Source organism: Pseudomonas sp. MH9.2, from assembly GCF_034353875.1.
Classification (GTDB): domain Bacteria; phylum Pseudomonadota; class Gammaproteobacteria; order Pseudomonadales; family Pseudomonadaceae; genus Aquipseudomonas.
In genome coordinates, this window is sequence record NZ_CP133784.1 from 3716317 (window position 1) to 3773987 (window position 57671).

A 57671-nucleotide genomic window follows, 5' to 3' on the forward strand; every position below is an offset into this window, starting at 1 on the left:
TTTGCCGACTGGACGAGTTTCCACGAACGGTTGATGCACTGGCGTGGTCGCGTGGATTGGCATTTCCGCCAAGTGATCGCTGATCCCGATGAAGAGCAGGGTGAAGAAAGCCAAATGGTGGTCGGCGGTGAATGGTTGCCGCTGTGGGAAGAATCCCAGGACGAAGACGCCGCCTGCCGCCAGTTGCAGGAAGGCGGATTTACCGATGCCGCCAAGGCGCTGAGACAATTGTCAGGCCTGCGCGGCAGTCCGCAACTACGCTCCATGCAGCGCCTGAGTCGCGAACGTCTGGACGCCTTTATTCCACGGCTGATGGCGCAGACGGTGGAGCATGAAAATCCCGACTTGGTATTGGAACGCGTGTTACCACTGGTCGAAGCGGTCGCTCGACGCTCCGCCTATCTGGTGCTCCTCACGGAAAACCCCAATGCCCTGCGTCGTTTACTGACGCTGTGTGCGGCCAGCCCGTGGATCGCCGAGCAAATCGCACGCTTCCCGCTGTTGCTCGATGAATTGCTCAACGAAGGCCGTCTGTTCAGCCCGCCGTTGGCCCCGGAACTGGCAGCGGAACTGCGCGAGCGGTTGACCCGGATTCCCGAAGATGACCTCGAACAACAGATGGAGGCCCTGCGACACTTCAAGCTGGCCCACCGGCTGCGTGTGGCGGCCTCGGAAATAACCGGCAGCTTGCCCCTGATGAAAGTCAGCGATTACCTGACCTGGCTGGCTGAAGCGATTCTGGAGCAGGTGTTGGCCTTGGCCTGGCGCCACACGGTCGCCAGGCACGGCACGCCGTCGCGCCCGGATGGCACCCTGTGCGATCCCGGTTTCATCATTGTCGGGTACGGCAAAGTCGGGGGGATCGAGCTCGGTCACGGTTCGGACCTGGACTTGGTGTTCATTCATGACGGCGATCCGCAGGCTGAAACCGACGGTGCCAAGCCTATAGATGGCGCGCAGTTTTTCACCCGACTGGGCCAGCGGATCATCCATTTGCTGACCACCCAGACCAACTCCGGTCAGTTGTACGAGGTCGATATGCGCCTGCGTCCGTCTGGCGCGTCGGGGCTGCTGGTCAGTTCATTGGGCGCCTTCAGCCGCTATCAGGAAAACGAAGCCTGGACCTGGGAGCATCAGGCGCTGGTGCGTGCGCGGGTGTTGGTGGGCAGCCAAGAGGTAGGTGCCGCTTTCGAAAAAGTACGGGCCTCGGTGCTGGGTCGCAAGCGTGATTTGCCTGCGCTGCGACTGGAAGTGAGCGAGATGCGCGCCAAGATGCGGGACAATCTGGGCAGCAAGTCGACGGCCGCCGGAACGGCCGCGAATGCCTTCGAAGCCACGGCGCCGTTCGATCTCAAGCAGGACGCCGGTGGTATCGTCGATATCGAATTTATGGTGCAATACGCCGCCTTGGCGTGGTCCTGGGAGCATCCGGCACTGCTGCGTTATACCGATAACATCCGTATTCTGGAAGGTCTGGAACAGGCCGGGTTGGTTCCCGACACAGATGCCCACCTGTTACGCGAGGCTTATAAGGCCTATCGTGCAGCGGCTCACCGGCAGGCTTTGCAGAAAGAGGCCGGGGTGATCGGCGGCGATCAATTTCACGCCCAACGGCGCGAAGTGCTACGGATCTGGTCTGAGTTAGGTTTGAGTTAAGGGTGTGAATCAATGGCATCCGGCGAGCGCTCGCGGCCTTAACCGTCGTGTTGCGCAGGATTTATAACGCTATGACAGGGAGGCGTCAGGTTGTGTGGCAAGGTCGCGCAATTTGATAAGCCTCCCTGCTCGTTTCTGGTGGTTTTTGGATTAAGCATGAGAATTCTAATCGTTGGGCCAAGCTGGGTCGGTGACATGGTGATGGCGCAAACGCTGTTCCAGTGCCTGAAACAGCGTCATCCCGAGTGCGAAATCGATGTGTTGGCCCCTGAGTGGAGCCGGCCGATTCTTGAGCGCATGCCCGAAGTTCGCAAGGCCTTGAGCTTTCCGCTCGGCCACGGCGCGCTCGAACTGGCAACCCGCCGCAGGATAGGCAAGTCGCTGGCTGGCCAGTATGACCAGGCGATTCTGTTACCCAACTCGCTGAAGTCGGCGCTGGTGCCGTTTTTTGCGGGCATTCCGAAACGCACCGGCTGGCGTGGCGAGTTCCGTTACGGCCTGCTCAACGATGTGCGCACCTTGGACAAGCAGCGTTACCCGCTGATGATCGAACGTTTCATGGCATTGGCCTATGACGCGGGCGTCGAGCTGCCTCAGCCGTATCCACGGCCGAGCCTGCGAATCGATGCCGCCACCCGCGATGCCGCGCTGAGCAAGTTCGGTTTGACCCTTGATCGCCCGGTGCTGGCGCTGTGTCCTGGCGCCGAGTTCGGCGAGTCCAAGCGCTGGCCCGCTGAACATTACGCCAAGGTCGCTGAAACCCGAATTCGCCAAGGCTGGCAGGTCTGGTTGTTTGGTTCGAAAAATGATCATGCGGTGGGCGAGAGCATTCGTGATCGATTGATCCCCGGCTTGCGCGAAGAGGCCGTCAACCTCAGCGGCGACACGTCGCTGGCCGAAGCGATTGACCTGATGTCCTGCGCTGACGCAGTGGTGTCCAATGACTCGGGCTTGATGCACGTCGCCGCGGCGCTCAATCGCCCGCTGGTGGCGGTGTACGGCTCGACGTCTCCGGGCTTCACCCCACCGTTGGCCGACAAGGTCGAAATCGTCCGGTTGGGCATCGAATGCAGCCCGTGTTTCGACCGTACCTGTCGCTTTGGTCATTACAACTGCATGCGTCAGCTGGAGCCAACACCTGTGGTCGAGGCGCTGGAGCGTCTGGGCGGCACACCGGTCGAGGTTATCTGAGTTGCGGGTACTGTTGATCAAAACTTCTTCGCTGGGGGATGTGATTCACACGCTGCCAGCGTTGACCGATGCTGCGCGGGCGTTGCCTGGTATTCAATTCGACTGGGTGGTCGAAGAAGGCTTCGCCGAGATCCCGACCTGGCATCCGGCGGTGGCCGGGGTGATCCCGGTGGCCATCCGGCGCTGGCGCAAGAACCTCTGGCAAACCCTCAAGAATGGCGAGTGGCGGCGCTTTAAGCAGCGCTTGAGCGAGACTGACTACGACTTGGTCATTGATGCTCAAGGGCTGCTGAAAAGTGCGTTGCTGACGCGTTACGTCAACGCGCCGGTGGTGGGCCTTGATCGGCAATCGGCGCGTGAGCCGTTGGCCAGTCGTTTTTATGACCGACCGTATCCAGTGGCGCGCGGGCAACATGCGGTGGAGCGCTTACGCCAGTTGTTCGCTCAAGCGCTGGGCTATCAAGTGCCTGACGGTCTGGGCGATTACGGTCTGGATCGCACGCGTCTGCTGGACGCGCCCGACAGTGAGCCTTTTGTCCTGTTTCTGCACGGCACCACGTGGACGACCAAACACTGGCCGGAGCTCTATTGGCGGCAATTGGCTGAGTTGATGGGCGCACGCGGTCTTCAGGTGCGCCTGCCGTGGGGTAACCCGGCCGAGCTGGCACGTGCCGAGCGCATTGCCGACGGCCTGGATAATGCGGTGGTGCTGCCCAAGCTGAATTTGGCGGGTGTTGCCAAAGTATTGGCTGGCGCTCAAGCGTGTGTCGCGGTGGACACCGGTCTCGGTCATTTGGCTGCCGCGCTGGACGTGCCAACTCTGTCGCTGTTCGGCCCGACCAACCCTGGCCTGACGGGTGCATATGGCAAGTCGCAAGTGCACATTGCCAGCGACTTTCCATGTGCCCCGTGCCTGCAAAAGAAATGCACCTATCGCCCGACGGCTGAAGATCAGCGTCGGTTCGATCTAAAACGCGAGTGGCCATTGTGCTTCACTCGCTTGAATCCCGAGCGAGTAGCGAGCCAATTGGGCGCGCTGTTGCTGGCAAAGGAACCAAGCTGATGCAACTGGCTTTTGTGCTTTATAAATATTTCCCGTTCGGCGGCCTGCAACGCGACTTCATGCGTATTGCCCTGGAATGCCAGCAGCGCGGGCATCAAATCCGCGTCTACACCTTGATTTGGGAAGGCGACGTGCCGCCCGGCTTTGAAGTGCTGGTGGCGCCGGTCAAGGCAATGTTCAACCATCGCCGTAACGAAAAGCTCAGCGCGTGGATGGAAGCGGATCTGGCCAAGCGTCCGGTGGACCGTCTGATCGGCTTCAATAAAATGCCCGGTCTGGACGTGTACTACGCTGCTGATGGGTGCTTTGAAGACAAGGCGCAAAACCTGCGTAACGCGTTATACCGTCGCTGGGGACGCTATCGTCACTTCGCCGAGTATGAGCGAGCGGTGTTCGCCAAAGATGCGAAAACCGAAGTGTTGATGATTTCCGAAGTGCAGCAACCGTTGTTTATCAAGCACTACGACACGCCGCTGGAACGCTTCCACCTGTTACCGCCGGGCATTGCCCTGGATCGCCGTGCACCGGCCGATGCGCCGCAGATTCGCGCCGAGTTCCGGCGCGAGTTTGGCCTCGCGGACGACGACTTGCTGGTGGTGCAGATTGGCTCCGGGTTCAAGACCAAAGGTGTTGATCGCAGTCTGAAAGCGCTGGCCGGCTTGCCGTCAGCGCTGAAGAAGCGCACCCGGTTGTTTGTGATTGGCCAGGACGACCCCAAGGTATTCCAGCTGCAAAGCGCCACGCTGGGGCTGGGCGAACATGTGCAGTTCCTCAAGGGGCGTAGCGATATTCCGCGTTTTCTGCTGGGTGCTGACTTGTTGATTCACCCTGCCTACAACGAAAACACCGGCACGGTTCTGCTTGAAGCGCTGGTGGCTGGCTTACCGGTGCTGGTCAGTGCAGTGTGCGGTTATGCGCATTACATCGCCGAAGCCGATTGCGGCCGGGTGCTGGACGAGCCTTTCGAGCAGGCGCAACTCAACGACTACCTGGCAACCATGCTCAAGGATGACGCTGCACGCACGGCCTGGAGCCGTCATGGCCTGGCCTTCGCCGATACGGCGGACCTCTATAGCATGCCGCAGCATGCGGCCGATGTGATTCTGGCGGAGCACCACGGATGAAATTGATCCTTGCTGAGCCGTTCAAAAGCCTCTGGGATGGGCGCGATGCGTTCGCCGAAGTCGAGCGTTTGGACGGTCAGGTTTATCGCGAACTCGAAGGTCGGCGCACATTGCGCACTGAGGTCGAGGGGCGCGGGTATTTCGTCAAGATTCACCGGGGTATCGGCTGGGGCGAAGTGGTCAAAAACCTGATGACCGCCAAATTGCCAGTACTGGGCGCCGGTCAGGAGTGGAAGGCGATCAATCGCCTGCATGAAATCGGTGTGCCCACCATGACCGCCGTTGCCTATGGCGAGCGCGGCAGCAATCCGGCCGCGCAGCACTCATTCATCGTCACCGAAGAATTGGCGCCGACCGTCAGCCTGGAAGATTTCAGCATCCATTGGCGTCAGCAACCGCCGCAGCCAAGGCTCAAGCGCGCATTGATCGCCGAGGTCGCGCGCATGACCGGCATGATGCACCGCGCCGGGGTCAATCATCGTGACTGCTACATCTGTCACTTTCTGTTGCATACCGACAAGCCGGTGACGGCCGATGACTTCAAACTGTCGTTGATCGACCTGCACCGCGCTCAGACACGCAAGACGATTAGCATGCGATGGCGTAACAAGGACTTGGCCGCGCTGTATTTTTCGGCGCTGGATATTGGCCTGACCCAGCGAGACAAATTGCGCTTCCTGCGCGGCTACTTCCAGCAGCCGTTGAGGCAGATCCTGGCAGAGGAAGCCGCGTTGCTCCGTTGGCTGGAAAGCAAGGCCAACAAGCTGTACGCACGCAAAGTACGCTACGGGGATGCGCTCTGATGGGGGGGCTGTAAGTTGAGCCGGCTGGACAAAAAAGCATCTGCTTTATACTCGGTTTTTTCGAGGCGCGCGGATGAGTGACTTCATTGCGGCAACTGATCGGGGGTTGCTTGATCGCCATGGCCTGGCTGATTTCGATGCCTTGTGGGACATGCCACGAGACATCGTCGGCGAGCCTGGCACCCTGGGCTCCGGCTGGAGCCGCGTGGATAGCCTGGAGCTGGAAGCGTCCGGCTTTTACCTGAAGCGCCAGAGCAACTACCTGGTCCGAAGCGCGTATCGACCGTTAGGCGAGCCCTCGTTTGCTCGTGAATTTCGCATGATCAACCGCTACCAGTCATTGGGCATTCCCTCGTTGTATGCGGTGTTCTACGGCGAGCGCAAAGTAAAAGGCGAGCGTCGGGCGATTCTGATGACGCGGGCGCTGGACGGTTGGGTCGATCTGGACGCTCTGTTGCAGCAGTGGTCGACGCTCAATCCCCACCAGCATCTGGCGATCCTTCGGTCCTGTGGGCAGTTGGCGCGCACACTGCATTCTGCCGGGCAGGTTCACGGCTGCTTCTGCCCCAGGCATGTCTTCCTGCGTTCGCGATCTGATGCGTATCAGGCGCAGTTAATAGGTCTGGAGAAAACGCGGCCCGCACTGTTCGGTTGGCGTGACCGTATCAGAGACCTTGAGTCGTTGCTGCGCCAAGCGCCGATATGGAATGAAACCGAGGTGCGTGACTTTTTGGCAACGTACCTGCAAGCGCCAGTCACCAGTACGGTGGTCAATACGTGGTGGCGACGACTGGTCAAACGCCGCAGTCATAAAGAGGTTCTCTGATGCGTTTGTCTGAACTCAAATCCGCTGGGCGTACGCCTGCGCTGCCGATAAACCTGGCACTGTCTGATGCTGCAGGCCCGGCCGAGTTGCAACTGTTGACCTTGCTGCGGGTGTTGCCGGGGCAACGCTATGTCGGCGCCGGTATCTGGCGTGGACGTGTGGTATTGGCAAAGTTGTTGGTCGGACCCAAAGCCGCGCGACATTTTCAGCGCGAGCTGGCGGGCGCTCGACTGCTTGCCGAGCAAGGCATGACCACACCGTTGCTGCTGGCCGATGGCTTGCAAAATGGCGAGGGTGGTTGGTTATTGTTCGAGTATCTGGAGCACGCACATAGCCTCGGTGAAGCCTGGGCTGAAGTTGAAAGCTTGCCAGTCTTGGCTCAAGAGCAGCACGCGGTGCTGGGTGATGCGCTTTCAGCCATCGCCCGCCTGCACAGCAAAGGGCTTTGGCAGGAAGACCTGCACCTGGACAACCTGCTGCGTCACAACGGTCAGTTGTATTTGATTGACGGTGCCGGGATTTGCGCAGAACAGGCTGGCAAGCCGTTGTCGCGAACACGGGTTCTGGAAAATCTCGGGGTATTTTTCGCCCAGTTGCCCAAGACCCTCGAGCCATTTACTGAAGAATTGCTGGTGCATTACCTGTTGAGCAACGGCGAACATGGTTTGCCAATGGAGGCGCTGCAAAAACAGATCGATAAGGTTCGCGTTTGGCGCCTGAAGGACTTCCTCAGCAAGGTCGGCCGCGATTGCAGTCTGTTCAGCGTCAAAGACAGCGCCTTTGGCCTGCGCGCAATTCGGCGCGAAGAAGAGGCCGCGATGACGCCGGTACTGGCCCAGGCCGACCAGTTGCTTGATCACGGTCATCTTTACAAGACTGGTGGCGCGGCCAGCGTCGGGCGTGTGGATGTGGCGGGTCGATCACTGGTGATCAAACGCTACAACATCAAGAGTTTTGCTCATTGGCTCAAGCGTTTCTGGCGTCCGAGTCGCGCTTGGCACTCCTGGCGTGAAGGCAATCGGCTGGCGTTCCTCGGTATCGCGACGCCCAAACCACTGGCGTTGCTGGAGCAGCGATTCTTCTGGCTGCGGCGCAAGGCTTACCTGGTGACCGAGTTCTTGCCGGGGCCGGACATCATTGAGCGGTTCGCGCCTTATGTAGCGACAGGCAATGCGCCGGAAGTTGAGTTGCAGGCGCTGGATCAGTTGTTCGGCCAGTTGTTGCGCGAACGCATCAGCCATGGCGATCTGAAAGGGCACAACGTGTTCTGGCATCAGGATCGCTGGACGCTGATCGACCTTGATGCGATGTGCCAGCACACTTCAGCTGCATCCTTCGCCAAGGCGTTCGAGCGAGACCGTGCACGGTTTATGCGTAACTGGCCTGCCGACAGTGTGCTGCGTCAGTCACTGGAACAGCGCTTGCCCAAAATCGCCGAATAAGTGCGTGCCTCTTTTGTTCGCCGGGGCTTGAGCCGCAACGTAGTCTGCGCGGGTCAGGTGTCTGGCGGCCCCTTCTGCCCGCGCTGACAGGTCCATGATCATCCTTGACCGTGTGCTGTGAGCCACCCGACCACACGTAGCCTCATTGCGCTATAATCCCGCCCTTTAGCTGTTCCTCGCGCCTTTTGCGAGAGCACATTTTTCTCAGGCGCCTACCGCCTGCATGCAGACTAAAGAGGCTAGACCCCTGTGGCATTGACGATTCTTGGCCTGTCCGGCGCCCTTAGCCATGATCCTTCCGCAGCCCTGTATATCGACGGCAAGCTAATTGCGGCCGCTGAAGAAGAGCGCTTCGTTCGCGATAAGCACGCAAAGAACCGCATGCCCTACGAGTCGGCGAAGTTCTGTCTGGAGCAAGCGGGTATCAAGCCTTCGGACGTTGACGTGGTGGCGATTCCTTTCGCCCCTATCAGCCTGTTCGGCAAGGCGCGTTGGCACTATGCCAAGCGCTACTGGTACGCACCTGATCGCGCCCTTGATGCGCTGCTGATGGGCAACCGCCGCTACAAACGCTATCGCAACAAAATCGTCTTCTGCCTGGAGCAGTTGGGCTTCGATCCGAAGAAAATCAAGATCGAGCCTGTCGAACACCACTTGGCCCACGCCTCTAGCGCTTACCACTGCTCCGGTTTTCAAGAGAAAACCGCGATCATGGGCATCGATGGCAAGGGTGAGTACGCCACGACGTTCTTCGGCTATGGCGAAAACGGCAAGATCCACAAGATCAAAGAGTTCTTCGACCCGGACTCCCTCGGCGGCCTATACGGCGCGATCACCGAATTCCTCGGCTTCGAAATGCTCGACGGTGAATTCAAGGTCATGGGCATGGCGCCGTATGGCGATGCCAGCAAATACGATTTCTCACGTCTGGCGACGTTCGAAAATGGTGAGTTGGTCATCAACACCGACTACGCCAACGTGATCGGCCTGCGTCGCTATAAAGAGAAGGGCAAAGGTTTCTACTTCTCGCCTAAGCTCATCGAGTGGCTGGGTCCCAAGCGCGAAGGCGACATAGCGGACGAGCCCTACATCCACTACGCCGCAAGTATGCAAGCGCTGTTCGAGAAACTGTCGCTGCAAATGATGGACTTCTACCTGGGCGATATCCTCAAGGAGACCGGCAAGCTGGCCTTCGCAGGCGGTTGTGCACTGAACGTCAAACTGAACCAGAAGATCATCGCACGTCCGGAAGTCAAAGAGCTGTTTGTGCAACCTGCCTCCGGCGATGCCGGGACCGCTGTGGGCGCTGCGGCTTATGTGTCTCACGCGCGCGGGGTACCCGTGGAGAAGATGGAACACGTCTATCTCGGCCCGTCGTACAGCAACGAAGACGTGATCGCCGCTTGCGCTCGCCACCCGAGCAAACCGGTCTGGCGCAAGATCGACAACACTCCACAGCGCATCGCCAAAATCATGGTCGAAGGTAACCCAGTCGCCTGGTTCCAGGGTCGGATGGAATTCGGTCCGCGAGCCTTGGGCGGTCGTTCGATCATTGGTTGCCCGAGCATTGCTGGCGTGGCCAACCGTATCAACGAGCAAATCAAGTTCCGTGAACGCTGGAGGCCTTTCTGCCCGTCGATGCTCGATACCGTTGGCCCACAGATGATCAAGGTCGATCACCCGGCTCCTTTTATGACCTTCACCTTTGAAGTGTCGGACGAGTGGAAGAGCCGTGTGCCGGAAGTGGTCCATGAAGATGGAACCTCCCGCGCACAGGTGCTGGAGCGCAAATACAACCCGCGCTACTACGACATGATGAAGGCGCTGGAAGAACTGACCGGCAACGGCGTGTCGTTGAACACCTCGCTCAACCGTCGTGGCGAACCGATGATCTGCTCGCCGACGGACGCCTTGAATATGTTCTTTGGCTCCGATCTGGAGTACTTGATCATGGAAGATATCCTGGTGCTCAAAGACGGCGTGGATGCTTATGACACTTTCGGCTGAACGCCATGTGCTGCAGTTTTGTCACGGCTATGACGGGCCGTTTCTCGACTGCGCCCGGCAATACGCCAGCCTGTTTGCGGGAACGGGGTATCGGGTGACCACGGTCTTTCTGACAGGCGTGGCCGATGCCGATGTCGCTGCCGACTGTGCTTCGGACGAAGTGCTGTTCATGGAGTACAGTTCCAAAGCCATCCGGGGGCTGAAACTGGGGGCGATATGCGACTTGCGCAAAATCGCCCGGTCCCGAAACTTCAGTTTCTGTATTGCCCATCGTTTCAAGCCTATTTACGTCGCGTTGCTGGCCACCACTTTGCCGGTGATCGGCGTACATCATGCGTTTGGTGATTATGCGCGCCGCAGTCGCAAGCTGTTCGCGCACCTGTTGCGCAAACGTTTGAGCCTGCTTGGCGTTTCCGATGCGGTGCGTGATGACATGCGCCAATGCCTGCCGACATGGCCGAACGGGCGTATTCGTACGTTGTACAACCGTGTTGATATCGATGCGCTGCAAGCCAGTCAATTATCCAAAGCCCAGTCGCGTGATGTGCTGGGTCTGCCTGCCGATGGCTGGATTGTCGGTAACGTGGGCCGACTTCATCCCGATAAGGACCAGGCCACTCTACTGCGAGGGTTTGCTACGGCCTTGCCCTCTTTGCCAAAAAACAGCTATTTAGTGATTGTGGGTGTCGGTCGTCTTGAGCAGGCGCTTAAACAACTGGCAGAGGAACTTGGGGTAAGTGATCGAGTTCTGTTTCTGGGGCAGATCCCAGAGGCGCGCCGTTATTTTCGTGCGTTTGATGTCTTTGCTTTGAGTTCTGATCATGAGCCGTTCGGCATGGTACTGCTCGAAGCCATGGCTGCCGGTGTCCCTCTGTTGGCTACGGCGTGTGGCGGGGCCAAGGAAGTGGTCGAGGGCGTGGGTATTTTGTTTGCGCAAGGTAGTGCCGAGCAGTTGGCCCAAGGGCTTGAACACCTTGCCGCGCTTAATGATGAACAGCGTCAGGACTGTGCTCGTTTGATGCTTGAGCGCCTTCGTGAGCGTTTCTCTGACCAGGCGGTACGTGACGCATTCTGGCGTTTGCCACAGGTGACTGACCTGACTGCGGAGGTTTGATGCTCAACCGATTTCAAGGCTGGCGTGAGCGCGGTTGGTCGGCAGTTGATGCGTGTACCTATGCCGCCGCCTGGCAGCAGTTTGGCGGCAGTGTGGCGACTCATCCGTTGGTGGTCGAGCGCTTGGCGCACCTGGCGCAGATTCCGGTTCGGTACCTGGCCTGGGAGCAAAAGGGTGAGTTGAAGGCATCTATTGCGACTTGGGGCCGCGATTTGGCGCTGTCCAAGGATGTGCTTAAGCGTTGTGGCAAGAAAGGCCTGTTCGACCTGGGTAATGCCGAGTTGATTTTGCCTGTGGCGGCGGATGCACAGGTTGCTTTGCGCCACCGTGGCCGTTATTTGTCGTCATTGCATGACGGGCAGATCACCACTCTGCAACCGCAGGCTGAACAGTTGGCGATGGCGCGTACCCCTGAAACGTTATCGAAGAAGTTTCGCTATAACCAGCGACGCGAGTTACGGTTGCTGGAGGAGGCAGGCGGTGTGGTGCGGCCCGTCAGCGAGTTTGGCAGTCGGGAGTTGGCGGCGATTTACTGCGACCTGTTTCAGCGGCGCTGGGGCTTCCCTGCGACGGGTGCCGAGCGCATGGCCGAGGTCGTCGAGCTATTGCGCGAACTGCTGATCGGGTCGGTTATTTTCCTCAATGATGCTCCTATCGCCATTCAACTGGTGTATAGGGTTGAGGCGCCGCAGTGGGTCAGTGTGGAGTACATCAACGGCGGCGTAGACCCCGAGACACGTGAGTTCAGTCCGGGGAGCGTGTTGAGCTTTCTTAATACCCAAAGTGCCTGGGAGCATGCCAGGACCTTGGGGAAGCCCTTGCGCTTTTCGTTTGGTCGAGCGGATCGAGAATATAAAGAGCGTTGGTGCAACCCTGTGCCGGTATTCAAGGTATGAGTCAGGACGTCAGTCGAAAGCAGCAGTTGCTCAAGCGTCATCGGCGGCATAAACGCATTGTTTTATTGGTGGGGCTTGTGCTGTTAGGGGCCCTTGGGGTCCTGGTTGCCTGGTGGTTGCCGCTCCTGCTCGGTGTGCTGGTGTGGATTGCCCATGAGGCTTGGTTCGCCGACCATCTGTTCTATTCGCCCAAGGATGATTATCAGTACACCTTCCCATCGGACAGTCGTGTGCTTGAGGTTCGCCTTGAGGGACAGCACTTGTTGATGGACACGCCGCTGGATCCCGCCGCCGATCAAACGCTGGTGCTGGCGTTGCAGGTCAAGAGTACGTGGCTGGGGCGTTTCTTTGATCCTGTGGTGATGGTGCTCGATGGTGATCAACAGGACCGTCAGACATTTGAGCGCGGGGTCAACGGCTTGCGTTATCTGAACCTCAGTACGGTTGCACAACCCTTGGCGCGTGGTGAGGTGCGCTTGCGAGGCCGTTTCTGTCGCCTGAAGGGGCCGCCGAAGTTGTGGTCTTTTCAGTATCCGGATTACAGGCGTCAGCGGGTCATGGTGATTGCTCCCCATGCTGATGATGCCGAATTGGCAGCGTTTGGTTTGTACAGTCAGGCTGATGAGGCTTGGATCGTGACCCTGACGGCAGGTGAAATTGAAGCGCAGCATTACCAGAAAATGGGACTCGACCCTGTTGAAGCGGCTCGAATCAAGGGCCGCTTGCGGGCTTGGGACAGTATTGCGGTGCCGCGTTGGGCTGGCGTGCCGCAGGAACATTGTGTGCAGCTCGGGTATTTCTGCCTACAGCTTCCCGCGATGCAAGCGGCACCCGATAAGCCTGTTGGTTCACGCGAAGCAGCGTTGAGTGATACCCGCTTGTTTCGCCAGTTCAACGCGTTTGTGTTGCCCGGCGACACAGATGGTGCTCCGACTTGGAATAACCTGCTGGCGGATTTGCGAGCGCTCCTTATCCGGGCCCGGCCGCAGGTGATTGTGATGCCCCATCCGACACTGGACCCGCACCCTGACCATATTTGTGCCCAGGCTGCGGTTCTGGAAGCGTTAAAAGGGTTGGAGTGGCAGCCGCAGGCATTGCTCGGTTATGCCAACCACCTCCATGACAATGATCGCTGGCCAATGGGGGATTCGGGAGCCGGTATTGCGCTTGCGCCTGCGTTCGATCCAGATCAGGTTTTGCAGCCTTGTGTTTACTCTCTGACACTGGAGCAGCAGCGGGACAAGGCGATGGCGCTGGGAATGATGCATGATCTGCAAACGGCCGTGCCTTTCAAGCGACGACTACGACGTTTGATACAACGGCTATTGGTCGGCAGGGCATCGTCACCCTACGGGGAGAATGAGTTTTTTCGCAAAGCGGTCAGACGTCACGAGTTGTTCTGGTTTCTGCCACGCAAATAATGAAGCAGCCTAGGGCGGAACATGGCCTAAATAAAAACAATGTACAGTGAGTATTTTGTGAGCAAGCCAAATCCGCGGATTCTTTTTATCATTCCTTACTTTGGCCGTTGGCCGTTCTGGATGCCTTTCTTTCTTGAAAGCTGTCGGCATAACGCAGATATCGACTGGCTACTGTTTAGTGATTGCGGTATTCCAGAGAACCTTCCAGATAATGTCAGGGTTGAAATCATTGATTTTAAGAGCTATTGCCAGTTGGTCTCGGATCGTTTGGGTATTCACTTCTCGCCCGTAGCAGCTTATAAATTGTGCGATATCAAACCAGCCTTGGGTTTTATTCATGCCGATCGCCTTGACGGTTACGACTTTTGGGCATTCGGCGATACTGATCTAGTCTACGGTGATCTGCGGCGCTGCTTTGCGCGAGAGCGTTTGGCTCGCTACGACCTGTTTTCGACCCATGAACGGCGTGTGGCCGGGCATTTGTGTTTGATGCGCAACTCAGTGCGCAGCCGTGAACTATTCATGCGGATTAAAAACTGGCGTAAGCGTTTTGCCGATCAACAGCAGCATGCTTTGGATGAAGGTGCATTCAGTCGTATTTTTCTGTGGCGTAAAAATTTCCCGAGGCCGCTGTTCAATCTGGTGGGGAAATTTAATCCGTGGCGGCGACGCAGTGAATTTACAGAAGCATTCAGTACACCGGGCAGCTGCATCAAGTGGCATGATGGCTCTCATGGTTTCCCCTCTCGCTGGCTATGGCACAAGGGGCAGTTGACCAATGAGCAGGATGGGAGTCGACCTTTCCCGTATTTTCATTTTATGTTTTGGAAGCGGCATGAGTGGTCGAGTTTGCCAGCGCCCGACCCTGAAACGGTAAAACACTTGGCGGCGCAGTCGGCTTGGGTTATTGATGCGTCAGGCTTTCAGCGGGGAGCGGTATGAGTCAGCGCTTAAAAGTGCTGCAGTTGCAGCCGGATTACAACGTTAAGGCTTACGATTTCGCTGATTTGGCGGAACAGATTGTCAAAGCTCTGCCCGCAGATCGCTATGACGTGACGGCGGCGTTTATGCGTGGCAAGCCGGACTCTGGAGGCGCGGTGAGTCGCGCTGACCGCTCAGTGTATTTTGAGTTTCCCGAAAAATCGCTCAAGGGCTTGCGCCTGCGCGCTATGTGGCGGCTTTTTTGGTTTTGCCGCAAAGAACAGTTCGATGTGGTGATCTGTAATCGCTTCAAACCGGTCAATATGATGCTCCAGCTTAATCGTTGGCTGAAGATCCCTTTGTGTATCGGCATTTCCCATGGGTTTGGCGAGTACGATCGATTTTATCGCCGGCGCCAAGCTCAGGGCCGGATTGATAAGCACTGGCGGTTTGTCGGCGTCTCCCCGGCAGTCAAGCAGTACCTGATTGACTGCGACTGTGGCTTTACCGATGAGAATACCTACGCCATCACCAATGCTATCGACATTGAGCAAGCTGAAGGCCTGCAGTACGCTCGTGAGCAGGCTCGGCAGTTGCTGGGGCTTGATCCCTCCGTACGGCTGGTTGGCGCATTGGGGAGGCTGGTGCCGGTCAAGGGGCACACGTACCTCTTGCAGGCTTTTGCCGCTCTGAAAGACAAGTACCCGAATGCTCAATTGGCAATCATCGGAGCGGGGCGTGAGGAGTCGCGACTGCGTTGTGAAATTGAACAATTGGGGCTGATCGGCCGCGCTCATTTACTGGGTTTTCGCGAAAATGCACTGCAGTACGTCAGGGCTTTCGATATTTGGACCATGCCCTCCCTGGCTGAGGGCTTGGGGTTGGCGCTGCTTGAAGGCATGAGCGGGCATCTGCCGGTTATTGCTTCCAGTGTTCCAGCCATGCTCCCGCTCATTCACGGTGCCGGTGGGCTTGCCGTAGAGCCGGCTAATGTTCCCGCGCTTAAGGCGGCCCTGGATGAGTACTTGAGCCTCTCGGATGAAGTGCTTCAGGCTAAGGGTGAGCAAGCCTATCGTTATTTGCTGGCTCAGCACGATATCGATGTATTTCGTCAGGAGTATCTGGCGTTGATTGAGACAGGTCTGGGCCTGGCGCAGAAGGGGGGTTTGTGACAGGCGATCAACCACGGGTGACGGTGATTATCGCCTCCTATAACCATGGCCCCTATATCGAACAAAGCATCCTGAGCGTCCTGAACCAGACGTACCCGCATATTGAGTTGCTGGTCATCGATGATGGTTCTAAGGATGACAGTGTCGAGCGTATTCGCCGCCTGCAAACCCGCTATGGTTTTGATTTTAGGGTCCAGCAAAACCAGGGTTTGACCCATACCCTCAATGACGCTATCGCGCGTTCAACCGGCAGCTTGATCGCCCCTTTCGGGTCGGATGACATCATGTTGCCGGAGCGTATTGCGACTCAAGTGGCATACATGCAGGACAAGCCGGAAGTCGGTATTTGCGCGGGCAATATCGAATTGATTGATGCTGAGGGCAACCTGTTTCCCGAGAAGCGTCAGCGCCGGGAGGTGCCATTTCGTCGCCTTGATTTCGATGATATGTTCTTGGAGCGAAAGCCCTATCCACCAGCCCCTACGTTATTGATCCGGCGTGAAGCGCTGGAAAAAGTCGGCGGTTTCGACCCTGATATTCGTTTGGAAGACCTGTTGATTGAATTGAAAATCACCCACGCCGGGTATTTTATCGATGGCCTGAGTGTATTGATGGCGCGCTATCGTAAGCACGCTACCAACTCGTATAAAAACCACCGATTCATGATTGATAACATTCTGCGCTCGTATGCGCTATTCAGTGACCATCCGCGTTATGAGGAAGTGCGTTACAAATTCCTCAACTCCATGTTCCTGAAAACATCCAATCGTGACCGCCCACTGGCTCGTGAGCTTTTGGCGCAGTTGCCCTTCAAGGCTTGGACGGGCAAAACCTGGCGCGCACTAGGGCGTTTGTACTTTTCGCGCTTGGAAAAAAACTGAGCGAGTATTCTTACGGGTTGGATTCAGCGGTTTTTGAACAAGCGCATGGCGCGTCCTGAAATCCGAAAGTTACCAAAAACAGAACGTGGCACGGCTCGTTTCAGAGAGCGCTATCCCGGCTATCACATCGGTCGTGGTAGCTGCGGTTTGCCTCAGGTCCACGACTGGCCAGAGGTTGAGTTGCAGAGCGTTTTGAGTAAGCTCTGCAGTTCTGATATGGATGATTTCCTGACGTATACCCGAGAGCGTCGACCGCGCTGCCCCCTCTATTTACGCTGGCCGTGTCGATTCACCCCGCCTTTACTGCAAAAGCCAGCACATGTTTGTGCATGTTATCCACTGCTCGTTTCGGCGCCACTTTACCGTACCCTTGGAGTAGAGCCTGTAATTGCTCTTCAAACAGCCAGCGCCTGTCTTCGGGGTAACGCTGTATATGCCGTAGATTTCGCTGGCGTAGCGACAAATTGAGCGGCGAGGGCAGGATTCGCATGTCGGCCAGGTCGATTAAGCCAAACTCGCCGGTGTCGAGCAGCAGGACATTGCCCAGGTGAACCGAGCGAAAGTAGATGCCTCGGTCATGCAGTTGAGCCAGAAATTTGCCAAAGCGCTCGACCAATGCCTCGCGAACGGCAGGCGCGCCCGTCGACTGCAGAATTTGGCGCAGGGTTTGGCCTGACAGCGGTTGGTAGAGTACGGCACTGCTTCCATCATCCAGTTGATACAACTTGAGGATGTCCGGGCTTGGGATATCCAGGCTGCGCAGGTGCTCACTGTTCGAAGCGAAGCGTTCAGAGTAGGGGGTGAAGTGCCCCGATGTGTACCAGCGCCGAGGGCGGAACAGTTTTAGGAAGTGGCCGTTGCTGAGCCGTAATACTTTGGGTCCCAGCCCATCCTTCTCGACGACATGAGCGCCGTCTGCCAATTGCGTCATAGCGCTGGTGGTTAGAGGCTCGACGTGTATGCCTGGGAGTCGGCCGCTACGCCGGCTGATGTTAAGGGCGGCAATCAGGGCCAGCGGGATAACCAACAGGTACCAGTGTTCTTTAGGGCGACTCAAAATGCCGCCACCTTCTGTCAGCCCTGCACCCATACCGAAAACCAGCCATGTGGAGGCGATGATAAACAATGGGTGCGCCCGTTGCCGCCAAGCGCTCAGCAGTGCCCATGCCTGCATGAACAGCCAGGGTATGAAGCCAATGATGCCGACATAGTAGAGGACGCCAAGTGCAAAACTGTGGGGTTCTTCCAGAAGATAGCCGACCCCGACATCAAGGCTCAGTGACGCGTTTAGACCTTTGCCTATCCAGGGGTGATGGGCAATCTGTTCGAGGGCCAGTTTCCATAATTCGAAACGATAGGACCCTCCCCGAGCGGTAATAATCCCAGAGAACTCAAACACCACAATGGCAGCACAGATGGCCGTGCCGATCAGTACGAATAAGGAGCGGCGATTCCAGCAGACAAAGCAGAGCCACAGTGTTGCAAGGGCCAATGCGACCAGCGGAGTTCGGGAGCCCGTCGCCATCACCGCCGTGAACATTACGATCAATGCGGGAATGCTTAGCCAAAGTACCGCTCGTCGCTTACAGGTCATGCTCAGGCTCAGCCAATAAATGCAGAAAAAGCCAAAGACGTGGGAACTCAGCAGTGGATTGTCGAAAGCGCCGGCTCCGATCATCCGTAGGTCGGGAGAGTAGGCTTTGGCGAACGCATACAAATTGAAGAGTGAGGCAATCAGCGCAACCACGGCGGCCCCAAAAAACAAGGGTTGCAGGTATTCGCTACGGTAGCGCACCAGTAATACGCAGCCGATGAACAGCATGAGCGTGTGCAGTGGCGGCTTTATCAGTCCTCCGATGCTTTCGTCGAGGGGGCTCCAGAATAGGCTGATCAGTGACCAGGCTAAAAAGGCCAGAAAGCTCAAAATGAGAGGCTCGTGTAGCAGGTCACGCAGTTCTCGGGGGCGCAGGCAAATGGCGATCAGCGTTGGAATGCTGAACAGTGCGTAATAAAGCTTGTGATGCTGCGGACGTCCGGGAAGAAAAAACAGGTCGCATAGCAATAGGAAAAAGCCGATGGGAATGATCCACAGGCAAATAAACTCGAAGGCTCGATTGGAGGCATGACGCAGACCGCTGTAGTGCATACGAGAAGCTCGCTCCAGAAGGTGATTAGCTATCATAAGTTGATGGCAATTTGATGTTGTTGCGTGGGCTGAGCAGGCTTGTATTCTAAACCGCTGCCAGTACATCAGAGAAGCTGTGCTAAAGTCAGCCTCCTTTTTCAATTACCGCCGCGTGATATGACCGAATCCAGTCCCTCCGGTAGCCCTTCGAGCATGAAGATCTACTTCCGCTTGCTCGGCTACGTCCGACCCTATGCCGGGATTTTTCTGATTAGCATTGTCGGGTTTGTGATTTTTGCTTCGACGCAGCCAATGCTGGGGTACATCCTAAAGTACTTTGTTGATGGTCTGTCCAACCCGGAAGCCGTGTTGTTCCCCAGTGTTCCTTACCTGCGCGATTTGCAGCTGCTGCAGGCTGTGCCATTGTTGATTGTCCTGATCGCGGCCTGGCAGGGGTTGGGATCCTATCTGGGTAACTACTTTCTGGCAAAGGTATCGCTAGGGCTGGTCCATGACCTGCGAATGGAGTTGTTCAATAACTTGCTGGTCTTGCCGAATCGTTATTTCGACCAGAATAACTCGGGGCATCTGATCTCGCGTATCACCTTTAACGTCACCATGGTCACCGGGGCGGCAACGGATGCGATCAAGGTCGTAATCCGTGAGGGAATGAGCGTTGTCTTCCTGTTTGCCTCGCTGCTTTTTATGAACTGGCGTTTGACGCTGGTGATGATTGCCATTCTTCCAATGATTGCATTCATGGTCGGTACGGCCAGTAAAAAGTTTCGCAAGCAAAGCAAGAAAATACAGGCCGCGATGGGCGACGTCACCCATGTGGCGTCTGAAACTATCCAGGGTTATCGCGTGGTCCGCAGCTTTGGCGGCGAGGCCTACGAGAAACAGCGGTTTCTCAACGCGAGCGAAAGCAATACCAACCGGCAATTACGCATGACTCGCACCGGGGCTATTTACACCCCGATGTTGCAGTTGGTGATTTACACGGCCATGGCGGTCTTGATGTTCCTGGTGCTGTACCTGCGTGGTGATGCTTCTGCGGGCGATATGATTGCCTACATCACCCTGGCGGGTTTTTTACCCAAGCCGATTCGTCAATTGTCTGAGGTCAGTTCAACCATCCAGAAGGGCGTTGCGGGTGCTGAGAGCATTTTCGAACAGTTGGATGTCGAGCCTGAAATGGACGGCGGTACCCTTGAACGCAGTTCGCTGACAGGGCGGTTGGAGGTGCGGAATCTGAGTTTTACCTATCCGGGAACTGATCGTCTGGTCCTGGATAATATTTCCTTTACCGTTGAATCGGGACAGGTCGTGGCGCTGGTAGGGCGTTCTGGCAGCGGGAAGTCGACGCTGGCCAGCTTGATTCCGCGCTTTTATCACCATACGGACGGTCAAATCCTATTGGACGGTATTGAGGTTGAGCATTACCGCTTGCTCAATCTACGTCGGCACATCGCCCAGGTCACCCAACACGTCACGCTGTTCAGCGATACCGTGGCTAACAACATTGCGTATGGCGATTTAGCAGGCGCGCCGCGTGCGGCCATCGAGAAAGCTGCGGAAGATGCCTATGCCAAGGATTTTATCGAGCAGTTGCCTAAAGGCCTGGACACCTTGGTGGGCGAGAACGGTGTCTTGTTGTCGGGTGGGCAGCGTCAGCGTTTGGCGATTGCTCGGGCACTGTTGAAAAATGCTCCGTTGCTGATTCTTGATGAGGCAACATCTGCTTTGGATACCGAGTCTGAACGGCATATTCAGGCCGCACTGGATCAGGCGATGAAGGGACGCACCACGCTGGTCATTGCTCACCGCCTTTCGACCATTGAGAAAGCCGACCTGATTTTGGTCATGGACAAAGGACAGATTGTCGAGCGAGGCACTCACGCCCAGTTGCTGGCCCAGAATGGCTACTATGCCAGGCTGAACTCAATGGGTTTGGATGAGCCGACGACCTCCGGGATAGCCTGACGCTTGACCAGAGGGTGGGCTCCCGCCCTCTGGCGCATTGTCCTGCGATGTAGAGTGAATCATGTGTTTTGTATCGTGAAGCTTGCGATCTTGATCAACTCTACATACGGACAGTGAGTACGCTTGGTATTGTCTCCAGCCACCAGTTGGTCCACGTCGACGAATACGTCTATTGGCAAAAAGCGCTCCTTGCGGCATTGTCGACTAAAGACTGGCGCTGATTCGTAGCACGTAGGCAGGATTTTAGTGAGGCTCTTGGGTATCATTGGACCGTTAGGTGCCTAAGGGCTTCGAGGGTGTCGTGCTGAAACAGCAACAGCTCCCACGGAAGATGGGCGATTTATTTTTAAACCGTAGCGGTGTTTAGGGAGGGGGATGATAGTTGTCGTTGTTGTTGATGGTCTTTTCCATCTTCCCATCATGTCTCCCGCGTAAGCCTTTATCGCCGCCTCGTCATCGACGCATTCTCAGCCGGGGCGCTGATGTTATCGCCATCTTATCTAATCGACTGTTTTGGGGGCGCCGTGTCGGCCAGTATTCGCTCATCAGTTAGCCTGCGGGACGGAGCCTCCCTGCCTCTCTGTCTTGGGCCTGTCTCTCTATGACTGACGAGATATCCAATAGTTCGTGGGCGGATAAAGCTCGAGCCATGGATCGTTATCGCTGGCGGTTGTTGCGTGAGCGCCATAGCTGGCTTGGCAGCGTGCTTCGATTTGCGCGCGGCGCCCTGAGTGACTGTCTATTTGGCTGGAGAGCGCAGGCCAGGTTGAGTGCTGAAGTCGTGGCTGAGCCCTGTGATTTTCTGTTGCTGCAATCAGCCACCAAGGTCATTGCTTTTCAGCGCAAGAAACTGTTGATCACCGCTTTACGCGATCATCACTACCTTTTGGTTGAAACCGCTCTGCAAGACCAGCCGACAATCCTCGCGCGGCGCCTGCTCAAGCGTCCACCGCAAGCTGTGCCGTTGCGCTATTTTGGCTATGCCGCTTATGCGGAGTGGCTGGTTGCACATCACCAGCCGAGAATTTTGCTCAATGACCGTAATGGCAGCCTGTATGCGCCGTTTTTGCGTTTGGCATTGAACCAGCGGCAATGTTTGTTGGTGCATCTGGCGCACGCCACGACGGTCGAGTCATCCAGCCGTCTGAGTATGAATGACTACGACTACTATTTTATGTTCGGTCACAGTTCTCTGGAGGCTCTGCAGTCACGGCCGCTACGGTTTGGCAACTCCAACGCCGTGTTGTCGGGTTCGCACATGATTGACCTGTCTTACGATTTGCTGCCGGCGACGCCCGAGCGTCGAGTCCTGTTGGTACTCGGTGTGGGGCCGGATAAAGAGAAGGAACCGGGTTACCAGAGAACCTATGCCTTACTTTACGAATGGGTGTCTCAACATCCGGAGTTCCAAGTGTTGATCAAGGCGCACCCTCGCAGTCAGATACCGTTCTGGCAGAAAGCGGCGCTGGACTTGCCCCATGTTCAGGTGTTGCCCCCTGAGTGCAGTTTGGCGGCCGCATTGGATAAGGCCTCTATCGTGATCAATATCATGTCCAACGCTGTCATTGAGGCCGCACTGGCACGACGACCGATTATTTATGTCAATGCCAGTGAACATCACGATATTTTTTCCCAGGAGCGTTTTCTGGGCCGTCGAGTGGCCACGGTTGCGGCATTGTCGGAGCGTATTGTTTGGATTCAGACGCACTATCGGCAGTGCCTTGAAGAGGCTGAGCGTTTTGCCGAGTTTCATTTGGTTAATGGGGCTGGGGCGCTGGACAGAACCGTCAACCTGTTGGTTGACCTATTGAACGCCAAGCCTGTGCCTAGCCAAGTGCTTGATGGCACGGTTTAGTCGCCAATGTGAGTAAATTCATTCGGATGAAGGGTGTGAGTCGCGGTGGTATGAAAAGCATAATTTGGCCGTTTGAGCACGCTTGCGTCATCAATCTCGACAGCCGAAATGATCGCTGGTCACGGCTGCAGAACCACTTACAGGGTTTGGGCTTGGAGGCCGAGCGCTTTTCTGCGGTCTCTCTGCATGAGCTTGGCGATGACCAGCCTTCGCAGTCGCTACGCGAGTTCCTTTTGCGTACTGACGGGCCGAGTGATAAGTCAGAGCATAAGCTGCTGGCCACTTGGGCGTGCATGCGCAGCCATTTGGCGGTGATCGCCAAGGCGAGAGCTAGCGGTTGGCCTTACGTGCTGGTGCTTGAGGATGACTGTGAGTTTGAAACCTTTACTCCGGCGGTTCTGCGGCGCGTACAGGCCCAATTGCAGGGGCGTGATTGGACCCTGCTCTATTTGGGGGGCACCCTGAAGAAGGGCGGCCAGGCCCGCAAAGTCTCACCTAACTTGACGGCCGTGACTCGCGTGCGCCTGGCGCATGCCTATGTGGTCAGGGCTGAGCTTTATGACAGAATTTTGCAGGAGGCTCCCGTTTCTGGCCTGCCACTGGACTGGTATTACTCGGAAATGCTGTTGTCCACGACTCGGGCTTTTATCGTGCAGCCAATCCTGGCTCGACAGAGCTTGATGGTAATGAGTGATATTGAGCAGGTGGTTCGAAAACCGAAGCTTAAGACTCGACAGTGGGTCAGTCGCTTGGCCGCACGGTTGCGTTATGGGGTCTTTGGCTAAAGGCCTGCGCGACGTTCGCTTTGTGCGCACATGCAGGTCGGTTCGTCAGGTTTGCCAAGGTGATTATGCAATGCCTTGGAGATACGGCTCAACGAGCAGGGTGTGCATACCTTTGTGCTCGATGGCGATAACGTGCGCAGTGGCCTGAGCAGTGATTTGGGTGTGTGTGCCAAATCGCGAACGGAAAATATCCGCCGAATGGCGCACTTTGCTCGCCTAATGGTAGATGCTGGCTTGGTGGTGATTGTCTCGGCGACCTCACCTTTGCGCCGGGAGTGGCAACCCCTTCGATACAGTCGACCTAGGGGCTGTTCACCCTGTGTTAATATCGCGCCCCTGTTCATTTTGTATTTGGGTTGCCCATGAAGTTGTCCATGCCGCGTTTCGATCAAGCGCCTGTCTTGGTAGTTGGCGATGTCATGCTCGACCGTTATTGGCATGGCGGTACCTCACGGATTTCACCGGAGGCACCGGTGCCGGTGGTCAAGGTCGAGCAGATAGAGGATCGCCCAGGCGGTGCTGCCAACGTTGCCTTGAATATTGCAGCCCTGGGTGCGCCAGCCTCGCTGGTGGGTGTAACCGGGGAAGATGAGGCGGCCGAAAGTCTGGCCAATAGCCTGAAAGCGGCGGGTGTGACCGCACGTTTTCAGCGCATCGCCCATCAACCGACCATCGTTAAACTGCGGGTCATGAGTCGTCACCAGCAGTTGCTGCGTATCGACTTCGAAGAACCGTTTGCCACCGATGCCTTGGCGCTGAGCGCAGATGTCGAAGACATGCTCGACGGCATCAAAGTGCTGGTGCTGTCCGATTACGGCAAAGGCGCGCTGAAAAACCATCAAGTATTGATTCAGGCTGCGCGTGCTCGGGGTATCCCTGTCCTTGCTGACCCTAAAGGTAAGGATTTTGCGATCTACCGCGGCGTCAGCGTGCTTACGCCGAACCTCAGTGAATTCGAAGTCATTGTCGGCCATTGCTCCGATGAGGCTGAACTGGTCGCCAAGGGCGCGAAGTTGATGAGTGAGCTGGAGCTGGGTGCATTGCTGGTGACCCGTGGCGAACACGGCATGACCCTGTTGCGTCCTGACTGTCCGGCCCTTCATTTGCCGGCGCGTGCTCGTGAAGTGTTTGACGTCACGGGTGCGGGCGATACCGTTATTTCTACCTTGGCGGCGGCGATTGCTGCCGGTGAAGAGCTGCCGCACGCCGTTGCGCTGGCCAATCTGGCCGCCGGCATCGTGGTCGGCAAGCTGGGTACAGCCGCTATCAGCGCGCCGGAGTTGCGTCGTGCGATCCAGCGTGAAGAAGGCTCGGAGCGTGGGGTGTTGAGCCTCGATCAATTGCTCCTGGCAATCGACGATGCGCGTGCGCACAAAGAATCGATCGTCTTCACCAACGGCTGTTTCGATATTCTCCATGCCGGGCATGTGACCTACCTGGAGCAGGCGCGCGCGCAAGGCGATCGGCTGATCGTTGCGGTCAATGATGATTCGTCTGTCAGCCGCCTGAAAGGGCCTGGACGGCCGATTAATAGTGTCGACCGACGCATGGCTGTGCTGGCGGGATTGGGCGCTGTGGATTGGGTGATCAGCTTTCCTGAGGACACCCCGGAAAACCTCCTGTCCCACGTCAAGCCTGACGTGTTGGTCAAGGGCGGGGATTACGGCATCGATCAAGTGGTCGGTGCTGAAATCGTTGAAGCCTATGGTGGCAAGGTGAAGGTGTTGGGGCTGGTTGCCAATAGTTCGACCACCGCTATCGTCGAGAAAATTCGCAGGCAGTGATGGGGGGAGGCGTCAGCCGTGCTGACGCCTCCATCGCGAATAAGACTGCGCGTTCCGATTGCTCCCGCACTGCGACTGCTCCGCAGCCTTCGGCAACTCCTACAGGTGAGACGCCAATCTGTGGGATCACTTGCTCAGGGTGCTTCGGGCAAGGTCGATCAATTGCCGGGCTTTGCTCGTCAGGCGCTTGAGGCCGGTCTTCTTTGGCGCTGGGGTCAAACCCTGTTGCCGGAGCCAATCCTTCCAGCGAATCCGCTCATCACGCACAACCCAACCTTCCTGCGGTGCAAAACTTTCGGCCAGGTACAGGCCGCGGGTGCTGGCCGGTTGCAGCTTGTCGCGCTTGAGGGTGTACAGCTCGGGTTTGGGCAAGCCATTTTCCAGGGGCATCAGGTACAGGTCGGGGCGGCTGCGGTTGAGTCGTGCCACCAACTGATCGTTTTCCAGGCTCTCATCAACGTGAAACAGGCTCATTGGCCGCGCTTCTTTGGGCACTTCCAGACGCATGTCGTAAATCAGCTGCAGAGACGACGTCGGCAGGTGCACGTAAGCACGCGGGCGCTCAATCAGGGGCATGCTCCCGCAGCGCACGGGTCTGGCAGCACCGGACAGCGGGCTTAAACGAAAAGGCAGGGCTTCGCGGTAATGCAGCGCCGAGGCATAGGGCGCAGGCAGCCAGGTGTCATTGAAGCGTCCGCTCAGCCAGCCTTGCGGGGTTTCGATCAAGCACTCTTCAGCGACTTCCTGAATGGCGGTGTGCAGTGGCAGATTCAATTCGTGCGCGGGCACGTAGCCGGAAATCAATTTCAGTACGACATCGCCACGGTCTCGCCGACGCTGTCTGACCAGCACCCAGTAATCGCGGTTCTGCCAGTTCAGGGTCAAGCGCACCGACACCCCGAGGTTGGCCAGCTCCACAGAAAAGCGTTCCACATCGGCCACTTCGATCTTGCGTCGACGTTGCAGGGTCTGGGCGAAATTCAACGGCATCCCGATGCTCTGGTAATTCAGGCCTTCGGGAGTGGCTTCGACAGCGAGCGGCAGGGTTTTAAAGTTGTTGGGGTTTTTTCGAATCAACGTTCGCGGCATGTCGGCTCCTTCTTGCGTTGGGGTCGGCCGCCGCCTGAATCAGGTTTGACGGCGAATCACGGCGGCGGCAGTCGCCACGTTATGGGCCAGGTGCAGCGGATTAATAGTCCCGACAATAGCACTGGCGACACCCGGATGGGCAAACAGCAACTCGAAGCTGGCCTGCACCGGGTCCACGCCGGGGCTCAGGCACACATGACCGCTGGCCAGCGCCTTCTTCACCAGGATGGCTTTGCCATGGCTGGCGGCGTAGTCCAGTACCGGCTTTTCACTTTGTTCGTTGAGATTGTAGGTGACCATCGCGCAATCGCCTTCGCGCAACGCCAGCAGGCCGCCTTCGACAGTTTTTCCGGAAAAACCGTAGCCGCGAATCTTGCCTTGCTGCTTGAGTTCGGCCAGTGCTTGATACACACCGGAATCGTTGAGCACGGCCAAATCATTGCCGTCGGAATGGACCAGCACTAGGTCGATGAAGTCAGTCTCAAGGCGCTTGAGGCTGCGCTCCACCGACAGCCGCGTGTGTTCGGCACTGAAGTCGTGGCGCGATTGGCCGCCCTCGAACTCCTCGCCGACTTTGCTGACAATCACCCATTCTTGACGCTGCCCTCGCAGCAATGGGCCCAGGCGCTCTTCGCTGGTGCCGTAGGCGGGGGCCGTGTCGATCAGGTTGATGCCCAGATCGCGAGCCAGCTTGAGCAGCATCTGTGCTTCTCGATCATCGGGGATCGTGAAACCGTTGGGGTATTTGACCCCTTGATCACGGCCGAGCTTGACGGTGCCCAGTCCCAGTGGCGAAACACGCAGACCGGTACTGCCGAGCGGGCGGTGCAGTTCATGCAGGGTTTTCATGGCAGCAGTTGATCCCAAATCGGTTGGGCCATGGGCGGTTTCGGCAGGCCGACGGCTGGCGACTGCGGTGTCGGATGGACACCGTCGCGGGCCAGTGCGGCCAATACCCGATCAGCAAAGTCAGGGGCCAGCGCCAGCTTGGTCGGCCAGCCCACCATCAGGCGTTGTTGCACGGAAAGATAGGCGTTGTCCGGGCGCACCAGGCCGGACTGCGCCGGTTCGGCCCGATCAATACGCAAGGTCGCCCATTGCGCCTGGCTGAGGTCGACCCACGGCAGCAAGTTGCCGAGTTCTTTTTTGGCCGCAGCGATCTGAGCCTCGGGTTCGCGGGCGACGCCCTCAGCTTCGGCCAGATCCCCTCCCAGGTACCAGACCCATTGGCCATCGGCTGCGGGGTGGGTGGTGACGGTGACCCGAGGTTTCGGCCCGCCGCCCAGGCAATGGGCATACAAGGGCTTCAAGGTCGGTCCTTTGACCAACACCATATGCAGCGGGCGGCGTTGCATAGGGGGATGGGACAGCCCCATGGACTTCAGCAGCTCGGCGTTACCCGCGCCCGCGCTCAAAACCACACGCTGGGCGAGGATCTCGCGGCCATCGACCCGCAGGCCGATCAGATCTTCACCTTCGAACAGGGGTTCGATTTTTGTGCCCGCCAGCAGGCTGTCGCCGGACAGTTCGGCGAGACGCTCGACCAGACTGGGCACGTCGATCACCAGTTCGGCCAGTCGATAGACCTTGCCCTTGAACCCGGGATTCTGCAGCGCCGGAGGCAGGTCATTGCCGGTGACGTGATCGACCCTGCCGCGTACGGCCTTGCTGGCGAAAAAACTGGTGAGGTTGCCGGCGAGGGTGCCGGGTGACCATAAGTAATGCGCTTCGGACAGCAAGCGTACGCCAGACAGGTCCAGCTCGCCTTTGCCCGCGAGCGCATCACGCCAGCGACGCGGCATGTCGGCAATCGCTTCGGAAGCACCGCTCAGTGCGCCGTGCAGCGCATATTTGGCGCCGCCGTGGATGATCCCCTGAGACTTTGTACTTTGCCCGCCGCCGAGGCTGGCGCTTTCCACCAAAACGGTCGAGAACCCTTGACGGCGCAGGCGCGCATTGAGCCAAAGACCGGCAACACCGGCGCCGACGATCAGGACGTCAGTGGTCATAGGGGATGGAGTGAGCGCAGATGGCATGAGCGACCTCGGTGGCTAAACGGATGTCGCCATTATAGGGGATCGCGTTTTCAATGCCCGGCGGTTTTCGAGAACAGTTGAATCACCACCACGCCGAGGACGATCAGGCCCATGCCAAGCATCGCGGGCACGTCGAGTTTCTGCCCGTAAATGAACAGCGCGGCGATGCTTACCATGACGATGCCCATGCCCGCCCAGACCGCATACGCGACCCCCACCGGAATGCTGCGCACTACCAGCGTCAGCATCCAGAACGCAATGGCGTAACCCACGATCACCAGCAGCAATGGCAGTGGCGTGCTGATGCCTTTGACCGCTTTCATCGAGACGGTAGCGATAACTTCTGCGCAGATGGCGATGGCCAGATAGTAGTAGGCGGTCATGACGGGATTCCTCTTCATTAGCCACGCATTCTAGAGATTGCTTGGATGGGGTAAAGTCATTACCTATCTTTCTGAGCGATAGGTTGGTGTGCTTTGCAATGGAACCTCGAGCAAATTCGTTTATTCGTCAGCGTAGCCGAACAGCGCTCGTTTTCGGCCGTGGCGCGTGATCTGCAGCGCGCACAATCGGCGGTCAGCAGTGGTATCGCGCTGTTGGAGGCTGATCTGGGAGTCAGCCTGTTCGACCGCAGCAGTGGCCGTCAGCCACGCTTGACCGAAGCCGGTAGTGCGTTGCTCGAAGAAGCGCGAGAGCTGTTGCGCCAGTGTGAGCGTCTGGACGGTCGGGCACTGGCCTTGATGCGTGGCGAAGAGGCCCGCTTGCGACTGGCGCATGACGAAGCCATGCCTTATCAACCGGTGCTGGACAGCCTGGAGGCGCTGGCTGAACAGTTTCCCGGTCTGGAGGTGCAACTGGCCAGCGGCGCCCAAGGTGATGTGGCGCGCAAACTGGTGGAGCGCCGCGCCGATCTCGGGCTGCTGTTTCATCATGAGCAGATGCCCGAAGCTCTGGAACGCCGGGTGCTGGGCAGCGTCGAAATGGTCACGGTCTGTGCAGTGGGGCATCCATTGGTCAACGCGTCACGGGTCAGTCGTCAGCAGTTGGGGCGCCATCGGCAGCTATTGATCGCGCCTCAGCAAAGCGGCTATCCCGGTGGCGAACCCATCAGTGCACAGGTCTGGCGTGCCGACAGCTTTTACGTGATGGCTGAATTGCTCATGCGTGGCCTCGGCTGGGCCTGGTTGCCCCGGCATGTGGTGCAGTACCCGGCTTACCAGCATCAGATGGTCGAGCTGATCAGCGACTGGACCCCGCCGGCCCTGGTGGTGGAGATGGTCTGGCGCCGTGACGAACCACTTGGTCCGGCGGCCCGGTGGCTGGCCGAATGCTTTGCCCGGCATTTGCAGGCGATTGGCTGATAAACTCCGCCGCCATGAATAGAACTCTTTATACCCTGCTGTTTCATCTCGGTTTACCTCTTGTCGCGCTGCGCCTGTGGTTGCGGGCGCGCAAAGCCCCGGCGTACGCGCAGCGAGTCAGCGAGCGGTTTTCGTTCGGTCTGCCGCCCATGCAGCGCGGCGGCATTTGGGTGCATGCAGTGTCGGTGGGTGAAAGCATCGCAGCGGCGCCGATGATTCGCGCCTTGCTGACGCGTTATCCACAGTTACCGATCACTGTGACCTGCATGACGCCGACCGGTTCGGAGCGGATCAAGGCGCTGTTCGCTGACGAGCCGCGCATTCAGCATTGTTATCTACCCTACGATTTGCCTTGGGCAGCCGGACGTTTTCTCGATCATGTCGCGCCTCGGCTCGGGGTCATCATGGAAACCGAACTGTGGCCCAACCACATTCACCAATGCGCCAGGCGCGGTATCCCGGTAGTCCTGGCCAACGCCCGACTGTCAGAGCGCTCGGCACGCGGTTATGGGCGTTTCACCAAGCTGACCCGACCGATGCTTGCCGAAATGAGCGGATTCGCCGTGCAGACCGAAACCGAGGCCCAACGCTTTCTCGATCTGGGGGCGCGGCGCGATTGCGTAGAAGTGACAGGTTCGATCAAGTTCGACTTGAGCATCGACCCGCAGCTGTTGATGCGCGCCGCTGAGCTGCGTGAGCAATGGCACACGCGCCAGCGCCCGACATGGATCGCGGCCAGTACCCACGCCGGCGAAGATGAAACCGTGTTGGCGGCGCACCGTCAGTTGCTCCTCCGCCATCCCGATGCGTTGCTGATCCTGGTCCCGCGTCACCCCGAGCGCTTCAACAGCGTTTACGATTTATGCCAGCAGCAAGGCTTCGAGACGGTTCGTCGCTCGACGGCGCAAGCGGTGACGTCAACCACGTCGGTGTTGCTGGGTGACACCATGGGTGAACTGCTGTTTCTGTACGCGTTGGCCGATTGCGCGTTTGTCGGCGGCAGCCTGGTGCCCAATGGCGGGCACAACCTGCTGGAACCTGCGGCATTGGCCAAGCCGGTCTTGAGCGGCCCGCACCTGTTCAACTTTCTGGAAATCGCTGCGCTGCTGCGTCAGGCTGGCGCGTTGGAAGAAGTGAGTGATGTGGCGGGGCTGGCGGTCGCGGTGCAGCGCCTGTTCGATCAGCCGCAGTTGGCGCGCATCATGGCCGATGCCGGCCTGACAGTGATGCGTGCCAATCAGGGCGCTTTGCAGCGGTTACTGGCAATGTTGGCGCGGGTGGCGAAGCTGTAAGGCCGTCGCAAGCCTCTGTGGGGAAGGCCGTCAATACTCCAAAGGCTTCTCCAGGTTTTTCTGTGCCGCCTTCGCCAGGTCTGGTGGCAGGAAGTCTTTGTCCGGGTTGTAGTCGGCTTTGAGGTAGCGCGACAACCCCTGCAAGTCAGCCGGGCTCAGCGTGCCCGCCGCCTGCTTCAAGCGCAGGTTGTCGATGAGGTAGTCATAGCGCGTGTTGTTGTATAAACGCACCGAGTTGTACAGCTGGCGCTGGGCGTCGAGCACATCGACGATATTGCGCGTCCCGACCTGATAACCGACTTCGGTCGCTTCCAGTGCACTTTGGTTGGAAATGATCGATTGTTTGCGTGCCTGAACCTGTTCGACATCGGTGTTCACGGCGCGGTGCAGGTTGCGGGTATTTTCCACGACCTGACGACGCAAGGCTTCGCGGCGCTGCTCGATCTGGCTCAGGCGTGCATAGGCTTCACGCACTTGTGAACTGGTCAAGCCACCACTGTAGATCGGAATGTTCAACTCAACGCCAACGCTGCGTTGTTCGACGTTGCCGCCATAATTCTGACCCGTGAAGTTGGGGTTGCTGAAACCCAGCGCGTCGTTATCCCCGCGCTTGTACGAAGCGACCGCATCGAGAGTCGGCGCATGCCCGGCTTTGCGTTGGCGCAGGGTTTCTTCAGCGGCGCTCACCGCGTAGTTACTGGCAAGCAGGTTCAGGTTCTGTTGCGACGCGGTGTCGACCCAGGCTTTGGCATCGTTGGGCGTTGGCGCCAACACGGGCAGGGTGTGGACGATGCCTTCGATGGCGTTGTAGTCGCGGTTGGTCAAGGTCACCAGCGCCTCGAACGCATCGTCTACCCGACGCTTGGCGGCGATTCGGTTGGCGCGCGCTGTGTCGTAACTGGCTTGGGATTGCAGTACGTCGGTCTTGTCCGACAGGCCAACGTCAAAGCGCTCGTTGGCTTGATCCAGTTGGCGCTTGAACGCGGCTTCTTCAGCCTTGGTCGAGGCCAGGGTGTCCTGGGCGCGCAGGACCTCGAAGTAGTCTTGCGCACTCTGCAAAATGAGGTTCTGCTCGGTCGCGGAAAGCTCCAGCGCCGCCTGCTCGTTGACGGCCTTGGCGGCCTGTAACTGGAACCAGCGATCCGCGCGGAAGATGGGCTGGCTCAATGTTGCTTGATAGGCCGTGCCGCTACGGGTAGCGGTCATTGAGGGCTGATCCATTTGAGTGCGGGTATTGCTGACACCCGCGCCTGCAGACAGGTTAGGCAGCAGACCGGCGCGAGCCTGGGGCACGATTTCCTTGCGGGCCGAGTAATCAGCGATAGCGGCAGCCAGGTCTGCGTTGTTATTCACGGCATCCTGGTACACGTTGACCAGGCCGGTCTTGGTCGGTATGGGCGCGTCTGCTGCCCAGGCCATTCCGTTGGAAGCACAAGACACGGCAAGCGCCAGTGAAAGTTTGCGCAGCATGAGACGTTCCCTAGAGTTGATAGTGCAATGAGGATGTGAAGATCGCTGCTACGGGGCACGATCCGCAACGCAGCGAGTGTAGTTCTCGGGGTTGCTCACAACAATCCTGTATATCCGCCATTTATCGAACGATATAAGAGGAAGTTGGCGTTCTGTCCATATCTTGCACTAGACTGGTCGGGTTCTTGTCGGGGTGCCTTGCTATGAGGCTGAGATCGGTTAATCCGGATCCCGTTGAACCTGATCAGGTTAACGCCTGCGTAGGGAACAAGATTTCTCGTCTCCCGGCGAGTCCTCTTGAGTGTCGTCCGGGGTCGATTGTTCAATAAATGAACAGTACGCCTCCTTTCTATACTCAGCGCCAGCCTTGGTGCGTCCGTGTCATTCAGGTTTGCTCCGACAATTAATCCGCCGCTGGATGATGCCTGGAGTGCCCGTGATGAGTAAAAAACTAAAAGACGCCACCAATTTGAGCGATTCGGCCAAGGTCGACTCGGGGTCAGTGCAGCCCTTTACCCGCTCGCAAAAAATCTATGTTCAGGGTTCGCGCCCGGACATTCTTGTGCCGATGCGTGAAGTGACTCTGGATGTGACGCCCACCGACTTTGGCGGCGAGATCAACGCGCCAGTGGTTATTTATGACACCTCGGGCCCTTACACCGATCCCAACGTGATCATCGACGTGCGCAAAGGCCTGGCAGACATCCGTTCGCCGTGGATTGAGTCGCGTAACGACACCGAGCGCCTGGCGGGGCTGAGCTCCAACTTTGGCCAGGAACGTCTGAGCGATGCCGAACTGACAGCCCTGCGCTTCGCCCATGTGCGCAACCCGCGCCGGGCCAAGGCCGGCGCCAACGTAAGCCAGATGCACTATGCGCGTCAGGGCATCATCACCGCCGAGATGGAATACGTCGCCATCCGCGAAAACATGAAACTTCAGGAAGCCCGCGCCGCCGGTCTGCTGACTCCGCAGCACGCGGGTCACAGCTTCGGCGCCAGTGTCCCGAAAGAAATCACCGCTGAATTCGTCCGTGACGAAATCGCCCGCGGTCGCGCGATCATTCCGGCCAACATCAACCACGTTGAACTGGAACCGATGATCATCGGCCGTAACTTCCTGGTGAAGATCAACGGCAACATCGGCAACAGCGCGCTGGGTTCTTCCATCGAAGAAGAAGTCGCCAAACTGACCTGGGGCATCCGCTGGGGTTCTGACACTGTCATGGACCTGTCCACCGGCAAACACATTCACGAAACCCGCGAATGGATCATCCGTAATTCGCCGGTCCCGATCGGCACCGTGCCGATTTATCAGGCGCTGGAAAAAGTCGACGGCGCGGCTGAGGACCTGACCTGGGAGCTGTTCCGCGACACCTTGATCGAGCAAGCCGAGCAGGGCGTCGACTACTTCACCATTCACGCTGGCGTGCTGTTGCGGTATGTACCGCTGACCGCCAAACGCGTGACCGGGATTGTGAGCCGTGGTGGTTCGATCATGGCCAAGTGGTGCCTTGCGCATCACCAGGAAAACTTCCTGTACACCCATTTCGAAGACATTTGCGAAATCATGAAGGCCTACGACGTCAGCTTCTCGCTGGGCGACGGCCTGCGTCCGGGCTCGATTGCCGATGCCAACGATGCGGCGCAATTCGGCGAGCTGGAAACCCTCGGCGAGCTGACCAAGATTGCCTGGAAGCATGACGTGCAGACCATGATCGAAGGCCCGGGCCATGTCCCGATGCAGCTGATCAAAGAGAACATGGACAAGCAGCTGGAATGCTGTGACGAGGCGCCGTTCTACACCCTCGGGCCGTTGACCACCGACATCGCACCGGGTTACGACCACATCACCTCGGGCATCGGTGCGGCCATGATCGGCTGGTTCGGTTGCGCCATGCTCTGCTACGTCACGCCTAAAGAACATTTGGGCTTGCCGAACAAGGATGACGTGAAGACCGGGATCATTACCTATAAAATCGCGGCCCACGCGGCGGACCTGGCCAAAGGGCACCCTGGCGCGCAGATTCGCGACAATGCCTTGAGCAAGGCGCGCTTCGAGTTTCGTTGGGAGGACCAGTTCAACCTCGGCCTCGATCCTGATACCGCACGCTCGTATCATGACGAAACCCTGCCGAAGGACTCGGCCAAGGTCGCGCACTTCTGCTCCATGTGCGGACCGAAGTTCTGCTCGATGAAAATTACCCAGGAAGTTCGGATATACGCCGCCAACCAGCACATCGAAACCGTGGATGCGGCCGTGCAGGAGGGCCTGCGAGAACAGGCCGAGCGCTTCAAGCAGGAAGGCAGTCAGCTGTACAAAAAAGTTTAAGTCTTTTGGCCTGAATGCGGGGTGTCTGACACCCCGCATCCGCGAAGAGGTCAGGCAAGGCACCAAAAAAACAAAGGGTTAACCCCTATCATCTGCTCCTCTGAGATAACCCCGTGAACCCTTCAACCAATACCTATTCCCCCGACGTCGCGGTGCCTGCGGGCAAGCGTGTGTTCGGCGGTCGTGATTTGTTTTCCCTGTGGTTTTCCCTCGGCATTGGCCTGATGGTCCTGCAAACCGGCGCGTTGCTGGCGCCGGGGCTGGGCTTGTCAGGGTCACTGCTGGCGATTTTTCTTGGCACCCTCGTCGGCGTTTTGCTGCTGGCCGCCGTTGGTGTGATCGGTAGCGATACCGGGCTTTCGGCCATGGCCGCGCTCAAGCTCAGCCTTGGCACCCGTGGCGCGTCGCTGCCAGCGGTGCTGAACCTGCTGCAATTGGTGGGTTGGGGCGCTTTCGAGATCATCATCATGCGTGACGCCGCCAGTCTGCTGGGCGCGCGTGCGTTTGCCGAGGGCAGTCTATGGGCTAACCCTCTGCTCTGGACGTTGTTCTTCGGCGCGCTGGCCACCTTGCTGGCGGTCAGCGGACCGCTGACTTTCGTCCGTCAGATACTGCGCAAGTGGGGCATCTGGCTACTGTTGGCTGCGTGTGTGTGGTTGACTTGGAACCTGCTGACCAAAACCGACTTGTCCGCACTCTGGTCGCGTGCCGGTGACGGTTCGATGCCGTTTGCCGTGGGTTTTGATATCGCCATTGCCATGCCGTTGTCCTGGCTGCCATTGATCGCCGACTACTCGCGGTTCGGCAAACGCGCCAAAAGTGTCTTTGGCGGCACAGCGCTGGGCTTCTTTATCGGCAATTTCTGGCTGATGAGCCTGGGCGTTGCCTACACCCTGGCGTTCGCGCCGAGCGGTGAAATCAATGCGTTGCTGCTGGCGTTGGCCGGTGCCGGACTGGGTATTCCACTGTTGCTGATTCTGCTCGACGAGTCAGAAAACGCGTTCGCCGATATTCACTCGGCGGCGGTGTCCAGCGGGATTCTGCTGCGTTTGAAGGTAGAGCATCTGGCATTGGCCATCGGTGTGATCTGCACCCTGATCGCCTGCTTTGCACCGCTGGCGCAGTACCAGAACTTCCTGCTGCTGATCGGCTCGGTGTTCGCACCGTTGTTCGGTGTGGTGTTGGTGGACCACTTCATCCAGCGTCGCCGCCGCAGCCAGATGGCAACAGTAGGCTTTCGCGGGATGACGCTGTTGGCCTGGCTGGGTGGCGTCAGCACCTATCACCTGCTGGCCAACATGTACCCTGACGTGGGTGCAACACTGCCAGCCCTGATTGTGGCTGGCGTGCTGCAACTGTTGCTGGGTCAGACATTCAACCGCGGCGCGGGAACAGTTCCGGCTTGAGGATGCCATTGAGCTGAAGGTAAGACATCTTCAGCTCAATGTGGCCGTTGGCATAAGGGGCAATCGTCGCCACCTCGTATTTTAGAATGACTCCGCCAGAGGTCAGGGCGACGTTAGGGGTTTTCTGGAACGGCCACGTCTTCACGAACGCGGGGTCCTGAGTGAACCGGGTGTTGATCATCCATTCTTTGTGGGCTTGCTGCGCTGTCAGCCAGAATGCCTCTTCCTGGCCCGGTAAAAGCATGTCTTGCAGGGTCAGTGCTCTGTGTTGCTGACGGGAGTAGTTGATGAATCCGCGACCGGGTGTTCCCTGTTCGTCACCGGTGTCCAGATAACTGGACAGTTCGACAATCACCAGACCGTCATGCTGGTCGCGTACCTTGGCTTGCAGATAGCTGCCGTTGTGGCTTTGCGCTTCACGCAGGAATTGTTCTTCATAGACTTTGAGCGACACCGGCAACGGTGCGTTCGGCGAGGTACGGGTCATTTTCAGCAAGGACTTCTCGACAAGACTGTCGAGCGTCGGCTCGCTCTGAAAATGCACCGTATCGACGTTCACCAGTGGGCAGTCAGCCACGGTGCAGCCCGGCTTGATCTGTTCCGAGGCATCACGCCGGACTTCAAGCGGTGCACGCATGTCGGGCTGGAACAGGCTCTGGCAGGCGCCCAGCATCAGTGCGATGCACGCGAGCGAAGTGATCCTCAAAATTGACATGTTGATCCTTGGCAGTAACAAAAAAAGCGAGTTGACGTGTTTCGACTGCAAGCAGCCCCATCAGTTCGCCACTAGGCTAATTAGAAGTTGTTTGCGACCTGGCCGTCTACCCCGGTTGCCCCAATGACTGGTTTAAAGGGCTGCATCCGGTGAAAGACCGCGCTAGGATGGCGCGAAGTCGACGTGGGCCAGTAGCGAGAACTATATGAGTGATACGACCAGATCCGTCCCGGTGGCGGTGGCAATTACGAAGCGTGAAAACTGCTTCAAGGGTTTTTACCGCCTCGACCGCATGCACCTGCGCCACGAGCTTTTCGGTGGCGGCATGAGCAACGAAATCAGCCGTGAGTTGTTTGTTCGTCACGATGCGGTGTGCGTGCTGCCCTACGATGCCAAGCGCGACGAGGTGGTCCTGATTGAGCAGTTTCGAGTCGGTGCACTGGGCAAGGTCGATAACCCGTGGTTGATTGAGCTGGTGGCCGGTCTGATCGACAAGGACGAGGAACCAGAAGAGGTTGCCCACCGCGAGGCAGAAGAGGAAGCTGGACTTACTTTCAGTGCGATGTTGCCGATCACCAAGTACTTTCCATCGCCGGGTGGCAGCAGTGAATACGTTCACCTGTACTTGGGGCATTGCGAAAGCGAGGGGCGGGAGGGTTACACGGGCTGGAAGCGGAAGGCGAGGATATTCGCGTGACGGTGTGGTCGCTGGACGATGCGCTACAGGCCGTACGTGATGGACGAATTTTCAACGCGGCCACTCTTATTGCATTGCAATGGCTGGCATTGAACCGTACTGAAGTCAGGGGGCAATGGTCGTGAACCTTGTGCGCGAGCGCTACCGTGTTGACCTTGTCGGGCTGCAAGCGGCCTGCGAGGCCAACTATGCGCGCTTGATGCGATTGCTCCCCGACATGCGCAACCAGCAACGCTCGCGTCGGGTGGCCGTCACCCAGGGCGATCAAATGCTCGGTGTGCTGGCCGTCGAAGTGCTGCTCGATTGTCCGTACACCACCACCCTGCAAGTGCGTCAGGAACACAGCCTGCCGTGGCTGCCGGTGCCCAAGCTCGAAGTGCAGGTCTATCACGACGCCCGCATGGCCGAAGTCATCGGCGCCGAACATGCCCGCCGGTTTCGCGGCATCTACCCTTATCCCAATGCCGCCATGCACCAGCCGGATGAAAAAGCCCAGCTCAACCTGTTTCTTGGGGAGTGGCTGAGCCATTGCCTGGCGTGCGGGCATGAGTTTGAAGTGGTGCGCTAAGGCGGCTGTGGAAGGGCTCTATTAAACAGCTACGCGCGGGGAGTTTTCCCCTGTCGCGCGCTGAAGTGACGTGAATCCATTACAGACTTACTGTTTTGTGGGGGCACTGCGGACGGCGATCAAATCATGCTTGAACAGACTAAATGATGCGGCCAACAGTACAGCGTCTTTAATAAGGAAAGAGGTAGCGCTGCCCATGGCAGGGAAACCGCCAGCAGATGCTTCCCATCCACTTGGTGTAGAAATGATGAGTGTCAAGGTAGTGAGGAACGTGACGACGGAGGCCGCGGCTGCGACGACAGAAACCCTTGGCATCCAGGCTCCGACCACCAATCCCAAGCCAATGGCCCATTCGGCCACGCCCAGCGCATAGCTTGCGCCTTGCACGCCAAAGGCCGGGTACAGCCATGAGAATAGCGCGCTGTTAGACATCAGCGGGATCAGCGATTGTGCCTCGTAAGGGAACCATTTGGTGTAACCAAACAATGCAAAAATCAACACGAGCGTCCAGCGCATGAGTTGAACATCGATGTTGGAGTGGCAAAGGCGATTCAGGGCGCATCCGTGCATGGGTAAATCTCAGTGTTATGGGGGAGATTTCAATATAGCCGGCGTCTTGTTCTGCGTTGCCGTGTAGACATATCTGGAATGAACTTTGCTGGCTATGTCCGCTCGTTACCCTCATTGTTCGGCCTCCATGTGAGGGAAAGAGTCTTGCACGCTATGTCTGGTTGTCTGTCAGAGATAAGTCGATGTAATGCAGATTTTGATATCCCCTCAAATGTAAGCCGAATCGTTGGACAGGTTTGCCGCCTCTACCATCGGCCGCCATAATCGTCGCAGACCCCGCTCAAGGAGATGGCCTTGCCGAGCCCCCCCAGCCCTATCGCCGATTCTTCAGTCCTGCTGGTCCAGCTAACCGACAGCCATTTGTTTGCCAATGCAGACGAAAAGCTGCTGGGCATGAGTACCTTTGAAAGCCTGAACAAGGTGATTGAGTGCGTCCTGGCTGAGCAGTCGCAGATCGACCTGCTGATCGCCAGCGGTGATTTGTCCCAGGACGGCAGTCTTGAGTCCTACCAGGCGTTTCGTCAGGCCAGTGGGCGGATTCAGGCACCGGCGCGTTGGTTTCCCGGGAATCACGATGAGGTGCCGGCGATGACCGAGGCTGCGCGGCAGAGCGATTTTCTCGCGCCGATCATCGATCTCGGCCATTGGCGTATCACCCTGCTGGACTCTTCGGTGCCTGGTTCGGTGCCGGGGTATTTGCAGGATCAGCAATTGCAGCTGTTGGCGCAGTCCCTGAGTGAAGAGCCTGATCGCCACCATCTGGTGTGCCTGCACCACAATCCAGTGAACATCGGTTGTGCCTGGATGGACCCCATCGGCCTGCGTAACCCCGAGGCGCTGTTTGCCGTGCTTGATCGATTCCCGCAGGTGCGCGCTGTACTCTGGGGCCATGTCCATCAGGAATACGACCAGCTGCGCAATGGCGTACGGCTGCTGGCCTCACCGTCCACCTGCATTCAGTTTGCACCGGGCAGTGTCGAGTTCAAGGTCGACAGCACCGCGCCAGGCTACCGCTGGTTGCGTCTGCACGCAGACGGCCGCCTTGAAACCGGTGTGTCGCGGGTAGAGGGGCTGGCCTTTGACGTGGATTACAGTGGCCGAGGTTATTGAGCGATCCGTCCTGATTTGAGTGGGAAATGTCTGAAGGCGAGTCAACGGGCGGCAGTCCCTGTAAACTGCGCGTCTTTGCTTGCGCTCAAAAGTTTCAGGAGGGAATGTGACCGGCGAACCATCCACACTGTTGTATATCCATGGTTTGAACAGCTCGCCGCGCTCAAAGAAGGCCAGCCAGTTGTCGACCTTGATGCAAACGCTTGGCCTCGATGAGCATTTGCGGGTGCCGGAGCTGCATCATCACCCGCGTCAGGCGATTGCTCAGCTCGACGCATTGATCACCGAGCTGGGTCGACCGCTGCTGGTCGGCAGCTCCCTCGGCGGCTACTATGCCACTCACTTGGCTGAGCGCCATGGCCTCAAGGCTCTGCTGATCAACCCGGCAGTCATGCCACATCGGCTGTTCGACGGGTATATCGGTACCCAACAGAATCTTTACAGCGGTGAAAGCTGGGAGTTGACCCACGACCATGTGCAGGCTCTCGCCGAACTGGAAGTGCCCGCCCCGCAGGATCCGTTGCGCTTCCAGGTGTGGTTGCAGACAGGTGATGAAACCCTGGACTACCGCAGTGCCCAGTCCTATTACCGAGCGTGCGCCTTGCGCATTCAGCCTGGCGGCGATCACAGCTTTCAGGGCTTTACCGAGCAGTTGCCGGCGTTGCTGGGTTTTGCAGGCTTTGCCCCGGCGCTGCTCCAGGCGATTGATCGTTCTGTGCTGTAACACCTGTAATCAATTGACTGATATTCCGAAATTTCACGAACGACTGATGACGAGACCCCATGGCCAATCCCAGCGCTAGCTCTTATAACGCAGACGCCATCGAAGTCCTCTCGGGCCTCGACCCGGTACGCAAACGCCCGGGCATGTACACCGACACCACGCGGCCGAACCACCTCGCCCAGGAAGTTATCGACAACAGCGTCGATGAAGCCCTTGCCGGGCATGCGAAATCGGTGCAGGTCATTCTTCACGCCGACAACTCGCTGGAAGTGTCCGATGACGGTCGCGGTATGCCGGTGGACATTCACCCGGAAGAGGGTGTGTCTGGCGTCGAGCTGATCCTGACCAAACTGCACGCGGGCGGCAAGTTCTCGAACAAGAACTACCAGTTCTCAGGCGGCCTGCACGGCGTGGGGATTTCCGTGGTGAACGCGCTCTCGAACCATGTTCGGGTCCGGGTCAAACGCGACGGCAACGAATACGAAATGACCTTCGCTGACGGCTACAAAGCCAGCGAACTGGCGGTTATCGGCACGGTTGGTAAACGCAATACCGGGACCAGCGTGTACTTCGCTCCGGACCCTAAATATTTCGACACGCCGAAATTCTCTGTCAGCCGCCTCAAGCATGTGCTCAAAGCCAAGGCGGTATTGTGCCCGGGGCTGTTGGTCAGCTTCGAAGACAAAGCCACCGGCGAGAAAATCGAGTGGCATTTCGAAGACGGCTTGCGTTCTTACCTGCAAGATTCGGTCAGCGAGTTTTTGCGTCTACCGGATGAACCATTCTGCGGCAGTTTCGCCGGTAATAAAGAAGCCATCGATTGGGCTTTGCTCTGGTTGCCCGAGGGTGGCGACAGCGTTCAGGAAAGCTACGTCAACCTGATTCCTACCCAGCAGGGCGGGACCCACGTCAACGGCCTGCGCCAGGGTTTACTTGACGCGATGCGCGAGTTTTGCGAGTTCCGCAACCTGCTGCCGCGTGGCGTCAAACTGGCGCCCGAAGACGTCTGGGAGAAGATCGCGTTCGTCCTGTCGATGAAAATGCAGGAGCCGCAATTCTCCGGCCAGACCAAAGAGCGGCTGTCATCGCGTGAAGCGGCGGCGTTCGTCTCTGGCGTGGTCAAGGACGCATTTAGCCTGTGGCTCAATACGCACTCCGAACTCGGTATGCAGTTGGCGGAATTGGCGATCAACAACGCTGGTCGTCGCCTTAAGGCCAGCAAGAAGGTTGAGCGTAAACGCGTCACTCAAGGCCCCGCGCTGCCTGGCAAGCTGGCCGACTGCGCCGGACAGGACCCGATGCGTTCCGAGCTGTTTCTGGTCGAAGGCGACTCCGCTGGCGGTTCGGCCAAACAGGCGCGAGACAAAGAGTTTCAAGCGATCTTGCCGTTGCGCGGCAAGATCCTTAATACCTGGGAAGTCGATGGCGGTGAAGTGCTCGCCAGCCAGGAAGTGCACAACATCGCCGTGGCCATCGGCGTTGACCCGGGTGTGGCCGACATCAGCCAGCTGCGTTACGGCAAGATTTGTATTCTCGCCGACGCCGACTCCGACGGCCTGCACATCGCAACGTTGCTTTGTGCGTTATTCGTCCAGCATTTCCGCCCGCTGGTGGACGCGGGCCACGTCTACGTTGCAATGCCGCCGCTGTACCGGATCGACCTGGGCAAAGAGATCTACTACGCGCTGGATGAGTCGGAGCGTGACGGGATTCTTGATCGTCTGATCGCGGAGAAAAAGCGCGGTAAGCCACAGGTCACCCGATTCAAAGGCCTGGGTGAGATGAACCCGCCCCAGCTTCGCGAAACCACCATGGACCCGAACACCCGGCGCCTGGTCCAGCTCACCCTGGACGATTACGCGGCGACCTCGGAAATGATGGATATGTTGCTGGCAAAAAAACGCGCGGGCGACCGCAAGACCTGGCTCGAATCAAAAGGCAATCTGGCCGAGGTTCTCACTTGATGAGAGGCTGGTTCGTCGCGTTATGGCTGATCGCTTCACCGGTATTCGCAGCGCCGCTGGCTGAACTGAAGATGCTGTCCGAACATGCGGTCGAGGGCATGGTGGGCGGTAATCTGTCGGGACTGGCGTCTTGCAATGGCGAGCTGTGGACAGTATCGGACCGCGATGATGCCTTGCTGTACAGGCTCGATACCTCTTCGGTGGTGTGGAAGGCCGAGGCGAATACCATTGACGTGCCGACCGTGCCGGACAGTGGTCTGGCGTTGAGTGTGCGTTCGATGGTCGGGGCGTCGTCGCTGGTTCGTGGGGGCGCCCTGGATTTCGAAGGCGTGACGTGCGACGCGGCGGGGAATCGTTACCTGGTCAGCGAGGGGTACGCGGCGGTGCTGCAAGTGCCTGTTTCCGGCGCGCCGAGTTGGTTGAAGCTGCCGCCGAGTCTGGTCCGCCAGGCGCGTGCCAAGGGAATGCTCCAGCACTTCAATGCGATCTTCGAGGGTATCGCGATCAATCCGGCCGGAGATCGGCTGTGGCTGGCGGCCGAGCGGCAGAAGCGCGGGTTGCTGGTGGTCCATCGTGATCAGGCTGCCTGGAGCTGCAAAGGGGGTTGCGTGATCCTCAGTGAGGCGGGCAAGCAAACCATGCCGGCGCAAATGGACAGTCGCGAGGCGCCAAAAGACTTTTCCGATATTTCGCTGTTCAACGGCAAGCTGTTTACCCTGGAACGCGCCGCATATCGAGTCTGTCGTCGCGATCTGGACACTGGGAAGGTCGAGCTTTGCTGGTCGTTCGCCGATGATGCATTGGTGCCGTCGCGACGTTATTCGCAGCCTTACGGACTGGCCGAGGCGCTGGTTATAGACGCGGAAGGCGCCTGGATCGGTGTCGACAATAACTTTGGCGCCCGAGCCGATGGCGAGAAACGTCCGATAGTCTGGCGTTTCGCGGCACCCGAGGGTGGTTGGAGCGCCAAGCCGTGAGTCAGCAACTTCCCGGCAAGCGTGCGGGCCGCGTGCTGATGATTCTGGCGTGGGGTGCTGCGCTGTTTCTGGCCACACGCTTTTTCGGGCAGTGGGAGGCGCGCCAGGAAAACCCCAATACGGAGGTAACTTCGCAACACGGTGATGGCTATATCGAAGTGCAACTGCTGAGCAACGGCCAGGGCCATTTCGTCAGCAGTGGTCAGATCAATGGCCAGACGGTGCAGTTTTTACTGGATACCGGCGCCACCGACGTTGCGATTCCCGGCAAGGTAGCCGATACATTGCGACTCAAACGCGGCACGCCGGTGACGGTCAATACCGCCAATGGCCGGAGCGAGGGGTTTCGCACCACGATCGACCGTCTGCAAGTGGGCGATATCGTCCTGCATGACGTACGCGCCCTGGTGGCGCCCGGTCTGGAAGGCGAACAGATACTGCTGGGCATGAGCGCAATGAAACAACTTGAATTCACCCAGCGCGGCGGCACTATGCTGCTGCGCCAGACCACGAAATGATGAGGCTTGCATGAGCAATTCCCTTGACCTCAGCCTGGATGGCGTAGAACGCCGATCACTGGCTGACTTCACAGAACAGGCCTACCTCAACTACTCCATGTACGTGATCATGGACCGTGCCCTGCCGCATATCGGCGACGGCCTGAAGCCTGTACAGCGGCGTATTATCTACGCCATGAGCGAGTTGGGGCTCGATGCCGACTCCAAGCACAAGAAGTCGGCGCGTACCGTCGGCGACGTTCTCGGTAAATTCCACCCCCATGGCGACTCGGCCTGCTATGAAGCCATGGTGCTGATGGCGCAGCCGTTCAGCTATCGCTACACGCTGGTCGACGGTCAGGGTAACTGGGGCGCGCCGGATGATCCGAAGTCCTTCGCCGCCATGCGTTACACCGAAGCCCGGTTGTCGCGCTATTCCGAAGTGCTGCTCAGCGAACTGGGTCAGGGCACGGCGGATTGGGTACCGAACTTCGACGGAACCCTCGACGAGCCGGCCGTGTTGCCGGCGCGCCTGCCGAATATTCTGCTCAACGGCACCACCGGCATCGCCGTGGGCATGGCCACTGATGTACCGCCGCATAACTTGCGTGAAGTCGCCTCTGCCTGCGTGCATTTGCTCGATGAGCCCAAGGCCACGATCGAAGAGCTGTGTGAGCACATTAAGGGCCCGGATTATCCGACCGAAGCGGAAATCATCACCCCGCACGCCGATCTGCTGAAAATGTACGAAACCGGCAAAGGCTCGGTGCGCATGCGTGCGGTGTATCGCATCGAAGACGGCGATATCGTCGTCACTGCGTTGCCGCATCAGGTGTCCGGCGCCAAAGTGCTGGAGCAGATCGCTGCGCAGATGCAGGCCAAGAAGCTGCCGATGGTCGCCGATTTACGCGACGAGTCGGATCATGAGCATCCTTGCCGCATCGTGATTATCCCGCGTTCCAATCGGGTCGAACTCGACGAGTTGATGCAGCATCTGTTCGCCACCACCGAGCTGGAATCCAGCTACCGGGTGAACATCAACATCATCGGTCTCGATGGCAAGCCGCAACTCAAGAACCTCAAGGCGTTGCTCAGCGAGTGGCTGGTGTTCCGTATCGGCACCGTGCGCCGACGTTTGCAATTCCGTCTGGACAAGGTCGAGCGCCGCCTGCACCTGTTGGACGGTTTGCTAACGGCTTACCTGAACCTGGATGAAGTCATCCATATCATCCGCACCGCAGAACACCCGAAAGCGGAGCTGATCGAGCGGTTCGCGCTGTCGGAAATTCAGGCTGACTACATCCTCGACACGCGTTTGCGTCAACTGGCTCGCCTGGAAGAAATGAAGCTGCGGGCCGAGCAGGATGAGTTGCGCAAGGAACAGGCGCGTCTGCAATCGCTGCTGGGCAGCGAAACCAAGTTGCGTAAGCTGGTGCGCACTGAGCTGATCGCGGACGCTGAAACGTATGGCGACAACCGTCGCTCGCCTATTGTGTCCCGCACTGAAGCCAAGGCGTTGTCGGAAAACGAGCTGATGCCGACCGAGCCGGTCACAGTTGTGCTGTCGGATAAAGGTTGGGTGCGTTGCGCCAAGGGTCACGATATCGACGCCACCGGTCTTTCCTACAAAGCCGGGGATAGCTTCAAGACCTCGGCCGCCGGGCGCTCCAACCAATTTGCGGTTTTCATTGACTCTACGGGGCGCAGCTACTCGCTGCCGGCACACACCTTGCCGTCCGCCCGTGGCCAGGGCGAACCGTTGAGCGGTCGTCTCACGCCGCCGCCGGGTGCGAGCTTTGAATGTGTACTGTTGCCGGACGACGACGCGCTGTACGTCATCGCTTCCGACGCAGGCTATGGCTTTGTGGTTAAAGGTGAAGACCTGCAAGCCAAGAACAAGGCGGGCAAGGCGTTGCTGAGTCTGCCTAATGGCGCCAAGGTGATTCTGCCGCGGCCAGTGGCTGATCGTGAGCAAAACTGGCTTGCGGCAGTGACCACTGAGGGACGCTTGTTGATTTTCAAAGTCAGTGATTTGCCGCAGCTGGGCAAAGGCAAGGGCAACAAAATCATCGGTATTCCGGGCGAGCGTGTGGCCAGCCGCGAAGAGTACGTGACCGACCTGGCGGTGGTCCCGGAAGGCGCGACATTGGTGCTGCAAGCCGGCAAGCGCACCCTGTCGTTGAAGGCTGATGACCTCGAGCATTACAAAGGGGAGCGCGGTCGACGCGGTAACAAGCTTCCCCGAGGCTTCCAGCGTGTGGATGCATTATTGGTCGAAAGTAGCCTGTAATGCCGGAATAGAGCGCTCGGTCTTCATTTGGCCATGATGGCCGACGCATAATCGCTGGAGTCATGAGCAATATTCACGGATGATATGACGTCTTGAGTCACCAGCGTGGCTGAGTGCCTTCATGTATTTTGTGAGTATTGACGCTGTGGTGTGCCTTGTGGCGACTACCTGGATGGGATGATGAATTTTTTACGCCTTCCTTTTGTTTTATTAATGACCGGCGTAATTGGGCTTGCCGGTTGCAGCATGCAACAACCGACTTCGTTATATCAGCTTGACGCCGGTGAGCCGGGTCAACCTAAACAAAGTGCAGGGCTGGCTGTTTTGTTGGGGCCGGTTTCAGTGGCCGATTACCTTCAACGTGAAACCCTGTTGCAACGGCAGCCGGATGGCAGCCTGACGGCATCGGCCGATGGTCGCTGGGCGGGTAGTCTGTCTTCTGACATCGATCAACTACTGTTGCGCCGACTGGCCTGGAAGCTGGACAGTCAGCGGGTGGTGCTGGCACCGGCTGTCGCTGGTTTTACACCGGATGTGCAGGTCTTATTGTCCATTACCCGGCTTGATTCGGGTGTAAGCCAACCAGCGGTGCTCGATGCTCAGTGGCGCTTGCTTGATCGCAGGGGCCAGGTTCGCGATAGCCGACTGATTCACCTGGAAGAGCCCCACGTCGGGACCTCTGCTGCACAGGTAAAAGCGCAGGGCGTACTTTTGCAGCGTCTGGCCGATCAGTTGAGCGTTGCGGTCAAACCCCTGGCCAACCAGCCTGCGGACGAACCTAAAAAGCAGCCTTCGGCTCAGACTCGCACTAATAAAGAGCAAGATCAGGGCAGACCAAAGATTCCCTTGGCTTCACCGATTCGTACGGATATGGAAGTGTTCCGCTTCTAAGGAAGTGGCTCCACCGCCCAATAAAAAGCCCACAGCGATGTGGGCTTTTTATTGGGCGGTGACTCACCAACACCTTCAGGCTGGCGCAGGCTTATCCGCGATGGCGGTATCCGCTAAACCTTGCCCCGGCTCTCATGCATCCGCGCCAGTTGGCGTTCGAGCATGGATGGGTAGGGTTCCATCAGCCGTTCGACGCAGCAAGCGCCTTCCGGGCTGGCGATAGGTCGGATACGGGCGCGTTGGCGGATCAGGACATCATCACTGATCTTGCGCTCCACCAGCAGCAGGTTCCGGCTGTGTTGTGACAGCGCAAGTGCATCTTGGGCGGTTTCGGTCAGCAACAGGTCGATTTGACTCAAACCGAACAGCCCGTCACTCAGGGTCAGGCCTAACTGCAATTGCAGAGTGATGCCGCTGTCGGCGACCTCGATCTGCAAGGCATGGCCCAGGGCGCGCAGGAGCTCGCCACAGCAAATTGCGTTGGTCAGGTAATCCTCGCCACTGTCCTGGCTATGGAACAGCATCAGCGTGCTGCCATCGTTCAGGGTGTGCAGTTCGCTTTGATACAGCGATGCCGCCTGATCCAGGCAGTCACGGTAACGTTGCAGCAAATCGGTCAGGCGAGCGCGGGGCAAACGGCGCAGTTGATCCTGGGCGCCAAGCTGTACGGCCAGTACCGCACTGTGTTGCGGCTGGCTCGGGACAATCGGAGCGTGCTTGACCACGGGTGCGGGGGTGGAATGATCACGCAGATCGGCGAAGGGGTCTTCTTCGTCCTCTTCATCTTCTTCCGCGACGATGCGCCTCGGCGCTTGCGCTGGCAGGCGAGGTTTAGGTGCTTCATCGAAACCAGGTTCGTGCAGGTCGTTCGCGGTAAACCCGGGTTCGTCGTCCTCTTCGGTTTCAAGGTGCGGATCGTTGCCAGCGTGTTCGTCGTATTCGGGTTCCGGAACGGGCTGAGGTTCAGGCGGTTCGGGCGCGAACGAGGCGTGCAGTTGACGGGCCAGGTCGCCGATTTCATCCTGACGCTCGGTGGCGGGTGTGTGCTCGTCGATATCGCGCAGCCACACGCGCAATTGCAGCAGGGGCGTCGAGATATAACGACCCAGACGCAAGCTCAGCGCCAGTGCCAATGCCAGCAGAATGCCGCTGAGGATGCCCATGCTTTGCAAGCTGATGGTCATCGGCTGCTGGAATTGCGCCATGTCCAGGCTGATGCGCAGATGCCCGGCGATCACGTCCTGGAAGGTGATTTTGATCTCGTACAAGCCTTCGGCTTCACCCAGCAGGCCGTTTTTAGGGCGCTGACCGGCTTCTGCAAGGATGCGGTTATCCACGCTGTAGATGGCTGCGTGGGCCACTAGCGGGTTCTTCACCAGATTGCCCAACAGTACGTTGAGACTGAGGATGTCGTTGGACACCAACAGTTCCGTGGCGGACGTCGCGGTTTGCGTGGTCAGGGCCTGGCCGAGGGCATCAGCCTGTTCGTGCATGGCCTGCTTGAACTGCAGGCCCATCACGCAGGCATAGATCACCAACGCCAAGGCGACCAGAATCACGTTATGGCTGGCTATGCGCAAAGCAAGCGGTACACGCCTATGGCGCAATGCCCGAAAGATCAGCAGGAAAAAATTATCGGTTTTAACTGGCGTGGGCCGGTTCACTGAGCACGGTTCTTTTGGTGAAGTTGCCGGGCAGTATAGCGACCGACCCTTGAGCGGCAAAGCGCTCGCTGTGCCCGATGGTCACTGAAAGTGGTTAGAATGCGGTTTTTTTCCACTGCGGGGGTGCGCCTTGCGCGAAATCGTCCTGATAAACATCACTGGTGAAGACCGTCCGGGTCTCACTGCGGCCATTACCGGGGTGCTTGCCCAGGGTGGGGTGAATATTCTCGATATTGGTCAGGCGGTGATCCACGACACGTTGTCGTTCGGCATCCTGGTTGAGATTCCGGGAACCGAACAAGGCTCCTCGGTGCTTAAAGACATCCTGTTCACGGCTTACAAGCTTGATCAGCAGGTGCGCTTCACGGCAGTTTCCGAAGAGGACTACGCGCACTGGGTCAACGGGCAGGGCAAGGCGCGGCATATCGTGACGTTGCTCACCCGTAAGGTCACGGCCGAGCAATTGCAGCGTGTCAGTTCCATTACCGCCAAGTATGGCCTGAACATCGATCAGATTGATCGCCTGTCGGGACGCATGCCGCTCGATACGCCAGCCGATAAAGGCAAGGGTTGCATCGAGTTTTCCGTGCGCGGCGAGCCGGCCGATCCAGGTGCGATGCAGGCCGAGTTCCTCAGCGTGGCGCAAGAACTCAATGTTGATATCGCGTTCCAGCAGGACTCGCTGTTTCGGCGCAACCGCCGTCTGGCGGTATTTGACATGGACTCGACGCTGATCGAGGCTGAAGTTATCGACGAGCTGGCCAAGGCGGCCGGTGTCGGCGAGCGGGTGTCGGAAATTACTGAGCGGGCCATGCGTGGCGAACTGGATTTTCGCGCCAGTTTCAAAGAGCGACTGGCGCTGCTTAAAGGCCTGGACGTCAGTGTGCTGGATGAAATAGGGGCTTCGTTGCGTCTGACCGAGGGCGCTGAAACCCTGTTCGCCGAGCTCAAGAGATTGGGCTACAAGACTGCGATTCTGTCGGGTGGTTTCACTTATTTCGCCAAACAGCTGCAAGCCAAGTTGGGCATCGACTACGTGTTCGCCAATGAATTGGAAGTGGTCGATGGCAAGGTTACCGGCGTGGCCATCGAGCCGATCGTCGATGCTCGACGCAAAGCCGACCTGCTGCGTGAGTTGGCGCACAAAGAAGGCCTGAGCCTTGAGCAGACGATTGCCGTCGGTGACGGGGCCAATGATTTGCCGATGTTAGCGATTGCCGGTCTTGGCGTCGCTTTCCGAGCCAAACCGCTGGTCAAACAGTCGGCCAAACAGGCGATCTCGACGCTGGGGCTGGACGGGATTCTATACCTGCTCGGTTTTCGTGATCGGGATGGGCGGGGCTTATAAGGTTTTTGCTCCCTCAGTCTGACTGGGGGAGCAGGCTTGCCTACCAAGTGCTACCAGGTGCGCCGCCTGTTACAAAGACGTCCACAACGAGTCGAACTCTTGTCCGGACGTCGCATCTTCGGCGCCGCCGGCGATGCCTTTCTTGCGTGGCGCCTCAATCGTCTGGTATTCGAACTGATTGAAGCTGCCGGTGCCGGTACGACGCTTGCCCAGGCCGGCCCGACGCTCTTCGCCGTTGGTGTTGATCCTTACCTTGTTGCCTTCCTGAAAGGGCAGGCGCGGCGCCAATAACGTCGCTGGCTGGTCGATTGCGCGCACTTCAGGCAGCAGCAGTGCCCGCAGGTATTGGCTGCTTGGCTCGCTGACGCGTACCAGTTGCAGGCCGCATGGCTGAGCATAGGGTGCAACCAGTTCAATACCCATTTGCGTGCCGCCACCGCGAACCTGACGAATCCAGCGCACGACCGCGATACTCCAGCCCTGACCGGCACCGTCTTGAATGCCGACCATTTCCCCTGCCTGTAACTGAGGCGGAACGTCTTTGGGCCACGCCAGGCAGTAGCCGCCCGGACTGTGGTTGATAACGTTCAGGGCGTGGGTCGGGAACGTCTGCTGGGCGTTGGACACCGGGTCGCCACCGTCCACTTCGGCCTGCTGATACTGAATCTCCTCGTACGGCAGCATGCTGTCCGATGTGCCGTCACGCTCACTGTCGAAGGTGGTGGCCCACGCATCGGTGGAGGCGATTTTGGCGAACTGCGTCGTGAACTGTGCAGTCTGACTGACGGCGGGCAGTTTGAGCATCTCGCTGAACGACTTCTGTCCGCCCAGGTAATAGTGCAGGGCGTTCATCCCAAGGCACAAGGTCAGGGTGCCTTGGCCGGCCGTGCGCTGAAACGTCCGTTCGGAGACGTCGCCCCAGGCCGCCGCCAGGTGTTGCAACAGATCCAGAGTGAAGCCGTGGGGTACTAGCAGCGGCGATTGCCCGCGTTTCTCCTCGGGCAAGTCCAGGTAGTCCTTGATGGCTGCCGCCAGTGGCAGTGGATTGATGCCCAGCAGACCGGGCAGTTGCTCATCAAGGAACAGTGACTTGTAACGCGGTGGCGCATCGACGGTCTGTGCTACAGCGAACAGGCTGGAGTCTTCCGCTGGCGATTGCAGCTTGATCAATGCACTCCAGGACCCGAGGACTTCGGCCAAGCGGCCGATATTGAGCTGACGCATCTGGTTACAGCGCGAACAACCCAAGAGCAAAGCCACCCCATACGTTTGCTCGATGCTCAGCGTCTGGGTATGGCTCGCCAGGCTGTCGGGCACGGCGATGTTATTTAACTGATGCTGACGCGCAATCAGATAAATCTGATGCAGCTCAAGCCACAGGCCCTCTGGTACGGGGCAATACAGTTGACTGGCGCGAATCAAAGAGCCATTGAGGCAGTGCATAGCGCGCTGCATGGCGGTGGTCAGCAGCGAAGCTCTATCTTTAGTCAGGTTCGGCGAGACGCGCGCGGTGATCTGTTTGTAGCCAATGGCCAAGTGGTTTTGCAGGGCCTGGCAGAGGTTCGCAACTTTGCGCGGGCGTTCGTCGAGCACAATCGCCTGACTGAGGAAGTGCCGCTCAAGGTTCTTGCAGACGTAATAAACCTCGGGGCGCAGGAGTTCGAGCAATTGCAGGCGGTTGTCGCTGGGCGTCAGTAACTGGTTGAGCTCGCCCATACCTTGGTAGAGCAGGCGGGCGGTTTCACCGAGATTGGCTTTGGGCAGGCTTGAGATCCAGCGTTTCAGGTCGCGCGGAGTGGCATCGCAGAACGACAGGCTCGACTGCGTTGGCGTGGGTACACGCAGCAACAGCTCCAGACTTGAATTACTCATTTGCTCGACAAACTCCAACAGCACAATGGCTCGAGCGGCTGCTCATCTGAACATTGCCAGATTCGACTTTAGCAGCATAGGCGTGCAGTCGCAGCCTTTGATGATCGAGTACCGCCGACGGGCGGCGATACTCGCCCGTCAGTCTATCGGATTGAGGGTGTTGAGCGGTGTGACTTGACGTCACGCCTGGGCAGCCAGGCCTATGGCTTGCCCCATCTGCACCGGAGTGCCTGCGGCAAGCTGTTCTGCCCACTTTACTTGATTTGGCCCGAACAGCACGATGGCGGTGGAGCCCAGTTTGAAGCGTCCAAGCTCAGCGCCTTTCTCCAGATGAATCGGCGCGCGAGCAGCTTCGTCATAGCGTACGGTTTTCAGCTCGCGTTTGGGCGGTGTAACCAAACCGGCCCAGACTGTTTCAATCGAGGCGACGATCATCGCGCCCACTAACACCACGGCCATTGGGCCACGCTCAGTATCGAACAGGCAAACTACGCGTTCGTTACGGGCGAACAGCTCAGGGACGTTTTCGGCTGTGGTCTGGTTGACCGAGAAAATGCGTCCTGGCACGTAGACCATTTCACGCAAAGTCCCGGCCAGCGGCATGTGGACCCGGTGGTAGTCTTTTGGCGACAAGTAGATCGTCGCGAATTCACCACCCATGAACGGTGCGGACAGGTTTGCATCACCGCCCAGCAGTTCCAGCACGCTGAAGCTGTGACCCTTGGCCTGGAAAATTCGACCATGATCGATTGGGCCCAATTGGCTGACTGCGCCGTCGGCAGGGCTGAGGATCGCGCCAGGCGTTTCATCCAGCGGTCGTGCGCCAGGCTTCAGGGCGCGGGTGAAGAAAGCGTTGAAATGCTCATAAGCGGTCAGGTCTTCGACCAAGGCTTGCGTCATGTCCACCTGATAGCGCCGGGCGAACCAGGCGGTGAAGGCATTTTTGAACCAGCGCACCTTGCACTCGGCAACGCAGCCCGCCAGACGAGACAACAAATGGTGTGGCATCAGGTACTGGCTGAGGATAAACAAACGCTGTTTCATCAAAATTCCTAAAGCGAAGCATCTATAAAAAGTTGCAGTTAAAAGAGGTTGCAATACGGGCCCTGGTCAGCGGTGACCCGGGCTGATGGATCGCCTCATTTTTCGACAGGCGTATCTGGGTGGTTACCCCATTCGCCCCACGAGCCGGCGTAACCTTTGACGCGCGGATAACCCAGTGCCTTGGCCACCAGATAGGTGAAGCCGGAGCGATGGTGGGTCTGGCAATGGGTGATCACTTCCTTGTCCTTCGTGATGCCCAGGCTTTCAAGAATCTGCGGCATGTCCTTGCGGATGCGTAAGTCGCGTGCCGGGTCCATGCCAGCGGTCCATTCGAAATTGACCGCGCCGGGGATATGCCCACCCTTGGCTGCGAGGACTTTTTCGCCTGAGTATTCGGTCGGTCCGCGTGCGTCCCAAATTGCCAGATCGGCAGCGCCCAGACGACATTGCAGGTATTCGCGGGTCGCGGTCGGTTCGCTGTGCAGGGTCAATGGCACGGGACCTCCAACGTTCGGTGGAACCTCACTCGAGAGTGGCCGCGCTTCAGCTCGCCAGGCATGCAGGCCGCCGTCGAGGTAGTGATAGCGTGAGTGACCAATCACGTCTAGCAACCAGATAAAGCGTCCGGCCCAACCGCCGCCTTCGTCGTCATAGACCACGTAAACCGCTTTAGGATTATGCCCCAGCTCACCGAACAGGACTTCAAGCTGGGCCTGCGACGGCAAAAGGCCCGGCGCGGGTGGGTGGCCCATTTGTGTGCGTTTCGGATCGACGAAGCGTGCGCCGGGAATGTGTCCGGCGCTGTAGCTCGCGCTACTGGTCAGATCGACAAGAATCAGTTCTGGCGCGTCAAGGCGGGCCAGCAGGTCGCTGGGCTCGATGACCAGCGGCAAGCTAGAGAAGTCCGGCATTTAGTTCTCCAGATCAGAAAAAAGAGGCAAATTGTAGCTTACGCGTCAGGCTTTGCGGGCGCTAAAGCTGCTTAAGGCGCGCTCGATACATTGCGCGGTTTTACCAAAGGCCTGCACGCTGATTTCCGAGAGTGGTCCGCCGCCTTGATCGGCAAACACCAGCATGACCACCTTACCGTTGCTGCTGAGTGAGCGTAGCAACAGATGCTCGCCGGTAAACAGCCCTTTCAGCTGTCCGGGCAACAGCGCCGAAAACTGCGCGTTGTTGGCTGGATTCAAGCGCAATTGGGTCGGTTGCGCGAGCAAGCGTTGCAAGACGGTGCTTTCACTGATTTGCAGCGTGAGGTTGGCCGCGCTTTTGTCCAGCCCTGCAATTTGATGAACGCGCAGGGTGGTCATGTTGCGGTCCGTCATCAATAGCATGACGCGCTGCATGCCGCAGGCCACTAACGCATCGCGGGCGGAAGTAGTCAGGTGCATTGCGTTGTTGAAGCCGCTGGGCTCGACCAACAGCTCGGTGCAGCATTTGCGCCAGGCCAGCAGTGCCTCGGCCGACGGTGGCGGCGCAGGCAGCAGGCCACGGTGCATCCGCCGTGTTTCCCACGGCCAGATCAACGCTTCTGCAGGGTGCCAAAGCCCGCGCGCCCAATGTTGGCGAGCGCTTTGCACCGCCTGTTGGTGCAGTTGCTGTTGCACTTCACTCAGGGGTTGTTGCAGGTACAGGCTGGTGAGCAACTGCCAGCGCAGGCTGTGCGGGGTATCCCAGGCCTGTTGCGCCGACAGCGCGATGCCGTTGGCCAGCAGGATGGTATTGGCCGGATGGTTGAGCCAGCGTTGCAGGGCAGGGTCCTCGTCCAGCAGTTGCCGCTGGCGTAACGGGTGGAGATGGTCGCGGGAAATACGTATCGCTTTGACCAGCAATCGGCGTTCACTGATCAGCAGCCGATAACCCTGCGTGACCCACATGGGCAGGCGCCAGGCTTCAGCCACTGTCAGGCACAGTTTGAGCAGGCTGACGCCGAACAATTGGGTTTCAACGATCAGCGCCGACTCGCCCTTGTGAATCACCCTCAGCTCCCATTCCTCAAGCAGTGTGGGATGGGCGACCGCCATTGGCCACAGCGGCGACAAGAACAGCAAACTGCCCCAGTGAATGTCTTGCCAGAGTCGAGCCAGGCGACCGGCGAACAGCCCGTTGGCCTGCTGCGTCGCGTGCTGGCTGATCAGCTGTAACTGGCGCAGGGCTGGTGGTATGTCCTGCGGGGCCCGCGCGGGCAGGCGCTGGAGCAATTCTTCGGTACGTTTCAAGCCCAGGCGGTTGATGGCAACTTCAAGACTTTCCGCCGGTTCCGACAAGCCAGTACTGTGATGATTGGCTTCGCGCAATACGCTGAGCACCAGCGACGGACTTTCCTGCATCAGCTCGGCAATCTCGCGCAACGAGCGGCGGCTATCAGCCAGCGCACCGAGCACGCGTTCGTGGCTGGCGATGGGCACAGGCAAGCGGATGCTCTCCAGTTGCTTGAGCCAAGCGTCGAGGCTGCGTGGAACGGGAAGCTGTGCTGAGGTTTCTGGGGGCATGCAGGGGCCTGTACGGCTAAGAGGTCAGGATAATGTCGTATGCCGGGTTCAAGGACCGATCGACGCCAGACTCCTCGCTATGCGGGCCGAACTGGCTTTTCGCCTTAACTGACTATAGTCTGGCGCACTTATGCCGATAAGTAGAAGAAGAGTTTCAAGAACTTCCGCTCATGACCTCGAACCCGACTCAGTAAGAACTCTTTATCTATGGCTAAAATTATCGGCATCATTGTCGTTTTCGCTAGTGTGCTCGGCGGATACGTCCTTTCTCACGGCAAGATTGCCGCGTTGATCCAGCCTTTCGAGGTCATGATTATCGGTGGCGCGGCATTGGGTGCGTTCCTCCAGGCCAACCCCGGTTACACGACCCTCCTCGTGATCAAGAAGTCGCTGAAGATGTTCAGCACGCGCTTCAATCACGCGTTTTATCTGGAAGTTCTCAGCCTGATCTACGAGATTCTCAACAAGAGCCGCCGCGAAGGCATGATGGCGATTGAAGGGGATATCGAAGATGCCGCGGCCAGCCCGATTTTCGCCAAGTACCCCGGCGTGCTCAAAGACGAGCGCATGATCGCTTATATCTGCGATTACCTGCGGATCATGTCGTCAGGGAACATGGCGCCGCACGAGCTTGAAGGCTTGTTCGACATGGAATTACAAAGCATGAAGGAAGAGCTGGACCATCCTTCCCACGCGGTCACCGGGATTGCCGATGCGATGCCCGGTTTCGGTATCGTCGCGGCGGTGCTTGGCATCGTGGTGACCATGGCTTCGCTGGGTGAGGGTGACCAGGCTGCGATCGGCATGCACGTGGGTGCCGCACTGGTGGGTACCTTCTTCGGTATTCTCGCTGCGTACGGTTTCTTCGGCCCGTTGGCCACGTCTCTGGCCCATGACGCCAAGGAAGAGTTGAACGTTTTTGAAGCCATCAAGGCGTCGCTGGTTGCCTCGGCCTCGGGCATGCCGCCATCACTGGCTGTGGAGTTCGGTCGCAAGGTTCTGTATCCAGCGCATCGCCCCAGCTTCAGTGAGCTGGAGCAAGCGGTTCGCGGTCGCTGAGTCATGGAAAATAATCAGCCGATAATCGTCAAGCGCATCAAGCGCTATGCCGCCGGGCACCACGGCGGCGCCTGGAAAATCGCTTTTGCCGACTTTGCGACGGCGATGATGGCGTTCTTTCTGGTGTTGTGGCTGATGTCCTCGGCCACTCCGGAACAGAAACTTGCCATTTCCGGGTACTTCAAGGATCCGATCGGTTTCAGTGAAAGCGGCACGCCGTTCATCATTGACCTGGGGGGGTCGCCAACGCTTGCGCCCGACAAAACCTTGAATCCCGAAGTCGAGACCGTGCCGCAGCAAGACAAAATCAAGATCGAGAGCGAAAAGGTCGACGCCGTTGCAGAGCAAGTCGAGCAGGAGCGTCTGGATATGCTGCTGCAAGAGCTGCAGAACAAGGTCGAGGAAAATCCGGAACTGAAGAAGTTCAAGGACCAGATATTGTTCGAAATCACCCAGGACGGTTTGCGCATACAGATCATGGACGCTGCAAATCGGCCGATGTTCGACATTGGCAGCGCTCGTTTGAAGCCGTATTTCGAAGATATCCTGCTGGCCATGGCAGACACCATCCGAACTGTGCCGAACAAAATCAGCATCAGCGGTCATACGGACGCTACGCCTTATGCCGGGACCAAAGAGTTCGGCAACTGGGAGTTGTCGTCGAACCGAGCCAACGCTGCGCGTCGGGCGTTGGTCGCGGGTGGTTATCCTGAATCGCAAGTGGCGCGCGTCGTCGGGTACGCGTCGTCATCCTTATACGATCATGAAAACCCGCAGAACCCGGTGAACCGTCGTATCGACATCATTGTGCTGACCAAGAAAGCCCAGCAGCGTATCGAGGGTACCCAGTCAGCACCGCAAACGCCTGAGTCCGGGACGCCAGCACCCGGTGCCGCTGCTCCGGCTGTCACCCCTGGTACTTCAGTAGATCCGGCCTCGCAAGCACCCCTGCAGCCCCATGAACTGCGAGACAAGCTCAACATCTTTGAAGATGGCGTGTTGAAGATGGATGAGACCAAGAAGTAGGGTGGGTCAACAGGTGCAAAAAAGCCGCGATGATCGCGGCTTTTTACTGCGTGCAGGAAAGCTTAGTAACTGTTTTCAGGCAGGCTGGCGATGATCGAGCGGTAGCTGTTCATCCGTTGTTGCTGAACGCG

General features: G+C 58.2%; 47 protein-coding genes, 2 pseudogenes and 1 riboswitch (2 of these 50 only partly in view). Of the genes and pseudogenes, 35 read left to right on the forward strand and 14 right to left on the reverse strand.

The annotated features are described in order from the left end of the window. From glnE to RHM55_RS17355, 14 genes are all read left to right on the forward strand, one after another. A protein-coding gene (gene glnE / locus RHM55_RS17290) for a bifunctional [glutamate--ammonia ligase]-adenylyl-L-tyrosine phosphorylase/[glutamate--ammonia-ligase] adenylyltransferase (RefSeq protein ID WP_322177525.1) crosses the window boundary here: on the forward strand, window positions 1-1656 show its 3' portion. The gene continues 1290 nt to the left of window position 1, outside the view; only the last 1656 of its 2946 coding nucleotides appear in the window; its start codon lies off the left edge, out of view; the stop codon is at window positions 1654-1656. Between the two features lie 156 nt (window positions 1657-1812). Beyond that, the gene (gene waaF / locus RHM55_RS17295) at window positions 1813-2847 is read left to right on the forward strand and encodes a lipopolysaccharide heptosyltransferase II (protein ID WP_322177526.1); all 1035 of its coding nucleotides are present in this window, start codon (window positions 1813-1815) and stop codon (window positions 2845-2847) included. Between the two features lies 1 nt (window position 2848). Next, window positions 2849-3910, forward strand: a complete 1062-nt coding sequence (gene waaC / locus RHM55_RS17300) for a lipopolysaccharide heptosyltransferase I (RefSeq protein ID WP_322177527.1) — start codon at window positions 2849-2851, stop codon at window positions 3908-3910. Further along, window positions 3910-5034, forward strand: a complete 1125-nt coding sequence (locus tag RHM55_RS17305) for a glycosyltransferase family 4 protein (protein WP_322177528.1) — start codon at window positions 3910-3912, stop codon at window positions 5032-5034. The genes waaC and RHM55_RS17305 overlap by 1 nt, the downstream gene beginning before the upstream one ends. After that, entirely contained in the window at window positions 5031-5837 is an 807-nt protein-coding gene (gene rfaP / locus RHM55_RS17310; RefSeq protein WP_322177529.1) for a lipopolysaccharide core heptose(I) kinase RfaP, read from the forward strand. Before RHM55_RS17305 ends, rfaP begins: the two co-directional genes overlap by 4 nt. 73 nt (window positions 5838-5910) lie before the next feature. Continuing rightward, a complete protein-coding gene (locus RHM55_RS17315; RefSeq protein WP_322177530.1) occupies window positions 5911-6663 on the forward strand; it encodes a lipopolysaccharide kinase InaA family protein in 753 nt (250 codons plus the stop codon). After that, window positions 6663-8105 carry a lipopolysaccharide kinase InaA family protein gene (locus RHM55_RS17320; RefSeq protein ID WP_322177531.1) on the forward strand — a complete coding sequence of 481 codons (1443 nt, stop codon included), beginning with the start codon at window positions 6663-6665 and terminating at the stop codon, window positions 8103-8105. Before RHM55_RS17315 ends, RHM55_RS17320 begins: the two co-directional genes overlap by 1 nt. A 249-nt stretch (window positions 8106-8354) precedes the next feature. Further along, a complete protein-coding gene (locus tag RHM55_RS17325) occupies window positions 8355-10112 on the forward strand; it encodes a carbamoyltransferase (RefSeq protein ID WP_322177532.1) in 1758 nt (585 codons plus the stop codon). Beyond that, entirely contained in the window at window positions 10096-11226 is a 1131-nt protein-coding gene (locus RHM55_RS17330) for a glycosyltransferase (RefSeq protein ID WP_322177533.1), read from the forward strand. Before RHM55_RS17325 ends, RHM55_RS17330 begins: the two co-directional genes overlap by 17 nt. After that, the gene (locus RHM55_RS17335; RefSeq protein ID WP_322177534.1) at window positions 11226-12122 is read left to right on the forward strand and encodes an antimicrobial resistance protein Mig-14; all 897 of its coding nucleotides are present in this window, start codon (window positions 11226-11228) and stop codon (window positions 12120-12122) included. Before RHM55_RS17330 ends, RHM55_RS17335 begins: the two co-directional genes overlap by 1 nt. Continuing rightward, window positions 12119-13543 carry a PIG-L deacetylase family protein gene (locus RHM55_RS17340; RefSeq protein ID WP_322177535.1) on the forward strand — a complete coding sequence of 475 codons (1425 nt, stop codon included), beginning with the start codon at window positions 12119-12121 and terminating at the stop codon, window positions 13541-13543. The genes RHM55_RS17335 and RHM55_RS17340 overlap by 4 nt, the downstream gene beginning before the upstream one ends. Before the next feature lie 57 nt (window positions 13544-13600). Further along, complete coding sequence (locus RHM55_RS17345; RefSeq protein ID WP_322177536.1) at window positions 13601-14485, forward strand: DUF6625 family protein; 885 nt, start codon at window positions 13601-13603, stop codon at window positions 14483-14485. Beyond that, window positions 14482-15636 carry a glycosyltransferase gene (locus RHM55_RS17350; protein ID WP_322177537.1) on the forward strand — a complete coding sequence of 385 codons (1155 nt, stop codon included), beginning with the start codon at window positions 14482-14484 and terminating at the stop codon, window positions 15634-15636. The genes RHM55_RS17345 and RHM55_RS17350 overlap by 4 nt, the downstream gene beginning before the upstream one ends. After that, a complete protein-coding gene (locus tag RHM55_RS17355) occupies window positions 15633-16517 on the forward strand; it encodes a glycosyltransferase (RefSeq protein WP_322177538.1) in 885 nt (294 codons plus the stop codon). Before RHM55_RS17350 ends, RHM55_RS17355 begins: the two co-directional genes overlap by 4 nt. A gap of 289 nt (window positions 16518-16806) precedes the next feature. On the opposite strand, the gene RHM55_RS17360 is transcribed toward RHM55_RS17355, so the two are convergent. Next, window positions 16807-18663, reverse strand: coding sequence for an O-antigen ligase family protein (locus tag RHM55_RS17360; protein ID WP_322177539.1), 1857 nt, complete (start codon window positions 18661-18663; stop codon window positions 16807-16809). A gap of 156 nt (window positions 18664-18819) precedes the next feature. Between RHM55_RS17360 and msbA the strand changes: the two genes are divergently transcribed. The 5 genes and pseudogenes from msbA (at window position 18820) to hldE (ending at window position 25049) form a co-directional block, all read left to right on the forward strand. Further along, window positions 18820-20625, forward strand: coding sequence for a lipid A export permease/ATP-binding protein MsbA (gene msbA / locus RHM55_RS17365; RefSeq protein ID WP_322177540.1), 1806 nt, complete (start codon window positions 18820-18822; stop codon window positions 20623-20625). Between the two features lie 649 nt (window positions 20626-21274). Continuing rightward, complete coding sequence (locus RHM55_RS17370; protein ID WP_322177541.1) at window positions 21275-22480, forward strand: capsule biosynthesis protein; 1206 nt, start codon at window positions 21275-21277, stop codon at window positions 22478-22480. 50 nt (window positions 22481-22530) lie between these two features. Continuing rightward, the gene (locus tag RHM55_RS17375; RefSeq protein ID WP_322177542.1) at window positions 22531-23265 is read left to right on the forward strand and encodes a glycosyltransferase family 25 protein; all 735 of its coding nucleotides are present in this window, start codon (window positions 22531-22533) and stop codon (window positions 23263-23265) included. Window positions 23266-23328: 63 nt separating this feature from the next. Next, window positions 23329-23541 (forward strand): annotated as a pseudogene (locus RHM55_RS17380) (adenylyl-sulfate kinase); the annotation flags it as partial. Window positions 23542-23627: 86 nt separating this feature from the next. Beyond that, a complete protein-coding gene (gene hldE / locus RHM55_RS17385) occupies window positions 23628-25049 on the forward strand; it encodes a bifunctional D-glycero-beta-D-manno-heptose-7-phosphate kinase/D-glycero-beta-D-manno-heptose 1-phosphate adenylyltransferase HldE (protein WP_322177543.1) in 1422 nt (473 codons plus the stop codon). Window positions 25050-25175: 126 nt separating this feature from the next. Here hldE and RHM55_RS17390 read toward each other — a convergent pair whose 3' ends face one another. The 4 genes from RHM55_RS17390 to RHM55_RS17405 are packed head-to-tail and all read right to left on the reverse strand — an operon-like array spanning window position 25176 to window position 28557. Continuing rightward, window positions 25176-26138, reverse strand: a complete 963-nt coding sequence (locus RHM55_RS17390; protein WP_322177544.1) for a metal ABC transporter ATPase — start codon at window positions 26136-26138, stop codon at window positions 25176-25178. 39 nt (window positions 26139-26177) lie between these two features. Beyond that, the gene (locus tag RHM55_RS17395) at window positions 26178-26987 is read right to left on the reverse strand and encodes an aldo/keto reductase (RefSeq protein ID WP_322177545.1); all 810 of its coding nucleotides are present in this window, start codon (window positions 26985-26987) and stop codon (window positions 26178-26180) included. Then, window positions 26984-28174, reverse strand: a complete 1191-nt coding sequence (locus tag RHM55_RS17400) for an NAD(P)/FAD-dependent oxidoreductase (RefSeq protein WP_322177546.1) — start codon at window positions 28172-28174, stop codon at window positions 26984-26986. Before RHM55_RS17400 ends, RHM55_RS17395 begins: the two co-directional genes overlap by 4 nt. A gap of 50 nt (window positions 28175-28224) precedes the next feature. After that, entirely contained in the window at window positions 28225-28557 is a 333-nt protein-coding gene (locus RHM55_RS17405; RefSeq protein ID WP_322177547.1) for a multidrug efflux SMR transporter, read from the reverse strand. Window positions 28558-28650: 93 nt separating this feature from the next. Here RHM55_RS17405 and RHM55_RS17410 point away from each other — a divergent pair, with 93 nt between their 5' ends. Together RHM55_RS17410 and waaA are read left to right on the forward strand one after the other, a co-directional pair. Then, on the forward strand, window positions 28651-29535 hold the full coding sequence (locus RHM55_RS17410) for a LysR family transcriptional regulator (protein ID WP_322177548.1): 885 nt from the start codon (window positions 28651-28653) through the stop codon (window positions 29533-29535). A gap of 14 nt (window positions 29536-29549) precedes the next feature. Beyond that, the gene (gene waaA, locus RHM55_RS17415) at window positions 29550-30827 is read left to right on the forward strand and encodes a lipid IV(A) 3-deoxy-D-manno-octulosonic acid transferase (RefSeq protein WP_322177549.1); all 1278 of its coding nucleotides are present in this window, start codon (window positions 29550-29552) and stop codon (window positions 30825-30827) included. 30 nt (window positions 30828-30857) lie between these two features. On the opposite strand, the gene RHM55_RS17420 is transcribed toward waaA, so the two are convergent. Next, complete coding sequence (locus tag RHM55_RS17420) at window positions 30858-32297, reverse strand: TolC family outer membrane protein (RefSeq protein WP_322177550.1); 1440 nt, start codon at window positions 32295-32297, stop codon at window positions 30858-30860. Between the two features lie 179 nt (window positions 32298-32476). Beyond that, window positions 32477-32581: riboswitch (TPP riboswitch) on the forward strand. Between the two features lie 155 nt (window positions 32582-32736). On the opposite strand from RHM55_RS17420, the gene thiC reads away from it, so the two are divergent. Together thiC and cytX are read left to right on the forward strand one after the other, a co-directional pair. Then, a complete protein-coding gene (gene thiC, locus RHM55_RS17425) occupies window positions 32737-34626 on the forward strand; it encodes a phosphomethylpyrimidine synthase ThiC (protein ID WP_219062402.1) in 1890 nt (629 codons plus the stop codon). A gap of 113 nt (window positions 34627-34739) precedes the next feature. Continuing rightward, entirely contained in the window at window positions 34740-36032 is a 1293-nt protein-coding gene (gene cytX, locus RHM55_RS17430) for a putative hydroxymethylpyrimidine transporter CytX (RefSeq protein ID WP_322177551.1), read from the forward strand. On the opposite strand, the gene RHM55_RS17435 is transcribed toward cytX, so the two are convergent. Then, entirely contained in the window at window positions 36001-36747 is a 747-nt protein-coding gene (locus RHM55_RS17435; RefSeq protein WP_322177552.1) for a DUF3298 domain-containing protein, read from the reverse strand. The genes cytX and RHM55_RS17435 overlap by 32 nt on opposite strands. A gap of 205 nt (window positions 36748-36952) precedes the next feature. Between RHM55_RS17435 and RHM55_RS17440 the strand changes: the two are divergent. Next, window positions 36953-37569, forward strand: a pseudogene (locus RHM55_RS17440) (NUDIX domain-containing protein). Then, complete coding sequence (locus RHM55_RS17445; RefSeq protein WP_219062406.1) at window positions 37560-38012, forward strand: DUF1249 domain-containing protein; 453 nt, start codon at window positions 37560-37562, stop codon at window positions 38010-38012. Before RHM55_RS17440 ends, RHM55_RS17445 begins: the two are co-directional and overlap by 10 nt. Before the next feature lie 87 nt (window positions 38013-38099). Here the strand turns inward: RHM55_RS17445 and RHM55_RS17450 are convergent, their stop codons facing one another. Then, window positions 38100-38528, reverse strand: a complete 429-nt coding sequence (locus RHM55_RS17450) for a YkgB family protein (RefSeq protein WP_322177553.1) — start codon at window positions 38526-38528, stop codon at window positions 38100-38102. Window positions 38529-38870: 342 nt separating this feature from the next. Between RHM55_RS17450 and cpdA the strand changes: the two genes are divergently transcribed. From cpdA to RHM55_RS17485, 7 genes are all read left to right on the forward strand, one after another. Further along, window positions 38871-39692 carry a 3',5'-cyclic-AMP phosphodiesterase gene (gene cpdA, locus RHM55_RS17455; RefSeq protein WP_322177554.1) on the forward strand — a complete coding sequence of 274 codons (822 nt, stop codon included), beginning with the start codon at window positions 38871-38873 and terminating at the stop codon, window positions 39690-39692. A gap of 106 nt (window positions 39693-39798) precedes the next feature. After that, a complete protein-coding gene (locus tag RHM55_RS17460; protein ID WP_322177555.1) occupies window positions 39799-40416 on the forward strand; it encodes a YqiA/YcfP family alpha/beta fold hydrolase in 618 nt (205 codons plus the stop codon). Between the two features lie 59 nt (window positions 40417-40475). Continuing rightward, window positions 40476-42380, forward strand: coding sequence for a DNA topoisomerase IV subunit B (gene parE, locus RHM55_RS17465; RefSeq protein ID WP_322177556.1), 1905 nt, complete (start codon window positions 40476-40478; stop codon window positions 42378-42380). After that, on the forward strand, window positions 42380-43357 hold the full coding sequence (locus RHM55_RS17470; RefSeq protein WP_322177557.1) for an esterase-like activity of phytase family protein: 978 nt from the start codon (window positions 42380-42382) through the stop codon (window positions 43355-43357). The genes parE and RHM55_RS17470 overlap by 1 nt, the downstream gene beginning before the upstream one ends. Window positions 43358-43395: 38 nt before the next feature. After that, entirely contained in the window at window positions 43396-43875 is a 480-nt protein-coding gene (locus RHM55_RS17475; RefSeq protein ID WP_407074642.1) for a retropepsin-like aspartic protease family protein, read from the forward strand. Window positions 43876-43885: 10 nt separating this feature from the next. Further along, window positions 43886-46144 carry a DNA topoisomerase IV subunit A gene (gene parC, locus RHM55_RS17480; protein WP_322177559.1) on the forward strand — a complete coding sequence of 753 codons (2259 nt, stop codon included), beginning with the start codon at window positions 43886-43888 and terminating at the stop codon, window positions 46142-46144. A gap of 180 nt (window positions 46145-46324) precedes the next feature. After that, window positions 46325-47035, forward strand: coding sequence for a PqiC family protein (locus RHM55_RS17485; RefSeq protein WP_322177560.1), 711 nt, complete (start codon window positions 46325-46327; stop codon window positions 47033-47035). Window positions 47036-47148: 113 nt separating this feature from the next. On the opposite strand, the gene RHM55_RS17490 is transcribed toward RHM55_RS17485, so the two are convergent. After that, window positions 47149-48699 (reverse strand): histidine kinase, encoded by a 1551-nt coding sequence (locus RHM55_RS17490; RefSeq protein WP_322177561.1) that lies wholly within the window; start codon window positions 48697-48699, stop codon window positions 47149-47151. A 130-nt stretch (window positions 48700-48829) separates the two neighbouring features. Here RHM55_RS17490 and serB point away from each other — a divergent pair, with 130 nt between their 5' ends. After that, the gene (gene serB / locus RHM55_RS17495; RefSeq protein WP_322177562.1) at window positions 48830-50047 is read left to right on the forward strand and encodes a phosphoserine phosphatase SerB; all 1218 of its coding nucleotides are present in this window, start codon (window positions 48830-48832) and stop codon (window positions 50045-50047) included. A 69-nt stretch (window positions 50048-50116) separates the two neighbouring features. Here serB and RHM55_RS17500 read toward each other — a convergent pair whose 3' ends face one another. From RHM55_RS17500 to RHM55_RS17515, 4 genes are all read right to left on the reverse strand, one after another. Next, complete coding sequence (locus tag RHM55_RS17500) at window positions 50117-51919, reverse strand: molecular chaperone (protein ID WP_322177563.1); 1803 nt, start codon at window positions 51917-51919, stop codon at window positions 50117-50119. A gap of 180 nt (window positions 51920-52099) precedes the next feature. Further along, on the reverse strand, window positions 52100-52969 hold the full coding sequence (gene asd / locus RHM55_RS17505; RefSeq protein ID WP_322182998.1) for an archaetidylserine decarboxylase: 870 nt from the start codon (window positions 52967-52969) through the stop codon (window positions 52100-52102). 89 nt (window positions 52970-53058) lie between these two features. Then, entirely contained in the window at window positions 53059-53874 is an 816-nt protein-coding gene (gene rhdA / locus RHM55_RS17510) for a thiosulfate sulfurtransferase (RefSeq protein WP_219062417.1), read from the reverse strand. 45 nt (window positions 53875-53919) lie between these two features. Beyond that, window positions 53920-55455 (reverse strand): HDOD domain-containing protein, encoded by a 1536-nt coding sequence (locus tag RHM55_RS17515; RefSeq protein WP_322177564.1) that lies wholly within the window; start codon window positions 55453-55455, stop codon window positions 53920-53922. 207 nt (window positions 55456-55662) lie between these two features. Between RHM55_RS17515 and motA the strand changes: the two genes are divergently transcribed. Both motA and motB read left to right on the forward strand, forming a co-directional pair. Further along, complete coding sequence (gene motA, locus RHM55_RS17520; protein WP_322177565.1) at window positions 55663-56514, forward strand: flagellar motor stator protein MotA; 852 nt, start codon at window positions 55663-55665, stop codon at window positions 56512-56514. A 3-nt stretch (window positions 56515-56517) separates the two neighbouring features. Next, complete coding sequence (gene motB / locus RHM55_RS17525; protein ID WP_322177566.1) at window positions 56518-57540, forward strand: flagellar motor protein MotB; 1023 nt, start codon at window positions 56518-56520, stop codon at window positions 57538-57540. Between the two features lie 62 nt (window positions 57541-57602). Here the strand turns inward: motB and rsgA are convergent, their stop codons facing one another. After that, window positions 57603-57671 carry the final stretch of a small ribosomal subunit biogenesis GTPase RsgA gene (rsgA, locus tag RHM55_RS17530; RefSeq protein ID WP_322177567.1) on the reverse strand. 963 nt of this gene lie beyond the right edge of the window, so the window shows 69 of its 1032 coding nt (coding positions 964-1032); its start codon lies beyond the right edge, outside the window; it ends in the stop codon at window positions 57603-57605.

Excerpts from the sequence above, each read along its gene's own strand:
- waaF (WP_322177526.1), top strand. The coding sequence starts at position 1,813 with ATGAGAATTCTAATCGTTGGGCCAAGCTGGGTCGGTGACATGGTGATG.
- RHM55_RS17305 (WP_322177528.1), top strand. The coding sequence starts at position 3,910 with ATGCAACTGGCTTTTGTGCTTTATAAATATTTCCCGTTCGGCGGCCTG.
- rfaP (WP_322177529.1), top strand. The coding sequence starts at position 5,031 with ATGAAATTGATCCTTGCTGAGCCGTTCAAAAGCCTCTGGGATGGGCGC.
- RHM55_RS17315 (WP_322177530.1), top strand. The coding sequence starts at position 5,911 with ATGAGTGACTTCATTGCGGCAACTGATCGGGGGTTGCTTGATCGCCAT.
- RHM55_RS17320 (WP_322177531.1), top strand. The coding sequence starts at position 6,663 with ATGCGTTTGTCTGAACTCAAATCCGCTGGGCGTACGCCTGCGCTGCCG.
- RHM55_RS17330 (WP_322177533.1), top strand. The coding sequence starts at position 10,096 with ATGACACTTTCGGCTGAACGCCATGTGCTGCAGTTTTGTCACGGCTAT.
- RHM55_RS17335 (WP_322177534.1), top strand. The coding sequence starts at position 11,226 with ATGCTCAACCGATTTCAAGGCTGGCGTGAGCGCGGTTGGTCGGCAGTT.
- RHM55_RS17340 (WP_322177535.1), top strand. The coding sequence starts at position 12,119 with ATGAGTCAGGACGTCAGTCGAAAGCAGCAGTTGCTCAAGCGTCATCGG.
- RHM55_RS17350 (WP_322177537.1), top strand. The coding sequence starts at position 14,482 with ATGAGTCAGCGCTTAAAAGTGCTGCAGTTGCAGCCGGATTACAACGTT.
- RHM55_RS17360 (WP_322177539.1), bottom strand. The coding sequence starts at position 18,663 with ATGCACTACAGCGGTCTGCGTCATGCCTCCAATCGAGCCTTCGAGTTT.
- msbA (WP_322177540.1), top strand. The coding sequence starts at position 18,820 with ATGACCGAATCCAGTCCCTCCGGTAGCCCTTCGAGCATGAAGATCTAC.
- RHM55_RS17370 (WP_322177541.1), top strand. The coding sequence starts at position 21,275 with ATGGATCGTTATCGCTGGCGGTTGTTGCGTGAGCGCCATAGCTGGCTT.
- RHM55_RS17375 (WP_322177542.1), top strand. The coding sequence starts at position 22,531 with ATGAAAAGCATAATTTGGCCGTTTGAGCACGCTTGCGTCATCAATCTC.
- hldE (WP_322177543.1), top strand. The coding sequence starts at position 23,628 with ATGAAGTTGTCCATGCCGCGTTTCGATCAAGCGCCTGTCTTGGTAGTT.
- RHM55_RS17390 (WP_322177544.1), bottom strand. The coding sequence starts at position 26,138 with ATGCCGCGAACGTTGATTCGAAAAAACCCCAACAACTTTAAAACCCTG.
- RHM55_RS17395 (WP_322177545.1), bottom strand. The coding sequence starts at position 26,987 with ATGAAAACCCTGCATGAACTGCACCGCCCGCTCGGCAGTACCGGTCTG.
- RHM55_RS17400 (WP_322177546.1), bottom strand. The coding sequence starts at position 28,174 with ATGCCATCTGCGCTCACTCCATCCCCTATGACCACTGACGTCCTGATC.
- RHM55_RS17405 (WP_322177547.1), bottom strand. The coding sequence starts at position 28,557 with ATGACCGCCTACTACTATCTGGCCATCGCCATCTGCGCAGAAGTTATC.
- waaA (WP_322177549.1), top strand. The coding sequence starts at position 29,550 with ATGAATAGAACTCTTTATACCCTGCTGTTTCATCTCGGTTTACCTCTT.
- RHM55_RS17420 (WP_322177550.1), bottom strand. The coding sequence starts at position 32,297 with ATGCTGCGCAAACTTTCACTGGCGCTTGCCGTGTCTTGTGCTTCCAAC.
- thiC (WP_219062402.1), top strand. The coding sequence starts at position 32,737 with ATGAGTAAAAAACTAAAAGACGCCACCAATTTGAGCGATTCGGCCAAG.
- RHM55_RS17435 (WP_322177552.1), bottom strand. The coding sequence starts at position 36,747 with ATGTCAATTTTGAGGATCACTTCGCTCGCGTGCATCGCACTGATGCTG.
- RHM55_RS17445 (WP_219062406.1), top strand. The coding sequence starts at position 37,560 with ATGGTCGTGAACCTTGTGCGCGAGCGCTACCGTGTTGACCTTGTCGGG.
- RHM55_RS17450 (WP_322177553.1), bottom strand. The coding sequence starts at position 38,528 with ATGCGCTGGACGCTCGTGTTGATTTTTGCATTGTTTGGTTACACCAAA.
- cpdA (WP_322177554.1), top strand. The coding sequence starts at position 38,871 with ATGGCCTTGCCGAGCCCCCCCAGCCCTATCGCCGATTCTTCAGTCCTG.
- parE (WP_322177556.1), top strand. The coding sequence starts at position 40,476 with ATGGCCAATCCCAGCGCTAGCTCTTATAACGCAGACGCCATCGAAGTC.
- RHM55_RS17470 (WP_322177557.1), top strand. The coding sequence starts at position 42,380 with ATGAGAGGCTGGTTCGTCGCGTTATGGCTGATCGCTTCACCGGTATTC.
- RHM55_RS17475 (WP_407074642.1), top strand. The coding sequence starts at position 43,396 with ATGATTCTGGCGTGGGGTGCTGCGCTGTTTCTGGCCACACGCTTTTTC.
- parC (WP_322177559.1), top strand. The coding sequence starts at position 43,886 with ATGAGCAATTCCCTTGACCTCAGCCTGGATGGCGTAGAACGCCGATCA.
- RHM55_RS17485 (WP_322177560.1), top strand. The coding sequence starts at position 46,325 with ATGAATTTTTTACGCCTTCCTTTTGTTTTATTAATGACCGGCGTAATT.
- RHM55_RS17500 (WP_322177563.1), bottom strand. The coding sequence starts at position 51,919 with ATGAGTAATTCAAGTCTGGAGCTGTTGCTGCGTGTACCCACGCCAACG.
- rhdA (WP_219062417.1), bottom strand. The coding sequence starts at position 53,874 with ATGCCGGACTTCTCTAGCTTGCCGCTGGTCATCGAGCCCAGCGACCTG.
- RHM55_RS17515 (WP_322177564.1), bottom strand. The coding sequence starts at position 55,455 with ATGCCCCCAGAAACCTCAGCACAGCTTCCCGTTCCACGCAGCCTCGAC.
- motA (WP_322177565.1), top strand. The coding sequence starts at position 55,663 with ATGGCTAAAATTATCGGCATCATTGTCGTTTTCGCTAGTGTGCTCGGC.
- motB (WP_322177566.1), top strand. The coding sequence starts at position 56,518 with ATGGAAAATAATCAGCCGATAATCGTCAAGCGCATCAAGCGCTATGCC.